At 71.0% G+C, this 56,138-nt stretch carries 51 protein-coding genes and 4 tRNA genes (1 of these 55 running past the window's edge); 18 read left to right on the top strand and 37 right to left on the bottom strand.

The annotated features are described in order from the left end of the window. Together rpsG and rpsL are read right to left on the bottom strand one after the other, a co-directional pair. Nucleotides 1–381: the 5' portion of a 30S ribosomal protein S7 gene (rpsG, locus tag GV126_RS19550; protein ID WP_028420788.1), read on the bottom strand. 90 nt of this gene lie to the left of the window's left edge; the window shows 381 of its 471 coding nt (coding positions 1–381); the start codon lies at nt 379–381; the stop codon falls past the left edge of the window. Nucleotides 382–383: 2 nt separating this feature from the next. Then, complete coding sequence (rpsL, locus tag GV126_RS19545; protein ID WP_003948652.1) at nt 384–755, bottom strand: 30S ribosomal protein S12; 372 nt, start codon at nt 753–755, stop codon at nt 384–386. Between the two features lie 715 nt (nt 756–1,470). On the opposite strand from rpsL, the gene GV126_RS19540 reads away from it, so the two are divergent. From GV126_RS19540 to GV126_RS19515, 6 genes are all read left to right on the top strand, one after another. Further along, nucleotides 1,471–2,187: a Crp/Fnr family transcriptional regulator gene (locus tag GV126_RS19540; protein ID WP_159668506.1), complete on the top strand. Its 717-nt coding sequence runs from the start codon at nt 1,471–1,473 to the stop codon at nt 2,185–2,187. Nucleotides 2,188–2,312: 125 nt separating this feature from the next. Next, a complete protein-coding gene (locus GV126_RS19535; protein WP_159668503.1) occupies nt 2,313–3,053 on the top strand; it encodes a hypothetical protein in 741 nt (246 codons plus the stop codon). Then, nucleotides 3,050–5,164 (top strand): hypothetical protein, encoded by a 2,115-nt coding sequence (locus GV126_RS19530; RefSeq protein WP_159668500.1) that lies wholly within the window; start codon nt 3,050–3,052, stop codon nt 5,162–5,164. The genes GV126_RS19535 and GV126_RS19530 overlap by 4 nt, the downstream gene beginning before the upstream one ends. 21 nt (nt 5,165–5,185) lie before the next feature. Then, nucleotides 5,186–6,157 (top strand): hypothetical protein, encoded by a 972-nt coding sequence (locus GV126_RS19525; RefSeq protein WP_159668497.1) that lies wholly within the window; start codon nt 5,186–5,188, stop codon nt 6,155–6,157. Then, on the top strand, nt 6,154–6,672 hold the full coding sequence (locus GV126_RS19520; protein WP_159668495.1) for a Pycsar system effector family protein: 519 nt from the start codon (nt 6,154–6,156) through the stop codon (nt 6,670–6,672). Before GV126_RS19525 ends, GV126_RS19520 begins: the two co-directional genes overlap by 4 nt. Nucleotides 6,673–6,717: 45 nt before the next feature. Next, complete coding sequence (locus GV126_RS19515; protein ID WP_159668492.1) at nt 6,718–7,671, top strand: M48 family metalloprotease; 954 nt, start codon at nt 6,718–6,720, stop codon at nt 7,669–7,671. Between the two features lie 55 nt (nt 7,672–7,726). On the opposite strand, the gene GV126_RS19510 is transcribed toward GV126_RS19515, so the two are convergent. The 11 genes from GV126_RS19510 to GV126_RS19460 form a co-directional block, all read right to left on the bottom strand. Further along, nucleotides 7,727–11,626 carry a DNA-directed RNA polymerase subunit beta' gene (locus GV126_RS19510; protein WP_159668490.1) on the bottom strand — a complete coding sequence of 1,300 codons (3,900 nt, stop codon included), beginning with the start codon at nt 11,624–11,626 and terminating at the stop codon, nt 7,727–7,729. A gap of 94 nt (nt 11,627–11,720) precedes the next feature. Next, nucleotides 11,721–15,206, bottom strand: a complete 3,486-nt coding sequence (gene rpoB, locus GV126_RS19505) for a DNA-directed RNA polymerase subunit beta (RefSeq protein WP_028420790.1) — start codon at nt 15,204–15,206, stop codon at nt 11,721–11,723. 662 nt (nt 15,207–15,868) lie between these two features. Continuing rightward, nucleotides 15,869–16,261, bottom strand: a complete 393-nt coding sequence (gene rplL / locus GV126_RS19500) for a 50S ribosomal protein L7/L12 (protein WP_159668487.1) — start codon at nt 16,259–16,261, stop codon at nt 15,869–15,871. 114 nt (nt 16,262–16,375) lie between these two features. After that, the gene (rplJ, locus tag GV126_RS19495; RefSeq protein ID WP_159668484.1) at nt 16,376–16,906 is read right to left on the bottom strand and encodes a 50S ribosomal protein L10; all 531 of its coding nucleotides are present in this window, start codon (nt 16,904–16,906) and stop codon (nt 16,376–16,378) included. Between the two features lie 739 nt (nt 16,907–17,645). Further along, nucleotides 17,646–18,371 carry a 50S ribosomal protein L1 gene (rplA, locus tag GV126_RS19490; RefSeq protein ID WP_159668482.1) on the bottom strand — a complete coding sequence of 242 codons (726 nt, stop codon included), beginning with the start codon at nt 18,369–18,371 and terminating at the stop codon, nt 17,646–17,648. A gap of 95 nt (nt 18,372–18,466) precedes the next feature. After that, nucleotides 18,467–18,901 carry a 50S ribosomal protein L11 gene (gene rplK, locus GV126_RS19485; RefSeq protein ID WP_028420794.1) on the bottom strand — a complete coding sequence of 145 codons (435 nt, stop codon included), beginning with the start codon at nt 18,899–18,901 and terminating at the stop codon, nt 18,467–18,469. 193 nt (nt 18,902–19,094) lie between these two features. After that, on the bottom strand, nt 19,095–20,765 hold the full coding sequence (locus GV126_RS19480) for a phosphodiester glycosidase family protein (protein ID WP_159668479.1): 1,671 nt from the start codon (nt 20,763–20,765) through the stop codon (nt 19,095–19,097). Nucleotides 20,766–20,948: 183 nt separating this feature from the next. After that, nucleotides 20,949–21,155 carry a hypothetical protein gene (locus GV126_RS19475; RefSeq protein ID WP_159668476.1) on the bottom strand — a complete coding sequence of 69 codons (207 nt, stop codon included), beginning with the start codon at nt 21,153–21,155 and terminating at the stop codon, nt 20,949–20,951. A 122-nt stretch (nt 21,156–21,277) separates the two neighbouring features. Further along, a complete protein-coding gene (gene nusG / locus GV126_RS19470) occupies nt 21,278–22,129 on the bottom strand; it encodes a transcription termination/antitermination protein NusG (RefSeq protein ID WP_159668473.1) in 852 nt (283 codons plus the stop codon). Between the two features lie 81 nt (nt 22,130–22,210). Continuing rightward, the gene (gene secE / locus GV126_RS19465) at nt 22,211–22,498 is read right to left on the bottom strand and encodes a preprotein translocase subunit SecE (protein ID WP_159668470.1); all 288 of its coding nucleotides are present in this window, start codon (nt 22,496–22,498) and stop codon (nt 22,211–22,213) included. 108 nt (nt 22,499–22,606) lie between these two features. Next, nucleotides 22,607–22,679 (bottom strand) — tRNA-Trp (locus GV126_RS19460). Nucleotides 22,680–23,236: 557 nt separating this feature from the next. Between GV126_RS19460 and GV126_RS19455 the strand changes: the two genes are divergently transcribed. Both GV126_RS19455 and GV126_RS19450 read left to right on the top strand, forming a co-directional pair. Beyond that, nucleotides 23,237–24,463: a pyridoxal phosphate-dependent aminotransferase gene (locus GV126_RS19455; protein WP_159668467.1), complete on the top strand. Its 1,227-nt coding sequence runs from the start codon at nt 23,237–23,239 to the stop codon at nt 24,461–24,463. Between the two features lie 118 nt (nt 24,464–24,581). After that, on the top strand, nt 24,582–25,613 hold the full coding sequence (locus GV126_RS19450; protein ID WP_159668464.1) for an adenosine deaminase: 1,032 nt from the start codon (nt 24,582–24,584) through the stop codon (nt 25,611–25,613). 122 nt (nt 25,614–25,735) lie between these two features. Here GV126_RS19450 and GV126_RS19445 read toward each other — a convergent pair whose 3' ends face one another. Continuing rightward, complete coding sequence (locus GV126_RS19445; protein ID WP_159668461.1) at nt 25,736–26,485, bottom strand: thioredoxin domain-containing protein; 750 nt, start codon at nt 26,483–26,485, stop codon at nt 25,736–25,738. 58 nt (nt 26,486–26,543) lie between these two features. Next, the gene (locus GV126_RS19440; protein ID WP_159668459.1) at nt 26,544–27,251 is read right to left on the bottom strand and encodes a TetR family transcriptional regulator; all 708 of its coding nucleotides are present in this window, start codon (nt 27,249–27,251) and stop codon (nt 26,544–26,546) included. Nucleotides 27,252–27,368: 117 nt separating this feature from the next. Here GV126_RS19440 and GV126_RS19435 point away from each other — a divergent pair, with 117 nt between their 5' ends. Then, entirely contained in the window at nt 27,369–28,001 is a 633-nt protein-coding gene (locus tag GV126_RS19435) for an NAD(P)-dependent oxidoreductase (protein WP_159668456.1), read from the top strand. 272 nt (nt 28,002–28,273) lie between these two features. Here GV126_RS19435 and GV126_RS19430 read toward each other — a convergent pair whose 3' ends face one another. From GV126_RS19430 to GV126_RS19405, 6 genes are all read right to left on the bottom strand, one after another. Next, complete coding sequence (locus tag GV126_RS19430; protein ID WP_159668453.1) at nt 28,274–29,329, bottom strand: UDP-N-acetylmuramate dehydrogenase; 1,056 nt, start codon at nt 29,327–29,329, stop codon at nt 28,274–28,276. A gap of 92 nt (nt 29,330–29,421) precedes the next feature. Beyond that, a complete protein-coding gene (locus GV126_RS19425; RefSeq protein WP_159668450.1) occupies nt 29,422–29,850 on the bottom strand; it encodes a MaoC family dehydratase in 429 nt (142 codons plus the stop codon). A gap of 7 nt (nt 29,851–29,857) precedes the next feature. After that, nucleotides 29,858–30,310, bottom strand: coding sequence for a MaoC family dehydratase N-terminal domain-containing protein (locus GV126_RS19420; RefSeq protein WP_028420806.1), 453 nt, complete (start codon nt 30,308–30,310; stop codon nt 29,858–29,860). Between the two features lie 92 nt (nt 30,311–30,402). Then, nucleotides 30,403–30,567, bottom strand: a complete 165-nt coding sequence (gene rpmG, locus GV126_RS19415; RefSeq protein WP_003948671.1) for a 50S ribosomal protein L33 — start codon at nt 30,565–30,567, stop codon at nt 30,403–30,405. A gap of 90 nt (nt 30,568–30,657) precedes the next feature. Further along, nucleotides 30,658–30,730 (bottom strand) — tRNA-Met (locus tag GV126_RS19410). A 46-nt stretch (nt 30,731–30,776) separates the two neighbouring features. Further along, nucleotides 30,777–30,849 (bottom strand) — tRNA-Thr (locus tag GV126_RS19405). Between the two features lie 315 nt (nt 30,850–31,164). Between GV126_RS19405 and GV126_RS19400 the strand changes: the two genes are divergently transcribed. Beyond that, nucleotides 31,165–32,472 carry an amidohydrolase family protein gene (locus tag GV126_RS19400; protein ID WP_159668447.1) on the top strand — a complete coding sequence of 436 codons (1,308 nt, stop codon included), beginning with the start codon at nt 31,165–31,167 and terminating at the stop codon, nt 32,470–32,472. A 170-nt stretch (nt 32,473–32,642) separates the two neighbouring features. Then, nucleotides 32,643–33,299: an SDR family oxidoreductase gene (locus GV126_RS19395; RefSeq protein WP_159668444.1), complete on the top strand. Its 657-nt coding sequence runs from the start codon at nt 32,643–32,645 to the stop codon at nt 33,297–33,299. A gap of 31 nt (nt 33,300–33,330) precedes the next feature. Here the strand turns inward: GV126_RS19395 and GV126_RS19390 are convergent, their stop codons facing one another. Further along, the gene (locus GV126_RS19390; protein ID WP_159668441.1) at nt 33,331–33,543 is read right to left on the bottom strand and encodes a hypothetical protein; all 213 of its coding nucleotides are present in this window, start codon (nt 33,541–33,543) and stop codon (nt 33,331–33,333) included. A 137-nt stretch (nt 33,544–33,680) separates the two neighbouring features. Beyond that, a tRNA-Tyr gene (locus tag GV126_RS19385) sits at nt 33,681–33,762 on the bottom strand. 234 nt (nt 33,763–33,996) lie between these two features. Between GV126_RS19385 and GV126_RS19380 the strand changes: the two genes are divergently transcribed. Beyond that, nucleotides 33,997–34,485: a YajQ family cyclic di-GMP-binding protein gene (locus tag GV126_RS19380; protein ID WP_159668438.1), complete on the top strand. Its 489-nt coding sequence runs from the start codon at nt 33,997–33,999 to the stop codon at nt 34,483–34,485. Between the two features lie 113 nt (nt 34,486–34,598). Here the strand turns inward: GV126_RS19380 and GV126_RS19375 are convergent, their stop codons facing one another. The 13 genes from GV126_RS19375 to GV126_RS19315 all read right to left on the bottom strand — a co-directional run bounded on the left by GV126_RS19375 (nt 34,599) and on the right by GV126_RS19315 (nt 47,010). After that, nucleotides 34,599–34,865: a GlsB/YeaQ/YmgE family stress response membrane protein gene (locus GV126_RS19375; protein ID WP_159668435.1), complete on the bottom strand. Its 267-nt coding sequence runs from the start codon at nt 34,863–34,865 to the stop codon at nt 34,599–34,601. Between the two features lie 125 nt (nt 34,866–34,990). Continuing rightward, nucleotides 34,991–35,383 (bottom strand): YccF domain-containing protein, encoded by a 393-nt coding sequence (locus GV126_RS19370; protein WP_159668432.1) that lies wholly within the window; start codon nt 35,381–35,383, stop codon nt 34,991–34,993. Next, nucleotides 35,380–36,243: a zinc metalloprotease HtpX gene (gene htpX, locus GV126_RS19365; protein WP_159668430.1), complete on the bottom strand. Its 864-nt coding sequence runs from the start codon at nt 36,241–36,243 to the stop codon at nt 35,380–35,382. Before htpX ends, GV126_RS19370 begins: the two co-directional genes overlap by 4 nt. Nucleotides 36,244–36,557: 314 nt before the next feature. Next, the gene (locus GV126_RS19360; protein WP_159668427.1) at nt 36,558–38,078 is read right to left on the bottom strand and encodes an NADH-quinone oxidoreductase subunit N; all 1,521 of its coding nucleotides are present in this window, start codon (nt 38,076–38,078) and stop codon (nt 36,558–36,560) included. After that, the gene (locus tag GV126_RS19355; protein ID WP_159668425.1) at nt 38,075–39,649 is read right to left on the bottom strand and encodes a complex I subunit 4 family protein; all 1,575 of its coding nucleotides are present in this window, start codon (nt 39,647–39,649) and stop codon (nt 38,075–38,077) included. Before GV126_RS19355 ends, GV126_RS19360 begins: the two co-directional genes overlap by 4 nt. A gap of 6 nt (nt 39,650–39,655) precedes the next feature. After that, complete coding sequence (locus GV126_RS19350) at nt 39,656–41,650, bottom strand: NADH-quinone oxidoreductase subunit 5 family protein (RefSeq protein ID WP_159668422.1); 1,995 nt, start codon at nt 41,648–41,650, stop codon at nt 39,656–39,658. Continuing rightward, on the bottom strand, nt 41,647–42,051 hold the full coding sequence (gene nuoK, locus GV126_RS19345; protein WP_028420816.1) for an NADH-quinone oxidoreductase subunit NuoK: 405 nt from the start codon (nt 42,049–42,051) through the stop codon (nt 41,647–41,649). The genes GV126_RS19350 and nuoK overlap by 4 nt, the downstream gene beginning before the upstream one ends. Continuing rightward, the gene (locus tag GV126_RS19340) at nt 42,051–42,653 is read right to left on the bottom strand and encodes an NADH-quinone oxidoreductase subunit J family protein (protein ID WP_159668420.1); all 603 of its coding nucleotides are present in this window, start codon (nt 42,651–42,653) and stop codon (nt 42,051–42,053) included. Before GV126_RS19340 ends, nuoK begins: the two co-directional genes overlap by 1 nt. Beyond that, the gene (locus GV126_RS19335; protein ID WP_159673891.1) at nt 42,650–43,174 is read right to left on the bottom strand and encodes a 4Fe-4S binding protein; all 525 of its coding nucleotides are present in this window, start codon (nt 43,172–43,174) and stop codon (nt 42,650–42,652) included. The genes GV126_RS19340 and GV126_RS19335 overlap by 4 nt, the downstream gene beginning before the upstream one ends. Nucleotides 43,175–43,284: 110 nt before the next feature. Further along, nucleotides 43,285–44,253 (bottom strand): complex I subunit 1/NuoH family protein, encoded by a 969-nt coding sequence (locus GV126_RS19330; protein WP_159668417.1) that lies wholly within the window; start codon nt 44,251–44,253, stop codon nt 43,285–43,287. A gap of 284 nt (nt 44,254–44,537) precedes the next feature. Continuing rightward, nucleotides 44,538–45,941 carry an NADH-quinone oxidoreductase subunit C gene (locus tag GV126_RS19325; protein ID WP_236570050.1) on the bottom strand — a complete coding sequence of 468 codons (1,404 nt, stop codon included), beginning with the start codon at nt 45,939–45,941 and terminating at the stop codon, nt 44,538–44,540. After that, nucleotides 45,938–46,570 carry an NADH-quinone oxidoreductase subunit B gene (locus tag GV126_RS19320; protein ID WP_159668415.1) on the bottom strand — a complete coding sequence of 211 codons (633 nt, stop codon included), beginning with the start codon at nt 46,568–46,570 and terminating at the stop codon, nt 45,938–45,940. Before GV126_RS19320 ends, GV126_RS19325 begins: the two co-directional genes overlap by 4 nt. Next, the gene (locus tag GV126_RS19315; RefSeq protein WP_236570049.1) at nt 46,561–47,010 is read right to left on the bottom strand and encodes an NADH-quinone oxidoreductase subunit A; all 450 of its coding nucleotides are present in this window, start codon (nt 47,008–47,010) and stop codon (nt 46,561–46,563) included. Before GV126_RS19315 ends, GV126_RS19320 begins: the two co-directional genes overlap by 10 nt. A 424-nt stretch (nt 47,011–47,434) precedes the next feature. Between GV126_RS19315 and GV126_RS19310 the strand changes: the two genes are divergently transcribed. The 5 genes from GV126_RS19310 (at nt 47,435) to GV126_RS19290 (ending at nt 54,666) form a co-directional block, all read left to right on the top strand. After that, nucleotides 47,435–48,667, top strand: a complete 1,233-nt coding sequence (locus GV126_RS19310; protein WP_159668412.1) for a sensor histidine kinase — start codon at nt 47,435–47,437, stop codon at nt 48,665–48,667. 125 nt (nt 48,668–48,792) lie between these two features. After that, nucleotides 48,793–50,307: a sensor histidine kinase gene (locus tag GV126_RS19305; RefSeq protein ID WP_159668410.1), complete on the top strand. Its 1,515-nt coding sequence runs from the start codon at nt 48,793–48,795 to the stop codon at nt 50,305–50,307. 326 nt (nt 50,308–50,633) lie between these two features. After that, complete coding sequence (locus GV126_RS19300; RefSeq protein ID WP_328707367.1) at nt 50,634–51,293, top strand: LuxR C-terminal-related transcriptional regulator; 660 nt, start codon at nt 50,634–50,636, stop codon at nt 51,291–51,293. A 372-nt stretch (nt 51,294–51,665) separates the two neighbouring features. Beyond that, nucleotides 51,666–53,594, top strand: a complete 1,929-nt coding sequence (locus GV126_RS19295) for a 2-oxoacid:acceptor oxidoreductase subunit alpha (protein ID WP_159668405.1) — start codon at nt 51,666–51,668, stop codon at nt 53,592–53,594. Then, the gene (locus GV126_RS19290) at nt 53,587–54,666 is read left to right on the top strand and encodes a 2-oxoacid:ferredoxin oxidoreductase subunit beta (RefSeq protein ID WP_159668402.1); all 1,080 of its coding nucleotides are present in this window, start codon (nt 53,587–53,589) and stop codon (nt 54,664–54,666) included. The genes GV126_RS19295 and GV126_RS19290 overlap by 8 nt, the downstream gene beginning before the upstream one ends. A gap of 72 nt (nt 54,667–54,738) precedes the next feature. Here GV126_RS19290 and GV126_RS19285 read toward each other — a convergent pair whose 3' ends face one another. Continuing rightward, nucleotides 54,739–55,128 carry a winged helix-turn-helix transcriptional regulator gene (locus GV126_RS19285; RefSeq protein WP_159668399.1) on the bottom strand — a complete coding sequence of 130 codons (390 nt, stop codon included), beginning with the start codon at nt 55,126–55,128 and terminating at the stop codon, nt 54,739–54,741. A 93-nt stretch (nt 55,129–55,221) separates the two neighbouring features. On the opposite strand from GV126_RS19285, the gene GV126_RS19280 reads away from it, so the two are divergent. Then, complete coding sequence (locus GV126_RS19280; RefSeq protein ID WP_159668397.1) at nt 55,222–56,076, top strand: NAD(P)H-binding protein; 855 nt, start codon at nt 55,222–55,224, stop codon at nt 56,074–56,076. Nucleotides 56,077–56,138 lie beyond the last annotated feature (62 nt).

The raw sequence follows: 56,138 nt of genomic DNA, 5'->3' as shown, positions 1-56,138 counted from the left end.
GGCGTCGAGGAGCTCGTTGAGCAGACGCTCGGTCATGGTCTTCTCGCGACGGGCGCGGGCGTAACCGACCAGCCAGCGCAGGGCCAGCGTGTTGGCGCGGCCGGGCTTGACCTCGACCGGCACCTGGTAGGTGGCGCCACCGACACGGCGGGACTTGACCTCGAGGGTCGGCTTGATGTTCTCCAGAGCGCGCTTGAGCGTGATGACCGGGTCGTTGCCCGTCTTGTCACGCAGGCCCTCCATGGCGCCGTAGACGATGCGCTCGGCGGTGGAGCGCTTGCCGTTCAGCAGCACCTTGTTGATCAGGCTGGTCACCAGAGGAGAGCCGTAGACCGGGTCGATGATGACCGGGCGCTTCGGGGCGGGGCCCTTACGAGGCATTCTTACTTCTCCTTCTTGGCGCCGTAACGGCTGCGAGCCTGCTTGCGGTTCTTGACACCCTGGGTGTCGAGCGAGCCACGGATGATCTTGTAGCGAACACCCGGCAGGTCCTTCACACGGCCGCCGCGCACGAGCACGATGGAGTGCTCCTGCAGGTTGTGTCCCTCACCCGGAATGTAGGCCGTGACCTCGATGCCGCTGGTCAGACGCACACGCGCGACCTTGCGGAGGGCCGAGTTCGGCTTCTTCGGGGTGGTCGTGAACACACGCGTGCAGACGCCGCGACGCTGGGGGGAACCCTCGAGTGCGGGCGTCTTGTTCTTCTCGACCTTGTCCTGCCGGCCCTTACGGACCAGCTGCTGGATCGTAGGCACTACTTCTCCGGTTTCTGTGTGCCGATGGGTACAGCTAACCTGGAACTTCGCCGACCCACGCGGTCGGGTGTGTCGAATCCCGCGGACTCCCGCCGCTAGGCAGAAAGAGGCGCAGATTGCGGTGGCCGGTCACAGCTCCGATGCGGTTGAAGGCACGCAAGAGAGCCAAGGCACACCCCAGGCACAAGGTCTGAGCGTACCTACCTCATACGCTGTGGTCAAAACAAATGGGCATCGCCCACGTCGTTCCGCGGGGCAGATCAAGACCGCCGAGCCCACGTGATCTTCGAATCGGCGGCCACGGTCCGCTTCGAACACTGCTCTCACGCCCCTGTGCCCAGGTCAGCCGACGGCCACCGGGACGACCGCCGGCAGGACCACCACGAGTGTCCAACCGGCGGTGGCCAACCACCCCAGGACACAACCGGTGAGCGCCGGCGCCGCGAGCATCCCCGGCACCGCTGCGGCCCGGGCCGCCAGGGCTGCCACGGATACGACGACTGCGACACGAGCACCTCCCCGAAGCGCAGGCGTCTCTCCATGATGCGCCGAACCGGCGCGCTCGGCACGACCGCGGCACCAGGCGCACCCGGATCCACCAGAGAAAGACGTCGGCCACCGCGGCCGATTGTCGCCCGTTTCCCACATGGTCATTTCAAGTACGTTGACGGGTTGCGGCGGTGACCGCGTCGGCACAGGTGAACGGGGGTGGCGGGTGATCGGCGGACGCACACGCGCATGGGACGACGACGGGTTCGACGACGCCGTTCCCTTCCTCGCCCGGCTGGAGAAGGAAGACCGGATCGCCCTGCTGGCCATCGGCCGGCCGCTGCGCTATCCAGCCCGCAGCGCCTTGATGCACCAGGACGAACCCTCCGCCCATGTCCTTCTCCTGCTGCACGGCTGGACGAAGGTCACAGCGCTCGCGGCCAACGGCTACGAGGCCCTGCTCGCACTGCGCGGGCCCGGCGACATCATCGGCGAGGGCGCGGCACTCAGCGGCCGCCACCGGTCGGCGACCGTGACGGCCCTGGACCCGGTCGAAGCCGTCGTGATCGAACAGGGACGCTTCACCGCGTTCGTGTCGGACAACGCCCGTGTGGCGCTGCAACTGCTGAGCCTGGCCACCGACCGCCAGCGGTCGACCGATCGGCGCCGGCTGCAGTGGGCCGCCCTCACCGTGCGTGAACGATTGGCTGTCCTGCTGCTCGAGCTGATGCGCACGCACGGCAACCGCACCTCCGAAGGCATCGAACTGGGCATCGGTCTGAGCCAGCAGGAGTTCGCCGGCTCGGTCGGTTCCTCCAGGGAGGCCGTGGCACGTCTCCTCAAGGAACTGCGTGCCCGGAATGTCGTCGCGACCAGACGCCGCCGCCTCGTCGTACTTCGCCCAGACGTGCTGCGCCGCATCGCAGCGGACGGCTCCGACTGACGGGCACACCGCCCCTCGCCTGTCTGTGCACACGGTCACACTCCGTCAACGTCATTCGACCTGTGCCAGGTGCCTCTCGACCGACATCGTGCTGGCAACGGCACACCGACGCACGAGAGGCCGCCATGACCGACCCCGTGAACCGCACCATCCTCCTGTTCGACATCGAGCAGTACGGCTCGCGCGACGACGTGGAGCAGGCGTATCTGCGCCGCGTGCTGTACGACGTGACCGATGCCACCCTCGGTGCCGCCTCCGTCGACGACGCAGCCCATCTGCGCGCGGACCGAGGCGACTCCGTGATGGAGCTGATCGACACGCGCATCTCGGTGCCGGCGCTGGTGAAAACGCTGCTGACCGAGACGCCTGCCCTCCTGCAGAGCAAAAACCGCCTGCTCGCCAGCAGCGCCCAGATGCGCCTGCGGATCGTCCTGTCCTCCGGCTACGTCGCCGTGGACGACTTGGACGGCTGGGTCGGCTCCGACCTGAACCACGCCGTGCGCCTCCTCAACTCCGATCCCTTGCGCGACGCCCTCAAGGAGCGGGACTCCGACAGCGTCCTGTGCGTGTCCGAGGGCATCTACCAAGGTGTGGTGCGACACGGTCCGCTCGGTGTTCGACCGGGCGACTTCCACCGCATCACGGTGCCGACGAAGGAGGGCCCGACCGTGGCGTGGCTGCACGGCGAGCCGCGCGCAACGAAAAGCCTCGACACGCCGACGGGAGCCGCTCCGGTCTCCGACACCCCCTTGCCCGCCCACCACGTCGTCCACATCAACGGTGATCAGTACGGTCAGGCGGGCGGCACACTCCACGGCGACCAGCACTTCGACTTCACCCGTTCGGTGCGGGACGAACGCCGATGAGCCAGGCGGAAACCGCCGGCACGCCGAAGGTCGTCGATGAGCCGACCCAGGAAAGCGAGAAGAAGAGGCAGGACGAGGCGACCGACGGCCAGGAGCAGCCGCGACAGGGCGCATGGGAAGCGCGCCGGGATCTGATCGCGCACGCCCCTGCCTTCGTCTCCTCCCTCGTCAACGGGGACCAGTTCGGCCAGACGGGTGGCTACCACTACGGTGACCAGCACTTCTACTTCGGCGGCCGGGCCGAGACACAGCGCTCGCTGTCCGGACCGGTCCCGCACGCGGAGATCGAAGCACTGACCACGGTCTTCCGCGGCTGCGACAGCTTCGATGAGGCGCTCGGGCGCCTGCGGAGCGACCGGCTCGTCATCCTGGCCGGCGGCCGTGAGACAGGCCGCCGCTCCGCTGCGCTGATGCTGCTGCACAGGCTGGGCATCGACCGGAAACGGTCCATCGACTCCCGGACGCCGTTCACCGCGCTGGCCGATCAGGTGGATGCCTCGGCCGGATACATCCTGTGTGATCTTGCGGTCGACAGGAACCGCCCCCTGCACGAGGCCCAGATGCTGGCCTTGCGCGAGCAACTGGAGCGCGCTGACGCCCACCTGGTGATCACCGCCGAGCCCTTGACCACACTGGGCGGCATCACCGCCGTACGGTGGGAGCCCCCGCCGGCCGAGGACATGCTGCGCGCCCATGTCACCCCGGTCACGGGGGAAGCGGCCTGGCCCGGTCTGTGCGGGCTGACGCCCGTACGGGAGTTCCTCGAACGGCAGCACCCGCCGGAGGAGATCAAGCAGTTCGCGCAGCGGCTCGTCGCACATCACCAGGGAAAGATCGGTCTGGACGATCTCGCCGCCTTCGGCCGAACCGCCGTGGAGGCCCGGGTCGCTCGCTGGCTCACCGAGGACAAGCCCGACCTGCACGACAAGGCGTTTCTCCTCGCCCTCGCCGTCCTCGACAAAGCCCCCTACGCGGTGACCGCCGAACTCGCCGACGGCCTCTTCGTAGGGCTGCACCGGATTCAGGACCCCCATGTCCAACCTTCGATCCCCGTCTTCGGCAGCTCCCGCGAGGAACGGCTCCGGCTCGCGCACGCCGACGGATACGTCACCGCGGAGCTCACCGAGTGGGGGCCGCTGGAGGGCACGTTCTGCGCCGGCTTCCGGGACGAGCAGACGGCGGACATGTTGCTCGCGGAGGTGTGGAACCTTCACCCGTCGGCGCGACCGGCCTTCGCGGAGTGGATCCGCGAGCTGGCCGACGACCGCCGCCCCCTGGTGCGGACCCGGGCGGCGTCGGCCGCCGCACTGCTCGCCAAGGCGGATCTGTCGTCCACCATGGCCCATCTCATCGAGCCGTGGGCGGACAGCCGTAAGCCGCATACCTGGCTGATCGCGGCCAATGCCCTCACCATGGCGTATCTGCTTCGGGTGCGGGCTGTCTCCCGGATCCTGCACGACTGGTGCACCGGTGACATCGACAGCCGGCGTTGGACGGCCGTCCGTGCCTTCGGTCTGCTCGGCCCGGTGCATCACGAGGAGACCTTGGCGGCCCTCTTGGACGCCATGCACCGGCCACCGCCCCCCGAGGACACGGACGGCCCCGAAAGCAACGAGGTACCCGAGGAAACCCGGCAGCTCGCCGACGCCCTCGAACTTCTGCTGCTGGCGGTACGGGACCCGGTACTGGCCACACTGACCGAGCTTCTCCCCGTCGACCGAGCCGTCCGCCCACACGCCCTGCTCGCCTTCCTCCAGGCCTGCAAGCAGACGAAGGGCGACGACAGCGACCGCCCACCTGTCCTCGACTGGTACGGACAGGCCGCCGCAGCCGGGGACGCGACGACCGCTCGGCGTCTGATCGTGTTCTGGGACGCGCTGCTCACCGACCGGGAGTACAACCCGCAGGCCCTCGCCGTGCTGCGCGGCTGGGTGCGCAGGGCCGAGAACGACCCGCGGACAGAGGCGGACCTCACCACACTGCTCGCCGCGCTCGTCACCACGCCCACCCACCGCCGTCGCGTCAGCCACCTGCTGAAGACCGTCCACGACTCCAAGGGAGTCGTTTCACCGACGGCCGCCCGGCTGACCAAACGCCTCTCACTCGACTGACCCGTATTCCGGAGGCCGACCGTGGAACACGTAGAGCAAGACCGATTGGACTGGTTTCAGCAGCAGCCCCTGCCTCACGCCGCCCCCCACACCGACGCCGACCCCGTTCGCACCGTCTGGCAACTCCCGCGCTTCCGCCTCGGCGGTCGGCGCTTCACGGGACGCATCGATCACGCCTTGGTCTGTGTGACACGAAAGGGCGCGTACGAGATCTTCCCGCCCCCCGACCGCCCCACATCGGTGCGGCGCTATGTCGCCGTGTACGAGGTGAACACCGACCCCCACGCCTTCCAGCTGACCGTCCCGCTGCCCAGCGCGGTCGACAGCTTCGAGTTCGAGGTCACCGCAGACATCGGCTGGCGCGTCACCGACGCGGCGCGGTTCGTCCGCAGCCAGGAACGTGACGTGCCCGGCCTGCTCACCCGAAAGCTCCTGCCACTGATGCGCGCCGCCAGCCGCGGTCATGCCATCGAGGCAAGCGCCGAGGCAGAGCAGGCGGTGCAGAAGCGGGTGAACGACGCGTCCTGGCTCGGCCATGACCAGGGTCTGCAGGTCACCTGTTCCCTACGACTGCGCCGCGACGCCGCGGAACGCCTTCACCAGGCACGCCTGCGCACGGCCCGCCACGAGGCGGAGGCCGTGGAGCCGGAGCACGAAGCGACGCTGCGCCGCGAGAGGTACGCAGCCGAGCGCAGGGCCGAGCAGATCAGGTTCTACGAACTGATCCTGGCCAAGGGCGGCACCGCCGCACTCGCCCTGCACCTGGCGGCGCATCCCGACGAGACCCGGCTGGTCCTGGAGCATCTCCAGGCCGGCCAGACCAGGTTGCTGGACACCCAGGTGGCACTGATCAACCAAGCCCTGGAGGAAAAGCACCTGGAGGAGTACCAGCTCGAAGAGCCCCGCAGGCTCGTCGCCGAGCGGATGACGACCATCCTGCAGACCACGGACCCGTCCACTCCGCCCGGCATCGGCAAGGAGTCTCCCGCATGAACCCCGGCATGACGGCACCGCACGACCCCGCACTGCGGGCAGGCGCCGAGCTGCTGGCCGACCTGCGGGCCGAGATCAGCCGTGCCGATGCCAAAGCCACCGTCCTGGTCGGCGCGCTCGGCATTTCGGCGGGCCTGCTGGCCGCGCTCCTGACCAGCCGTGACTGGAGCCCCGGCCTGCTTCCGGGGCCCGCCGCGGTCCTCTGGTGGGCAGGTGCGGCCGGCCTGGTCGTCGCGCTGTGTGCGCTGGTGCTGGCGGTGATGCCCCGGTACGGCAGAGTCCACTGGACGCCCGGCCGTCCGCTGACTTACTTCGGCGACGTACGACAGGCCGCGCGGGCCGGCCGGCTCGCCGAAGCCCTCACGGATACGGGCCGCGATCCCGTTTGCGGCGTGCTGCTCGCCCTCGCCGAGACGAGCGCCATCGCAGCCCGCAAGCACTCATGGATCCGGACAGGACTGGCTTCCTTCGGCCTCGCGGCCGTCCTGCTGCCCGGCTCGCTGCTCCTTTCCTGATGCACGCCTCGCCCCGTGTCCGTCGGCCACCGAGAAGGAGGCACCATGTCCACGTCCGACGAGTTCCCGACACGAACGGGCCGCAGATACATATCCGCCCGTCAGCGCGGCGCGGACGCCTTCGCCCTCGGCAGGCTGGCGCTCCACCTGCCGCATGTGCTTGCCGGCCTCGCTGTCGTGCTCGGCATCTCCTACGCCGTGGACCGCCTGGGCGGCCCGCCGTGGTGGATCCCGTCGGGCCTCTGGGTGCTGAGCGGCGCTCTGGCTTTCCACCGCCCCTGCGAACGGCTCCTGGCGCGGCAGCTATTCGGTCTGCGTCTCCCGTCTCCCGAGGAGGACGGGAAACTACGGTCCGTGTGGCGCGAGGTCACGGCCCGAGCCGGAGTGGACGGTGATGCCTACCAGTTGTGGGTGGAGGACGGTGACGACGTCAATGCCCTGGCCGCCGCCGGTCACCTCGTCGGGGTCACCAGCCATTCGCTCAGGACTCTGTCGCCCGCCCAGCTGGCTGGGGTACTGGCGCACGAGCTGGGGCACCACACCGGTGGACATGCCTGGGCATCGCTGCTCACTTCCTGGTACGCCCAGCCCGCACGGCTGACCTGGCGCTTGCTGCGGCGGCTGGCCCGACACAGCGACCATCTCCCTGTGGGCGTCATCGCCGTGATCATCGGAGTTGTGGGAGCCGTCATGGTTGCCCTTGCGACGGCGACGTACGGCCTGGTGCTCCTGCCGCTCGCGACTCCCTGCCTTGCGGCGGCCGTGTCACGGCGAGCCGAGCTCAAGGCCGACGCCCATGCGGCGCGGCTCGGCTTCGCACAGGAGTTGATGGCCGTCCTGCGCGAGAGCCACGAGCGGGAGGAGTCCGAGCGGGCGGCTGCCATGGCCCTGGGCGTCCCGTTCGAGAAAGAGGGCCTCATCGCACGCCTGCTGGAGTCGCACCCCGATGTCCACACCCGCCTCCACCACTTGCGGGTACTTGTGGACAACAGACGATGACACGCCGAAGGGCGGCCACCCCGAACCCGGGGTGACCGCCCTTCATGCTGCTCGCTTACTGGTTGTACGGACCGTAGTCGTAGTCCTCCAGCGGAACGGCCTGGCCGGAGCCGGTGCCGAACGGCGAGTAGTCGATGTCGTCGTAGCCGACGGCCGAGTACATCGCGGCCTTGGCCTCCTCGGTCGGCTCGACCCGGATGTTGCGGTAGCGGGACAGGCCCGTACCGGCCGGGATGAGCTTACCGATGATGACGTTCTCCTTCAGGCCGATGAGGCTGTCGGACTTGGCGTTGATCGCCGCGTCCGTCAGGACTCGGGTCGTCTCCTGGAAGGAGGCGGCCGACAGCCAGGACTCCGTGGCCAGCGAGGCCTTGGTGATACCCATCAGCTGCGGACGGCCGGAGGCGGGCTGGCCGCCCTCCTGGACCACACGACGGTTCTCCTGCTCGAACTTCGAGCGCTCGACGAGCTCGCCGGGCAGCAGCTCGGCGTCGCCGGACTCGATGATCGTCACGCGGCGCAGCATCTGCCGGATGATGATCTCGATGTGCTTGTCGTGGATCGACACGCCCTGCGAGTTGTAGACCTTCTGGACCTCCTGGACCAGGTGGACCTGGACGGCCCGCTGACCCAGGATGCGCAGCACGTCGTGCGGGTTGGTGGCACCCACGGTGAGCTTCTGGCCCACCTCGACGTGGTCGCCCTCGTTGACCAGGAGACGGGCACGCTTCGAGATCGGGTAGCTGGTCTCGTCGCTGCCGTCGTCCGGCGTGATGATGATCTTCTTGGTCTTCTCGGTCTCCTCGATGCGGACCCGGCCGGCCGCCTCGGAGATCGGGGCGACACCCTTCGGGGTACGGGCCTCGAAGAGCTCGACGACACGCGGCAGACCCTGGGTGATGTCGTCACCGGCCACACCACCGGTGTGGAAGGTACGCATCGTCAGCTGGGTACCGGGCTCACCGATGGACTGGGCGGCGATGATGCCGACCGCCTCACCGATGTCGACCAGCTTGCCGGTGGCCAGCGAGCGGCCGTAGCACATCGCGCAGGTGCCGACCGAGGACTCGCAGGTCAGGACCGAACGGGTCTTGACCTCCTCGACGCCCTGCAGGATCAGCTCCTCGATGAGCACGTCGCCCAGGTCGGTACCGGCCGGGGCCAGCACCTTGCCGTCGACCACGATGTCCTCGGCGAGGCAGCGCGCGTACACGGACGTCTCGACGTTGTCCGCCTTGCGCAGCACGCCGTTGGCGTCCCGCTCCGCGATCTTCAGGCGCAGGCCGCGGTCGGTGCCGCAGTCCAGCTCGCGGATGATGACGTCCTGGGAGACGTCCACCAGACGCCGGGTGAGGTAACCGGAGTCGGCGGTCCGCAGAGCGGTGTCGGCGAGACCCTTACGGGCACCGTGCGTGGCGATGAAGTACTCCAGCACGGACAGACCCTCACGCAGCGACGACTTGATCGGCCGCGGGATGGTCTCGTTCTTCGCGTTCGACACCAGACCACGGATACCGGCGATCTGGCGCATCTGCATCATGTTTCCTCGGGCACCCGAGTTGACCATCATGAAGATCGGGTTGGTCTTCGGGAAGTTGCCCGTCATGGCCTCGGCGACCTCGTTGGTCGCGTTGGTCCAGATGCCGATGAGTTCCTGGCTGCGCTCGTCCTTGGTGATCAGACCGCGCTCGTACTGCTTCTGGACCTTCTCGTCCGCCGCCTCCCACTTGGCGATGATCTCCGGCTTGGCGTCGGGGACGATGACGTCGGAGATGGCGACGGTGACGCCGGAGCGGGTGGCCCAGTAGAAGCCGGCCGCCTTGAGGTTGTCGAGCGTGGCCGCCACGACGACCTTCGGGTAGCGCTCGGCGAGGTCGTTGACGATCTCGGAGAGCTGCTTCTTGCCGACCTCGAAGTCGACGAACGGGTAGTCCTCGGGCAGCAGCTCGTTGAAGAGCGCGCGGCCCAGGGTGGTGCGCAGACGGAAGGGGTCGCCCTGCTGCCACTCCGGCTCGCCCTCCTCGCGGGCCGGCGGCGTCCAGCCGCGCGGCGGGATGGTGCCCACCGGGAAGCGGATGTCGACCGGGGCCTGCAGGGACAGCTCACCCGCGTCGAAGGCCATGATCGCCTCCGCCACGGATGTGAAGGAACGGCCCTCGCCCTTGACGTCGCGGCCCTCGTGGTCGGTGGTGAGGAAGTACAGACCGAGGACCATGTCCTGGGTCGGCATCGTCACCGGCCGGCCGTCGGCGGGCTTGAGGATGTTGTTCGAGGACAGCATCAGGATGCGGGCCTCGGCCTGCGCCTCCGCGGACAGCGGCAGGTGCACGGCCATCTGGTCACCGTCGAAGTCCGCGTTGAACGCGGTGCACACGAGCGGGTGGATCTGGATGGCCTTGCCCTCGACCAGCTGCGGCTCGAAGGCCTGGATGCCCAGGCGGTGCAGGGTGGGCGCACGGTTCAGCAGCACCGGGTGCTCGGCGATGACCTCTTCGAGGACGTCGTACACGACGGTGCGGCCGCGCTCGACCATGCGCTTGGCGCTCTTGATGTTCTGCGCGTGGTTCAGGTCGACCAGGCGCTTCATCACGAACGGCTTGAACAGCTCCAGCGCCATCGCCTTCGGCAGACCGCACTGGTGCAGCTTCAGCTGCGGACCGACGACGATCACGGAACGCGCCGAGTAGTCGACACGCTTGCCGAGCAGGTTCTGACGGAAGCGGCCCTGCTTGCCCTTGAGCATGTCGGACAGCGACTTCAGCGGACGGTTGCCGGGGCCCGTGACCGGGCGGCCGCGGCGGCCGTTGTCGAAGAGCGCGTCGACGGCCTCCTGGAGCATGCGCTTCTCGTTGTTGACGATGATCTCGGGCGCGCCGAGGTCGAGAAGCCGCTTCAGGCGGTTGTTGCGGTTGATGACACGGCGGTACAGGTCGTTCAGGTCGCTGGTCGCGAAGCGGCCACCGTCCAGCTGCACCATCGGACGCAGGTCCGGCGGGATGACCGGGACGCAGTCCAGGACCATGCCCTTCGGGCTGTTGTTGGTGGTCAGGAACGCGGAGACGACCTTCAGCCGCTTCAGGGCACGGGTCTTCTTCTGGCCCTTGCCGGTGCGGATGATCTCGCGGAGCTTCTCCGCCTCGGCCTCCAGGTCGAAGGACTCCAGGCGCTTCTGCAGCGCGGCGGCGCCCATCGAGCCGTCGAAGTAGGTGCCGAAGCGGTCGCGCAGCTCGCGGTAGAGCAGCTCGTCGCCCTCCAGGTCCTGGACCTTGAGGTTCTTGAACCGGTTCCAGACCTCGTCGAGGCGGTCGATCTCGCGCTGGGCACGGTCGCGCAGCTGCTTCATCTCGCGCTCGGCGCTCTCGCGCACCTTGCGGCGCACGTCGGCCTTGGCGCCCTCGGCCTCCAGCTCGGCCAGGTCGGCCTCGAGCTTCTTGGCGCGGGCCTCCAGGTCGGCGTCGCGGCGCTGCTCGATCTGCTGGCGCTCGACGGAGACGTGGGCCTCCAGCGAGGGCAGGTCGCGCTGCCGGCGCTCCTCGTCGACGTACGTGATCATGTACGCCGCGAAGTAGATGACCTTCTCCAGGTCCTTCGGGGCCAGGTCGAGCAGGTAACCCAGGCGCGACGGGACGCCCTTGAAGTACCAGATGTGCGTGACGGGAGCGGCCAGTTCGATGTGGCCCATCCGCTCACGGCGCACCTTGGCGCGGGTGACCTCAACGCCACAGCGCTCGCAGATGATGCCCTTGAAGCGGACGCGCTTGTACTTGCCGCAGTAGCACTCCCAGTCCCGGGTGGGGCCGAAGATCTTCTCGCAGAAGAGTCCGTCCTTTTCCGGCTTCAGGGTGCGGTAGTTGATGGTCTCGGGCTTCTTGACCTCGCCGTGGCTCCACTGACGGATGTCGTCAGCGGTGGCCAGGCCGATCCGGAGCTCGTCGAAGAAGTTGACGTCGAGCACTATGCGTCAATCCCTCTCAGGGTCGTAAGTCTTTGGGTCTGTACGGGGGTCACCGGGGTCGGCGGGCCTTGGTGGCAGGCCCGCCGGACTCCCGTCAGACCTCTTCGACGCTGCTCGGCTCGCGCCGGGACAGGTCGATGCCGAGCTCCTCCGCAGCGCGGAAGACATCCTCGTCGGTGTCGCGCATCTCGATGGACATACCGTCGCTGGACAGCACCTCCACGTTCAGGCAGAGAGACTGCATCTCCTTGATGAGGACCTTGAAGGACTCGGGGATGCCGGGCTCGGGGATGTTCTCGCCCTTGACGATCGCCTCGTAGACCTTCACACGGCCGGTGACGTCGTCGGACTTGATGGTCAGCAGCTCCTGGAGGGCGTAGGCGGCACCGTAGGCCTCGAGTGCCCACACCTCCATCTCACCGAACCGCTGGCCACCGAACTGGGCCTTACCACCCAGCGGCTGCTGGGTGATCATCGAGTACGGACCGGTCGAGCGGGCGTGCAGCTTGTCGTCGACCAGGTGGTGCAGCTTCAGGATGTACATGTAGCCGACCGAGATCGGGTCCGGGAACGGCTCACCGGAACGGCCGTCGAACAGCCGGGCCTTGCCGGACGGCAGGACCATGCGGTCGCCGTCGCGGTTGGGCAGGGTGTTCTCCAGCAGACCGGCCAGCTCGTCCTCGCGGGCGCCGTCGAAGACCGGGGTCGCCACGTTGGTACGGGGCTCGACCCGGTCGGCGCCGATGGACTGCAGGCGCTGCGCCCACTCGTCGGCGAGACCGGAGACGTCCCAGCCCTGGCTGGCGAGCCAGCCGAGGTGGATCTCCAATACCTGTCCCGGGTTCATTCGGGACGGCACACCCAGCGGGTTGAGGATGATGTCGACCGGGGTGCCGTCCTCCAGGAACGGCATGTCCTCGATCGGCAGGATCTTGGAGATGACACCCTTGTTGCCGTGGCGGCCGGCGAGCTTGTCACCGTCGGTGATCTTGCGCTTCTGCGCGACGTAGACGCGGACCAGCTGGTTCACGCCCGGCGGCAGCTCGTCGCCCTCCTCGCGGTCGAAGACGCGCACGCCGATGACCTTGCCGGTCTCGCCGTGCGGCACCTTCAGCGAGGTGTCACGGACCTCACGGGCCTTCTCACCGAAGATCGCGCGCAGCAGGCGCTCCTCCGGCGTCAGCTCGGTCTCACCCTTCGGGGTGACCTTGCCGACGAGGATGTCGCCGGCGATGACCTCGGCACCGATGCGGATGATGCCGCGCTCGTCGAGGTCGGCGAGGACCTCCTCGGAGACGTTCGGGATGTCCCGGGTGATCTCCTCGGGACCGAGCTTGGTGTCACGGGCGTCGACCTCGTGCTCCTCGATGTGGATCGAGGAGAGGACGTCGTCCTGCACGAGGCGCTGCGACAGGATGATCGCGTCCTCGTAGTTGTGACCCTCCCACGGCATGAACGCGACCAGCAGGTTCTTGCCGAGGGCCATCTCGCCGTTCTGGGTGGCCGGGCCGTCGGCGAGCACCTGGCCGACGACGACGCGGTCGCCCTCGTTGACGATGACCTTCTGGTTGACGGAGGTGCCCTGGTTGGAGCGGGCGAACTTGGCCAGGCGGTACGTGATGTACGTGCCGTCGTCGTTGGCGGTGGTGATGTAGTCCGCGGAGACCTCCTGGACCACACCGGCCTTCTCGGCCTTGACGACGTCGCCGGCGTCGACGGCGGAGCGGTACTCCATGCCGGTGCCGACGAGCGGGGCCTCCGCCTGGATCAGCGGAACGGCCTGGCGCATCATGTTCGCGCCCATGAGGGCACGGTTGGCGTCGTCGTGCTCCAGGAACGGGATCATGGCGGTCGCGACCGACACCATCTGGCGCGGCGAGACGTCCATGTAGTCGACGTCCTCGGGGCTGACGTAGTCGACCTCGCCGCCACGGCGGCGGACCAGGACGCGGCTCTCGGCGAAGCGCAGGTCGTCGCTGAGGACGGCGTTGGCCTGCGCGATGACGAAGCGGTCCTCCTCGTCGGCCGTCAGGTAGTCGACCTGGTCGGTGACCTGGCCGTCGACGACCTTGCGGTACGGCGTCTCGACGAAGCCGAACGCGTTGACCCGGCCGTAGGTGGCGAGCGAGCCGATCAGACCGATGTTCGGGCCTTCCGGCGTCTCGATCGGGCACATGCGGCCGTAGTGCGAGGGGTGCACGTCACGGACCTCGAAGCCGGCCCGCTCACGGGAGAGACCACCGGGGCCGAGCGCCGAGAGACGACGCTTGTGCGTGAGACCAGACAGCGGGTTGTTCTGGTCCATGAACTGCGACAGCTGGCTGGTGCCGAAGAACTCCTTGATGGAGGCGACGACCGGCCGGATGTTGATCAGGGTCTGCGGCGTGATCGCCTCGACGTCCTGCGTGGTCATGCGCTCGCGCACGACGCGCTCCATCCGCGCCAGACCCGTGCGGACCTGGTTCTGGATGAGCTCGCCGACGCTGCGCAGGCGGCGGTTGCCGAAGTGGTCGATGTCGTCGGTCTCGACGACCACGGACTGGCCGTTGTCACCGACCGTCTCGGTCTCGCCGGCGTGCAGCTTCACCAGGTACTTGATCGTCGCGATGATGTCCTCGACGGTCAGGATGCCCGCGTCCAGCGGGGTGTCCGTACCCAGCTTCTTGTTGACCTTGTAGCGGCCGACCTTGGCGAGGTCGTAGCGCTTGGGGTTGAAGTAGAGGTTCTCCAGCAGCGTCTGGGCGGCCTCGCGCGTGGGGGGCTCGCCCGGGCGGAGCTTCCGGTAGATGTCGAGCAGCGCGTCGTCCTGGCCCTGGGTGTGGTCCTTCTCCAGGGTGGCGCGCATCGACTCGTACTCGCCGAACTCCTCGAGGATCTGCTCGTTGGTCCAGCCGAGCGCCTTCAGCAGGACGGTGACGGACTGCTTGCGCTTGCGGTCGATGCGGACACCGACCATGTCGCGCTTGTCGATCTCCATCTCCAGCCAGGCGCCCCGGGAGGGGATGATCTTGGCGGAGAAGATGTCCTTGTCGGACGTCTTGTCGATGGTGGAGTCGAAGTAGACACCGGGGGAACGGACCAGCTGCGACACCACGACACGCTCGGTGCCGTTGATGACGAAGGTGCCCTTGTTCGTCATGAGCGGGAAGTCGCCCATGAAGACGGTCTGGGACTTGATCTCGCCGGTCTCGTTGTTGGTGAACTCGGCCGTGACGAAGAGCGGCGCGGCGTAGGTGAAGTCGCGCTCCTTGCACTCGTCGATCGAGTTCTTCGGCGGCTCGAAGCGGTGGTCGCGGAAGGTCAGCGACATCGACCCCGAGAAGTCCTCGATCGGGGAGATCTCCTCGAAGATCTCCTCGAGGCCGGACTTGGTGGGAACGTCCTGACCGTTCTCGAGAGCCTCCTCGACGCGAGCCTTCCACGCGTCGTTGCCGAGCAGCCAGTCGAAGCTCTCGGTCTGGAGCGCGAGAAGGTTCGGAACCTCGAGGGGCTCCTTGATCTTTGCAAAGGAGATGCGCAGCGGGGCGGTGCTGGCGCCGTTGTTCGTATTCGCGGTCGAGGCAGTGCGCGAGGCGGCCAAGAGGGGGTCCTTCCGAGGGCTCGGACTCACTACGCGCGTACCGGCCCCTCCCCCGCTCACCGGGCCAGACGGTGCCTGATGTGGCCTAAATGCCAGGTCAGACGTGATCCGGTCGTCGATGCTCGAGTGAGGGCATGCCCCTGGTGACGGGCAGGGGACAGCTAACAGGCAGCGCAAAGGGTCAGTGTAGCCACTTGGCCCACTGATGTCCAGTGCGGGTTGTTTGAGACCCTCGTTGTCGTCACCGCCTGCGGCATGCCGCCCTCAACGCACGTTGATACTGCCCTCTTCGCCGTCGATCCATGCCTCGGATTCGGATCCTTGTGACGACGCGTCCTGAGAATTGCGCGCTGCGTGCAGTTCGTCAAGGCCCCCCATCCCCGAGCCGGACGCTGCCGTCGTCACGTGCGGCCTGCCTCCCGAGGCCCTCCGGGGCACGACGAAGATCACCATACCCCTCCCGGTCGCGGGTGCAAGGCCGCCACAGCCACCCCCGGGAACGCCGAAGAGCGACCACCCGGATGGATGATCGCTCCTCGGTGCGCTCGCGTTACAGCCCGCGCGGAGTGTTTTTCCGCGGGCGGGCCGTCAGCACGCGTGAGTCCGTGACGGACCCGTCGAGGGCCGTGCGGCCCGTGCAGGTCTTACGACCGGTGCAGGTCTTACTTGACCTCGACGGAGGCGCCGGCGCCCTCGAGGGCCTCCTTGGCCTTGTCCGCGGCCTCCTTGTTGACCTTCTCGAGGACGGGCTTCGGGGCACCGTCGACCAGGTCCTTGGCCTCCTTCAGGCCCAGGGAGGTCAGCTCGCGCACGACCTTGATGACCTGGATCTTCTTGTCGCCGGCACCGGCGAGGATGACGTCGAACTCGTCCTTCTCCTCGGCCTGCTCGGCGCCCGCGGCGGCACCGGCGCCACCACCGGCGACGACGACCGGGGCGGCCGCGGCAGCGGTGACGTCGAACTTCTCCTCGAAGGCCTTCACGAACTCGGAGAGCTCGATGAGGGTCATCTCCTCGAACTGGGCAAGCAGCTCGTCCTGGGACAGCTTCGCCATGATGGCGGTCCTTCCACTCAAATCGGCAGGTGCCGGATGTACTGGATGAGGCGGGCGTACGTCGGCCCGCTGCGACCCGCGCCCTGGTCGGTACGGGTCAGAAAGCGAGCCGAATTACTCGGCACCGCCCTGCTCGGCCTGCTTGGCGCGCAGCGCGTCCACGGTGCGGACGAGCTTCGTCGGCAGCGCCTGGAAGACGGAGGCAGCCTGGGACTGCTTCGCCTTGAAGGCACCGGCCAGCTTGCTGAGCAGAACCTCGCGGGACTCGAGGTCCGCAAGCTTCTTGATCTCGTCGGCGGACAGCGCCTTGCCGTCAAGGACACCGCCCTTGATGACGAGATTCGGGTTGTCCTTGGCGAAGTCACGGAGACCCTTCGCCGACTCCACCGGGTCACCGGTGACGAAGGCGACAGCCGTCGGACCGTTGAACAGGTCGTCCAGCGTCGTGATCCCGGCCTCGTTGGCCGCAATCTTGGTCAGCGTGTTCTTCACCACGGCGTACTGGGCGTTCTCACCGAGCGAACGACGCAGCGTCTTGAGCTGCGCCACGGTGAGACCGCGGTACTCGGTCAGCACGGCAGCAGACGAGTTGCGGAACTTGTCCGTCAGCTCGGCAACCGCGGCAGCCTTGTCGGGCCTCGCCATAGAGCCTCGGCCTCCTTCCGGGTGATTCGGACCGCGCGGACCCGAAGGAGGACTGGGGAAAACGAAACGCCCCGGCGCAGGCGCACGGGGCGGACTCGACCGGCCGCACGCACGACACAGGGGCGCGCGCACTCCGGGAGTTCTTCCACTGTCACCTGCGCGGGTCGTCCGCATGTTCAGCGGATCCTTCGGCCACCGCACCCTCTTGCGAGCGCACGGCAACGACCAGCGGTCTTTGGCTTCGGAAAGGAGAGTACGGGAACGGGGCGGGCCGGAGCAAATCCGCCCCGTTCGGCGGATCACTCCGCGCCGGACCGCCCTGGCACCGCCGGCCCGGCGTGGGCGCGGTGAGCCGGGAAAACAGGGCCGGGGAGCCGAGGAAGCGGCCCGGGACGGCGCGGGACGGCCGGCAGAAATCCGGGACGGCGCGTGGAGGGCCGGGAAGGCCCGGCGGAGAACCGGGAGAAGGCCCGGACGGCCCGGGACCGGCTCAGAGGAGGCCCGGAAGGCCCCGGGAAGCCACGGGACCGGCTCAGAGGAGGCCAGGGAGGCCCCGAAGGGCCGGAAGCGGCCGGTGGGGCGCAGGCCGCCCCTGGGTCGTACACAGCCACTGGGCCCGAAGCGCCCCTGACCCGCAAGCGACCCTGGCCCGGAAGCGCCCCCTGGGCCGCAAAGGGGACGAGCCCCGCACCCAACCGGGTGCGGGGCTCGTCGCCGACTACAGGTGAGCCGTGGGGGCTCAGACCGCGGCCGGGTCCTCCTCGACGAGGAGGTTGCGGGTGCGGTTCGGGTCGACCTGGATGCCGGGGCCCATCGTGGTGCTGATGGCGGCCTTCTTGATGTAGCGACCCTTGGCGGCGGACGGCTTCAGACGGAGGATCTCCTCCAGCGCGGCGCCGTAGTTCTCCACCAGCTTGGTGTCGTCGAACGACGTCTTGCCGATGATGAAGTGCAGGTTCGCGTGCTTGTCGACACGGAACTCGATCTTGCCGCCCTTGATGTCGGAGACGGCCTTGGCCACGTCGGGGGTGACGGTGCCGGTCTTCGGGTTCGGCATCAGACCACGCGGGCCGAGGACGCGGCCGAGGCGGCCGACCTTGCCCATGAGGTCCGGGGTGGCGACGACGGCGTCGAAGTCCAGGCGGCCCTTCGACACCTCGTCGATCAGCTCGTCGGCGCCGACGATGTCGGCGCCCGCGGCACGCGCGGCCTCGGCACGGTCACCGGTCGCGAAGACCAGGACCCGGGCGGTCTTACCGGTGCCGTGCGGAAGGTTCACGGTGCCACGGACCATCTGGTCGGCCTTGCGCGGGTCGACACCCAGACGGAAGGCGACCTCGACGGTGCCGTCGAACTTGGTCGTGGAGGTCTCCTTGGCGAGACGGACGGCCTCGAGCGGGGCGTACAGCTTCTCCCGGTCGATCTTGGCGTCCGCAGCGCGGAGAGCCTTGCTGCGCTTGCTCACAACTGCTCCTGTGGGTTCTGAAAGGAGTCGTGGTACGGGCCGAGCAGGCCCTCCCACGTGCGGCCCGGTCCGGCCGCGGGAGTACTAGGGGGGTCTCAGCCCTCGACGGTGACGCCCATGGAACGGGCGGTGCCGGCGATGATCTTCTCGGCGGCGTCCAGGTCGTTGGCGTTGAGGTCGGGCATCTTGGTCTGGGCGATCTCACGGACCTGGTCGCGGGTGATCTTGGCGACCTTGGTCTTGTGCGGCTCGCCGGAGCCCTTCTCCACGCCCGCGGCCTTGAGGATCATCTTGGCGGCCGGCGGCGTCTTGGTGATGAAGGTGAAGGAACGGTCCTCGTAGACCGTGATCTCCACCGGGATGACCCACCCGCGCTGCGACTCGGTCGCGGCGTTGTAGGCCTTGCAGAACTCCATGATGTTGACGCCGTGCTGACCCAGCGCCGGGCCGACCGGCGGGGCCGGGTTGGCGGCGCCGGCCTGGATCTGGAGCTTGATGAGCCCCGTGACCTTCTTCTTCTTGGGAGGCATTGCTCTCTCCGGGTCCTAGTGAGAGTGGTCGGCCTCCTCCGGGGGCTTCCGGATCATCGGTCCGGATCATCCGGATGGAGGCATACCGCACAACGATAACGGGTAGGCCCTCCGCTCCCAAAACCAGCAGGTGGCTCCGGGCGCCGGAGCCGCGCCCGCCGCGGGCCCGGCCACGGCCCTCGGCGGGCGCCGGTCACGGCCGGCGAGCCGGCGGCAGGACCAACACGGCGTCGCCGACGGGCCGTTCGCCGGTGGCGTCGGAGGGGTGGCCGATGACCGCTCCGCCGACCGCCATCGCCGTCGAGCCGCCGCCGTCGAGGTTGACGGCCTCGACCAGGCCGAGCGAGCGGGCCACGTCGGCGGCCTCCGGGATGCTCAGGCCGAGGTCGCCGGTGGTGCGCCCGTCGACGGACACCAGCACCGTACGCCCGTACCGGTCCGTTCCGGCGAGGGTGCGCGGGTTCCGCTTGACCACCCAGCCGTAGGCCCAGCTGGGGTCGTCCGCGTGGTCCATGCCGTCCCGGCGCTGGGTGATCTCCTCCCGCCCGTGGTGGACGAGCTGGGGGCCGCCGTTGACGATCGTCGTGTGGCGGCTCACCGGACGCGGCCGGCCGGTCGCGGCGTCGGCCAGGTCCGTGCGCACCCGCACCCGGTCACCGACCCGGACGGCCGCGAGCCGGTCCGCCAGGTCTCCGGTGGCCTGCAGGGAGGTGGTGCCGGGGGCGAGCGCGGTGCCGCGTACGGCGGCCACGGAGACCACCCGCTGGTGGGCGTCGAGCACCACCTCGCGCCCGGGGCCCTCGGGGGTGCGGGCGCCGTACTCCGGGGTGAACGCGACGAGCTCGCTGTCGTCGGTGCAGGTGACGTCGTGCAGCGGCTGTGCCGTCGGGCGGTCGGTCCGGTCGCCGCCGCAGTTGCGGATCAGGCCGGGCACCCGGTCCACGCCGTCGAGCGGGACGGTCCGGCCGCCGATCAGCACGCTGCCGCGCCAGGACAGCCGTTCGATGCTGCTGGTGCCGCGGTCGTCCAGGACGAGCGCCGGGCGTTCGCCGACGGGCTCGGACAGCACCTTGCCGTCGTACACGCCGACCCCGGCGGGGTCGCCCGGCGCGCCGGCGGCGGGGTCCAGGACGAAGAAGCCCGCGTTGACGCCGACCGTGGCACCGGCCGCCCGGGCCAGCGCGGAGGTCGTCTCACGGCCCTCCAGGTCGGGGCCGAAGGTCGCGTCGAGGCGGCCGTCGAACCGGCGAGGGTCGATGGTGACCACGTCGACGTGCCAGGGACCGCGCGCCGCGCGGTCCCCGTCCCAGCCGGTGAAGACGCTGGAGGCGTGCTCCCCGGCGGCGGTCAGGCGGGCACGCTCCCGGTCGGCCTCGGACCGGGTGGGCCAGGAGCCGACCCGGACGCGGTAGCCGAGGATGCCGGGCGACACGTCGGCGGCGCGGGGCCGCGCCACGGCCTCGACCCGCGCGTCGAACCCCTCGGCGCGCAACCGCTCGCGCTCCTCGCGGGCGTCGGCCGCCCCGGACAGCGCCTTGGCCGGTGCGTCGGGGTCGGGCGAGGAGGCGTTCGGGATCTGCACCTCCAGCGTCCAGAACAGGGAGTCGTCGGCGCCCCCGCGGGTGATCCGGGTCAGGGTGACGCCGGGCTGCAGCGTCGAGGTCGTACGGGTCTCCGGCAGATCGGCCGGGCCGAGGTCGAGCCGGCCGGAGACGATCGGGTCGGCGCGCCGGCCGTCCGCGGCGGGGGCCGGGCCGTCCGCGGCCGTGGCGGCCGGCTGCGCAGGCCCCGCCCAGGCGAGCGCCACCGCAGCGCCCGCGCAGAGAAGGGAAACGGCGGGTCTTCGGGGTCCGGGTCGCGTCATGTACGGGACGGTAGAACGCCACGGCGACATCGGACAGGCCCCCGCACCGTTTCCGGGTGACACCTGGGCGGCCCCGGGGTGAAGAGGGCCGGCCCGGCCGTGCCGATGGCGGCCTCACGCACCGCCGCGACGGCGTGCCGCCCTGCGGCTGCCCGGTCCGACCGGCCCGCACGGGCCGTCCGGTCAGCCCACCTCACGGCGGGGCCGGAGGCGGCGCCGTACCCGGTCACCGATCTCGCCCACGACGATCACCAGCACGGCACTCGCCCCGCACCCCACCGGGCTCGCCGACTGACCGAGCACCTTGCCCAGAAGCCAGAAGACAGCGGTGGCGGCTGCCCACCACACGACCCACAAGCCGATCACCGACCACCAGCGCCGCCTGTTCATGGCTTCACGATAGGTGGTGCGATGCCCTCGATCCGGACGGCCGGGGGTTTCGGAAACGACACGGCAGAGCCCCCGCCCGGCGGGTGACCGCCGGGCGGGGGCTCTTTCGTGGGTTCGTGCGCCTAGTTCTTCTGGATCTGGTCGAAGGACAGCTCGACCGGCGTCTCGCGGCCGAAGATCTCGACCAGGCCCTTGACCTTCTTGGAGTCGGCGTTGATCTCGTTGATGGTCGCCTGCAGCGTGGCGAAGGGGCCGTCGGTGACGGTGACCGAGTCGCCGACCTCGAAGTCCAGCACCTGGACCTCGACCTTGCGCTGCGGGGCGGGCTTGCCCTCGGCCTCGGCGGCCTCGCGGGCGGCCTTCTCCTCCGCCTCCGGGGCGAGCATCTTCACGATCTCGTCCAGGGACAGCGGGTAGGGGTCGTAGGCGTTGCCGACGAAGCCGGTGACGCCGGGCGTGTTGCGGACGACGCCCCAGGACTCGTTCGTCAGGTCCATGCGGACGAGGACGTAACCGGGCAGCTTGTTCTGCCGGACGGTCTTGCGCTCGCCGTTCTTGATCTGGACGATCTCTTCCTCGGGCACCTCGGCCTGGTAGATGAAGTCCTCGACGTTCAGCGAGACGGCGCGCTGCTCCAGATTGGCCTTCACGCGCTTCTCGTAGCCGGCGTAGGTGTGGATGACGTACCACTCGCCGGGCAGGGTGCGCAGTTCCTCGCGGAGCTTGGTGACCGGGTCGAGTTCGGGCTCGGGCTCCTCGGCGGCCTCGGCTTCGGCGGCCTCGGCGTCCTCACCCTCGGTGGCCTGGTCCTCGTCCTCGTCCTCGACGTGGACGGCGGCCTGCTCGGCCGGCTCGCCCGCGGCGGCCTCGGCAGCCTCGGCCTCGTCGCCCTCGTCCGCACCCTCGACGATGTCGAGCTCGTCATCCACGGACTCGGTCGGCTCGATGGCGTCGTTCAGGTTCGGGTCAGACACGGTGGCTGCTTCTTCCTGGATACATAGGGGTGGAACATGCGAAAACGGGCGCCGGTAACCACGGCGCCCTTCGCTCTTGACTCAGCCGAAGACGTACTTGGCCGCGTGGTTGAGCCCATAGTCAATCACGGTCACCAGGGCGATCATGATGGCAACGAAGAAGATCACCACGGTGGTGTACGACGTCAGCTGATGGCGCGTGGGCCAGACAACCTTGCGGAGTTCGGCGATGATCTGCCGGTAGAAGAGCGCAAGACGCTTCAGCGGGCCCTTCTTGGCTCGCTTGCCGCCCTTGCGCGGCTTCTTCTTGGACTCCGCCACCTCGTCCCGGGCGTCAGGCGTGTCGATGGAGCCCACGGCGTCCGTCATGCGTCCTCACCTGATTCCCGGGTCGTGGCCGTGCCGCGCCCGGTCGAGCCGCACGGCGGTGCATTGCTGTACGTACATGCGCACACATCCTGGCGAAGGTGTGTGGAGCAGGGCCGGAGGGACTTGAACCCCCAACCGCTGGTTTTGGAGACCAGTGCTCTACCAATTGAGCTACGACCCTTTGTGTTCCCCCAACGTACCGCATCCGACCAAATGCCCGGCGTGCACCGATGTCCGGCGCGGCTGCTGAAGGCCAACGAGGTGAGAGTGTACGTGGTCCGGGGCCGGGCGTCGAACGGAAAGCGTTCTTCGGTGTCCACGGAGTGTCCGAAAGACCTGTGCGGGAGGGGCCGGAGGACCGGTGCCGAGCCGGACGGAGCACCGGGGCGGACGGGGCCGAAGGACCGTGCCGAGGCGGCGGAGGCGCCGGAGACTGCGGGTGCGGAGGCTGGAGACCGCGGGCGTGCAGGGCTGGAAACTGCGGGGACGGAAGGCCGGAGACCGCCGGTCCGCGGGGCCTGAGGCAGCTGATGCGGTGGGCCGCAGGCAACCGGTGCGGAGGGCCGGATTCCGCGGGTCCGCAGGGCGGGAGACGGCCGGTGAGGCGCCCGGCACGGCGTGCGGCGGGGCACGCGGCAGGGCGGGCGGGTCCGCACGGTTGTTCAGCGCGTAGACCGCCCTCGCTCACTCCTCGAAACCCGTGTGCCCCTCTCGTCGGTGGTCTGGAACGATGGCGGTATGAGCGCTGCAACCCCTCCCACCGAGCGCCGGGTCTCCGCCCGAGTCGGCGCGATCTCCGAGTCCGCCACCCTCGCCGTGGACGCCAAGGCCAAGGCCCTGAAGGCCGCCGGGCGTCCGGTGATCGGCTTCGGCGCCGGTGAGCCCGACTTCCCGACCCCGGACTACATCGTCGAGGCCGCGATCGAGGCCTGCAAGAACCCGAAGTACCACCGCTACACCCCGGCCGGCGGCCTGCCCGAGCTGAAGGCCGCGATCGCCGCGAAGACGCTGCGCGACTCCGGCTGGGAGCCGGACGTCTCCCAGATCCTGGTCACCAACGGCGGCAAGCAGGCCATCTACGAGGCCTTCGCCGCGATCCTGGACCCGGGTGACGAGGTCATCGTCCCGGCGCCGTACTGGACGACGTACCCGGAGTCGATCCGCCTGGCCGGCGGTGTCCCGGTCGAGGTGGTCGCCGACGAGACCACCGGTTACCGCGTCACGGTGGAGCAGCTGGAGGCGGCCCGCACGGAGAAGACCAAGGTCGTCCTGTTCGTCTCCCCCTCCAACCCGACCGGCGCGGTGTACTCCGAGGCCGAGACCGAGGCGATCGGCCGCTGGGCGCTGGAGCACGGCCTGTGGGTGCTCACCGACGAGATCTACGAGCACCTGGTCTACGGCGACGCCGTCTCGGTGTCCCTGCCCGCGCTGCTGCCGGAGCTGCGCGACAAGTGCATCGTCGTCAACGGCGTGGCCAAGACGTACGCCATGACCGGCTGGCGCGTGGGCTGGGTCATCGGCCCGAAGGACGTCGTCAAGGCCGCGACCAACCTGCAGTCGCACGCCACCTCGAACGTCTCCAACGTGGCCCAGGCGGCCGCCCTGGCCGCCGTCTCCGGCGACCTGGAGGCCGTGGCGATGATGCGCGAGGCGTTCGACCGGCGCCGCCGGACCATCGTGCGGATGCTCAACGAGATCGACGGCGTCGTGTGCCCGGAGCCGGAGGGCGCGTTCTACGCGTACCCGTCGGTGAAGGCACTGATCGGCAAGGAGATCCGCGGCAAGCGCCCGCAGAACACGGTCGAGCTGGCCGCGCTGATCCTGGAGGAGGCCGAGGTCGCGGTCGTCCCGGGGGAGGCCTTCGGCACGCCGGGCTACCTGCGCCTGTCCTACGCCCTCGGTGACGAGGACCTGGTGGAGGGCGTGAGCCGGATCCAGAAGCTGCTGGCGGAGGCCAGGGACTGACCCCCTCCCCGTGTGCGGGCCGTTTCCCTCCGGGAGGCGGCCCGCTTGTTTGTACGGGCAAGAGCACGAACGGGGAAACGGCTACCGGGACGCGGGGCGCGTGCGGCAGGATCCTGGGATGGAGCACGTACGCGATCTCTCCGAGCTGCCGAAAGCCCATCTGCACCTGCACTTCACCGGGTCGATGCGGCCCACCACCCTGCTGGAACTGGCCGACAAGTACGGCGTGCGCCTGCCGGAGGCCCTGACGGACGCCCTGGTCAGCGGTGAGCCGCCGAAGCTGCGGGCGACGGACGAGCGCGGCTGGTTCCGCTTCCAGCGGCTGTACGACGCGGCGCGTTCCTGCCTGCGGGCACCGGAGGACATCCAGCGCCTGGTGCGGGAGGCCGCCGAGGAGGACGTCAAGGACGGCTCGGGCTGGCTGGAGATCCAGGTGGACCCGACCTCGTACGCGCCCAGGCTGGGCGGACTGATCCCGGCGCTGGAGATCATCCTGGACGCCGTGGAGACGGCCTCGCGGGAGACGGGCCTGGGCATGCGGGTCCTGGTCGCCGCCAACCGCATGAAGCACCCGCTGGACGCCCGCACGCTGGCCCGGCTGGCCGTGCGCTACCGGGACCGCGGCGTGGTCGGTTTCGGCCTGTCCAACGACGAGCGGCGGGGCATGGCGCGGGACTTCGACCGGGCGTTCGCGATCGCGCGCGACGGCGGCCTGTTCGCGGCCCCGCACGGCGGCGAGCTGACCGGTCCCGCCTCGGTCCGCGACTGCCTGGACGACCTGCACGCCCACCGGGTGGGCCACGGGGTGCGCGCGGCGGAGGACCCCGCCCTGCTGCGGCGCCTGGCCGAGCGGGGCGTGACCTGCGAGGTGTGCCCGGCCTCCAACGTGGCTCTCGGGGTGTACGACAAGCCGGAGGACGTCCCCCTGCGCACCCTGTACGACGCCGGGGTCCCGATGGCCCTGGGCGCCGACGACCCCCTGCTCTTCGGCTCCCGGCTGGCGGCCCAGTACGAGATCGCCCGGCACCACCACGCGTTCGACGACGCCGAGCTGGCGGAGCTGGCCCGCCAGTCCATCCGCGCCTCGGCCGCCCCGGAGGACGTCCGGACGAAGCTGCTGTCGGGCGTGGACGACTGGCTGGCGAGCTGAGGAGGGTCGGTCCCGAGGACGACTGACCGACAGGCTGCGGCGGGTCACTCCCGGAGGACGACTGACCGGCGGCCCGAGAAGGGTCGCTCCCGGAGGACGGCTGGCCGGCGGGCTGCGGCGGGTCAGTCCCCGGAGAGTGCCCCGATGACCATCGGCAGCGTGTTCTTGTCGAAGATCCCGTTGTACAGCTGCCCGTCGACGGTCTTCCCGTCGACCTTCAGGGTGGGCGTGCCGGGCGCTCCGGACGACTCGAACGCCTTCTCGGACGCGGTCACGAAGCCGCGGTACTTCATGTCCTTGACCGCCGCGTCGAACTTCGGGCCGCGCAGGCCCTTCACGCGCGAGGCCATCTCCAGCAGGAACGCGTCGGTGTAGCCGTCGACGCTCTCCTCTGGCTGGTGGGCGAAGAGGACGTCGTGGTACTCGGCGAACCTGCCCGCCTCCAGCGCGGCCCGCAGCGCGTTCGCGGCCTTCTTGGAGCCCTGGCCGCCGAGCTTGTCGTCGAGGAAGGAGGCCAGGGTGTACTCCGCCCGGACCTGGCCGGAGCGGACCAGGTCGCGCAGGGCCTCGCCGCCGCCCCGGGTCTCGAAGTCGTCGCAGACCGGGCAGCGCAGGTCCTCGTAGACGTGGACGACGGTCTTCGCCTGCGGTGATCCGACGCGGACGGTGGTGCCGTCGGGTGCGAGCAACTCGGTGATCTTCACCGCCCGGGACGCCCGGCCGGACGGCTTCCCGTCGGCGCCGCCGACGCCGTCGGCCCGGTGGTCGCTGCCGCCGCCGCGGGCCGCCGAGCCGCAGCCCGTGGCCAGCGCGCCCACCAGCACGCTCGCCGCCGCGATCGCGACGGCACGGCCGAGACGTCCGCCTCGCATGGTCTTTCCCCTCCCTGTAGGACGGGGACCGACCCTATGCGATCGCTGTGCGGGGTCCCTACTCGCTGCCCGGTGCGGGGGCCTGATCGCTGCCCGGTGCCGGGGCCTGATCGATGCCCGGTGCCGGGGCCTGCCCGCTGCCCGGTGCCGGGGCCTGATCGATGCCCGGTGCCGGGGCCTGTCCGATGCCCGCCAGCAGGGTGCGGGCCAGGCGGTCGGCGAACTCGGCCGCGTCCGGGCGGCTGTCCGCCGCGTCGTACGCGAAGGCCCGCTGGGCGCAGGCGCCGAGGAGGAGGGAGGCGGCCGCGAAGGTGTCGGCGCCGGCGGCGATGCGGCCGAGGGCCTGCTCGGCGCGGAGGTAGGCGTCCAGTTCCTCGATCGGGACGTGCGGCCCGGAGCCCATCTGCCGCATCGCCTCGTCGTGGCGCCGCTTGAGCTGGGTCTCCGCGTACAGGGAGCCGGCGATCGGGAAGCTCTGCTCGTAGAACAGGGCGGCCTGGCGGGCGATCTCGGTGAGGTTCTCCAGCAAGGTGCGGCGGCCGGGCTCGGCGGCGAGGCTGCGCAGCAGCGGGGTCAGGCGCGGCAGCCGCTCGTGCAGCACCTGGATGAACAGTTCCTCCTTGCTCGGGAAGTACTTGTAGAGGGCCGCTTCGGAGCAGCCGGCCACCTTGGCGATCTCTTTGGTGGTGGCGCGGGCGAGCCCGACGGTCAACATCAGCTCGTGGGCGGCGTCGAGGATGCGGACGTGTGCCGGTTTCTGCTCCATGGTCCCAAGGATTTCACGGCGGCCCGAGGGCCGTTGACGGGTTGGTGAGTATTCACTCACCCTAGAGGAGAACCGGGTGAGTGAATACTCACCGACGTTGCCAGCGCAGGAGCAGTCATGAACCTCACCGTTTTCGGCGCCACCGGTGGAATCGGCCAGGAGATCGTCCGACAGGCGCTCACGGCCGGCCACCGGGTCACCGCCGTCGTCCGCGATCCGGCCCGGCTGACCGTGACGGGCGACGGACTGGAGGTGTTCCGCGCCGATCTGCGGGACCCGGAGGCCGTGCGCCCCGCCGTCGCGGGCCGTGACGCGGTGCTGTCCGGACTGGGCGCCCGCAGCCGCGAGGACGCCGGCGTGGCGACCCGGCTGACGCGCACGGTGCTGGGCGCGCTGGAGGCGGAGGGCGTACGGCGGCTGCTCGTGGTGAGCGCGGGACCCGTCGGCCCCGCACCGGCGGGCGACGGACCACTGGACCGGACGGTCCGCCGTCTGGTCTCGGCGCTGCTGAAGGACGTCTACGCCGACCTGCGCGAGATGGAGGCCGAACTGGCCCGCAGCGCCACGGACTGGACGGTCGTCCGCCCGCCGCGCCTGCAGAACAAGCCGCTGACCGGCACCTACCGCACGGTCGTCGGCGGCTTCCCGCCGCGCGGCCGCTTCATCGCCCGGGCGGACGTGGCCCACGCGATGCTGGCGATGACCGACGATCCGGCGACGGTGAAGCAGGGGGTGGGTGTGGCGTATTAGACCTGGGGCCCGGTCCGGTCCCGGGTCTGTCCGGTTGGACCCTGGGGCCGGTCCCGGCCGGTCCGGTCAGCCCCTGGGTCCGGTCCCGGCCGGGCCGGGGGAGCCCGGCCGATCCAGGGTGGTCTCGCCCGGGCCGGGGCATCCGGGGCGCTCCCGGCCGATCCGGAGCGCTTACGGCCGGTCCGGAGCGCTCACAGCCGGTCCGGAGCCATCTGGCCGTTCCGGAGCCATCCGGCCGGTCCGGAGCCGTCCGGTCCGGTCCGGGGCAGGGCCTACAGGCTCACGCCCACCGTCACCGGCTCGTTGACCAGGGTGATGCCGAACGTCTCGCGCACCCCGGCCACGACCTCGCGGGCCAGGGCCAGCAGGTCCTCCGTGGTGGCGCCGCCGCGGTTGGTCAGGGCGAGGGTGTGCTTGGTGGAGATCCGGGCCGGGCCGCTGCCGTAGCCCTTGGTGAAGCCGGCCTTGTCGATCAGCCAGGCCGCGGAGGTCTTGGTGCGCCCCTGCCCCGCCGGGTACGCGGGCGGTTCGGCCTCCTCGCCCAGGCGCTCCCGGACCCGGGCGCGGAACGCGGCGAACTCGGCGTCGGTGAGGATCGGGTTGGTGAAGAAGGACCCGGCCGACCAGGTGTCGTGGTCCTCGGGGTCCAGCACCATGCCCTTCCCTGCGCGCAGCTTCAGCACGGTGTCGCGGGCGGTGGCCAGCGGCGCCCGGTCGCCCACGGCCACGCCCAGCGCACGGGCCGTCTCGGCGTACTTCACCGGCGCCGACAGCCCGCCCGCGTCCTGCAGCGCGAAGCGGACGCGCAGCACGACGTACCGTTCGGGGTCGGCCTTGAAGCGGCTGTGCCGGTAGGAGAACGCGCACTCCTCGTTGGTCAGGGTGACCGTCTCGCCGGCCCGGCGGTCGTAGGCGACGACCTCGGTGAGGGTGGTGGAGATCTCCTGGCCGTACGCCCCGACGTTCTGGATGGGGGTGGCGCCGGCGGAGCCGGGGATGCCGGCGAGGCATTCGATGCCGGCGAGGCCGGCCTCCACGGTGCGCGCGACGGCGTCCGTCCACACCTCGCCGGCGGCCAGCTCCAGCGTCGTACCGCGCAGCTCCACGCCGCGGGTGGCGATGCGCAGGGCGGTGCCGTCGAAGCCCTTGTCGCCGATGACCAGGTTGGAGCCGCCGCCGATGACCAGCAGTGGCGTGCCGGTGGCGTCGGCCTCGCGGACGGCGTCGATCACCTCGGCGTCGGTGGTCGCGGTGAGCAGCCGGTTCGCGGGACCGCCCAGCCGGAAGGTGGTCAGCGGGGCCAGGGGCGCGTCGTGGAGTTCCTGCACGCGCCCAAGACTACGAGACCCCGCCGACAGAGCCCGCCAGGGCCGCGGTGACCGGTCAGGGCCGTGGTGACCGGTCAGGCGGTGGTGACGGGTCAGGCCAGGCGGACGACCGCGCGGGCCATCCCGAGGACCTTCTGCCCGCCGCTGACGGCGGTCAGGTCCACCCGGACGGTGTTGTCCTCCAGCTTGGCCGCGACCTTGCCGGAGACCTCGATCCGGGCGCCCTTGTCGTCGTCGGGGACGACGACGGGCTTGGTGAAGCGGACGCCGTACTCGACGACCGCGCCCGGGTCACCGGCCCAGTCGGTGACGACCCGGATCGCCTCGGCCATGGTGAACATGCCGTGCGCGATCACGTCCGGCAGCCCGACCTCCTTGGCGAACCGCTCGTTCCAGTGGATGGGGTTGAAGTCCCCGGAGGCGCCCGCGTACTGGACGAGCGTGGCACGGGTCACGGGGAAGGTCTGCGCCGGCAGCTCGGTGCCGACCTCGACGTCGTCGTAGGCGATCTTCGCCGTCATGGGTTCCTCACGCCTCCTCGGCCGCGCGGGCCACGAGCTTCATCCAGGTGGTCGCCACGTGCTCGCCCGCCTCGTCGTGCACCTCGCCCCGGACGTCCATGATGTCGTTGCCGGCCAGGGACTTGATCGCGTCGATCGTGGAGGTGACGGACAGCCGGTCACCGGCGCGCACGGGGCGGACGTAGGCGAACTTCTGGTCGCCGTGCACCACCCGGCTGAAGTCGAGGCCGAGCTGCGGGTCCTGGACGACCTGCGCGGCGGCCTTGTAGGTGATGGCGAACAGGAAGGTCGGCGGGGCGATCACGTCCGGGTGGCCGAGCGCCTTGGCCGCCTCGGGGTCCGTGTAGGCCGGGTTGGTGTCCCCCACCGCCTCGGCGAACTCCCGGATCTTTTCCCGGCCCACCTCGTAGGGAGCGGTGGGCGGGTAGGACCGCCCCACGAAGGACTGGTCGAGCGCCATGCGCGCGGCACCTCCTGATGTCTTGCGTCGGTTCGATCAAACAGCATGAGGCCGCCCCCTGGTGTGGGGACGGCCTCATGACTGTGTCTGGTTTATCGCGTCTCGCGGTGCGCGGTGTGCGCGTTGCAACGCGGGCAGTGCTTCTTCATCTCCAGACGGTCCGGGTTGTTACGCCGGTTCTTCTTGGTGATGTAGTTCCGCTCCTTGCACTCCACGCAGGCCAGCGTGATCTTCGGGCGGACGTCGGTGGCAGCCACGTGAGTGCTCCTTGACGAACGGTTGACTAGAAATAACGCACATGAAGAGTAGCCGATCGACGGACCGACCCGGCAATCGGCTACTGAGAGTAGCGGTGACCGGACTTGAACCGGTGACACAGCGATTATGAGCCGCTTGCTCTACCGACTGAGCTACACCGCTGCGATGCGATCGGGCCCCGCCTTGCGGCGGGTACCTCTCACATCAGAGCCCCAAAACGGAATCGAACCGTTGACCTTCTCCTTACCATGGAGACGCTCTGCCGACTGAGCTATTGGGGCGAGCGATGAAGACATTACACGGTCCGCCGCCGTTCGCCCAAATCCGTTCCCGGGCCGTTCCCCGACCCCTGCCCGATTGCCGCACGTCCACACGTCCGCGCCCCTGGCACCGCCCGCGCCTGACGCGTGCTCGGCCGCTCGGCCGCTCGGCCGCCGGGCCAACCGTCCTACCGGGCTTCGGCCACACCGGTACGACTATTGCGCTCCTCCCCCGTCCCGCGCGGCGGCCACCCTAGGCTCGTCGCACTGCGTGATCTTGTGTCCGCGCCCTGCCGTCGTCCCCTTCCCCCCTCGCCGTCCCTCAGCTGGAGTGCGATGCCTCCCGGTCAGCAGCAGCCACCTCCCTCGTCCTCCTCCCCGGGCCCGTCCGGCCCGCCGGACCCGGGCGTCCTGCTCCTGAGCGGTGCCCGGCTGACCGACGGGCGCACCGTGGACGTCCGTCTGTCCGACGGGCGCATCGAGGCGGTCGGCACGGCGGGCAGCCTGGGCACCGCAGGGCGGACGGGCAGGCGGGGCGCGGGCCCCCCCCGTGGCGCGCGCGAGGGCGACGACGGGTCCCGGGTGGACCTGAGCGGCTACCTGCTCCTGCCGGCCCCCGCCGGGCCCCACGCGCACGCCGACACCGCCCTGACCGCCGACGGCGACGGGCCGGTGTCGTACGCCCCCGAGGACGTCCAGCGCCGGGCGATCGAGGCCGCGCTGCTGCAGCTGGGCCACGGCGCGACCGCGCTGCGCGCGCACGTGCGCGTGGGCGACGTCCAGGGCCTGGGTGCCCTGAGCGCGGTCCTGCAGGCCCGGCGGGCGCGGCGCGGGCTCGTGGAGCTGACGACCGTGGCGGTGCCGCGCGTGCTGACCGGGGCGGCCGGCGCGGACGGGCTGGCGATGCTGCGGGAGGCGGTCAAGATGGGCGCGTGCGTGGTCGGCGGCTGTCCGGACGTGGACCCCGACCCCACGGGCTACGTGGAGGCCGTCCTGGAGGTGGCCTCCGAACACGGCTGCCCGGTCGACCTGCACACCGACGGCACGGACCCGGCCCGTCTGGCGCGCATCGCGGCGATGGCGGGCGGCCTGCGTCCGGGGGTGACGCTGGGCCCGTGCGGCGGCCTGGGCCGGCTGCCCGCCGAGGCGGCCGCGCGGGCGGCGGACCAGCTGGCCGCGGCCGGGGTGACCGTGGTGTGCCTGCCGCAGGGCGGCTGCGCGGGCGCCGAGGGCCCCGGCACGGCCCCGGTACGGCTGCTGCGGGCGGCCGGGGTGCGGGTGGCCGCGGGCAGCGGCGCGCTGCGGGACGTGTCGAACCCGGTGGGGCGCGGCGACCCGCTGGAGGCCGCCTATCTGCTGGCCGCCCGGCACGGACTGCGCCCCGAGGAGGCCTACGACGCGGTGAGCGCTTCGGCCCGGGCGGTGCTCGGCCTGCCCGAGGTGCGGGTGGAGGCGGGATTCCCCGCGGAACTGCTCGCGGTGCGCGGCGAACGGCTGGCGGGCGCGCTCTCGCTCGCCTACAGCCGCATGGTGGTGCACCAGGGGCGCGTGGTGGCGCGCACGAGCGCGGTGCGGGAGTTCTGCGACTCGGCGGCATCGGTGGAACTGGGACTGCCGCGGCAGGGCCGGGGCGAGCTGTCGTAGCGGCCGGGACCGGCCGGCTGCCGACCGGTCCAAGATCGGCCCGGTGACCGGCTCCCCCTGACCGACCCTCAGCCGGCCGCCCGTTGCGGCCGGTCGTGGGGGTCGGTCGTGCGGCGGATGCGGCCACGGTCGTGCGGCGGATGCGGCCATCCGGGCGTACGGTCGGAAACATGCGCATTGTCATCGCTGGTGGTCATGGTCAGATCGCGCTACGGCTGGAGCGGCTGCTCGCCGCGCGCGGGGACGAGGGGGCGGGCATCATCCGCCGTGCCGAACAGGCCGACGACCTGCGGGCGGCCGGCGCCGAACCGATCGTGCTGGACCTGGAGTCGGCCTCGGTCGAGGAGGTCGCGGAGCGGCTGCGCGGCGCGGACGCGGCCGTGTTCGCGGCGGGCGCGGGCCCGGGCAGCGGCGCGGCCCGCAAGGACACCGTGGACAAGGGCGCGGCCGTGCTGTTCGCCGACGCCGCGGTCAGGGCGGGCGTACGGCGCCTGCTGGTGGTGTCGTCGATGGGCGCGGACGCCCGGCACGAGGGCGACGAGGTCTTCGACGTCTACCTGCGCGCCAAGGGCGCGGCGGACGACCACGTACGCGCTCAGGACGCCCTGGAGTGGACGATCCTGCGACCGGGCGCGCTGACGGACGACGCCGGTACCGGCCTGGTCCGCCTGGAGGCGCACACGGGCCGCGGCTCGATCCCCCGCGACGACGTCGCCACGGTCCTGGCCGAGTTGGTGGACACCCCGGCGACGGCGGGCCTGACCCTGGAACTGGTCAGCGGCTCGACCCCGGTGTCGGTGGCGGTGAAGTCCGTGGCGGGCAACTGAGCGGCCGCCGGCGGTGGTGGGCGGTGGCGGGCTAGAACAGCGGGAGCTGACCGGGGAACTCCGGAACAACGTACCCGTCCAACGACGGCTGGACACCTTCCAGTTGCGCCACCCGCCGGGAGCCGGGGCAGGAGGTCAGCTCGCCGTTCTCCCGGGCACCGGGCGGATCGTGACGGGCGAACCGCCCGGCCACGACGGCGATCTCCCGGCGGCACTCGGGGCAGTGTCTGCGACGCGAGGACATGGGGCCAGTGTGCACCGGGGCACTGACAGCGACCGCCCGCTCGGATGCTCCCGCATCAACGATACGGATGCCCCCCATCAACGAAGAGACCCCCTCCGCTCTGCGTTTCCGCAGTTCGGAGGGGGTCTTCCCCAGTGTGGCGGCGCTAGGATTCGAACCTAGGAAGGCTGAGCCGGCAGATTTACAGTCTGCTCCCTTTGGCCGCTCGGGCACACCGCCGGGGATGCTGCCGTTCGAACCGCCTTTCGGCGGTGCTCCCTGGCAACGACGTAAACAATACCCGATGCCGAGGGGTGCTTCGCCACCCCATTGATCCGCACCGCCGGAGCGGGGGGTGGCTAGGCTGGTGCGGATGCGCCCGGGAACCGAACGCCGGACTCGGCGGCCTCCCCGCGGACGCCGACACGCAGCTGGAACGCACCCCGACATACCCCGAACAAGGAGCCACAGGACATGGCCGACTCCAGTTTCGACATCGTCTCGAAGGTCGAGCGGCAGGAGGTCGACAACGCCCTCAACCAGGCCGCCAAGGAGATCTCGCAGCGCTACGACTTCAAGGGCGTGGGTGCCTCGATCTCGTGGTCCGGTGAGAAGATCCTCATGGAGGCGAACTCCGAGGACCGGGTGAAGGCTGTCCTCGACGTCTTCCAGTCCAAGCTGATCAAGCGCGGCATCTCGCTGAAGGCCCTGGAGGCCGGTGAGCCGCAGCTGTCCGGCAAGGAGTACAAGATCTTCGCCTCGATCCAGGAGGGCATCTCTCAGGAGAACGCCAAGAAGGTGGCGAAGATCATCCGTGACGAGGGCCCGAAGGGCGTGAAGGCCCAGGTGCAGGGTGAGGAGCTGCGGGTCAGCTCCAAGAGCCGTGACGACCTGCAGGCCGTCATCGCGTTGCTGAAGGGCAAGGACTTCGACTTCGCGATGCAGTTCGTGAACTACCGGTAGACGACGGGCCGGCGGGACACCGCGACGAGGCACCACAAGGGGTGGGCACCCGGCCGGAATCCGGGTGCCTACCCCTGTGGTGTGCGCGCGGGTGCGGTGCGCGCTCGGCGCGCTCAGTCGCGTGAGTTGCCGAACAGGAGCCGGTAGGCGATCAGCAGCACCAGCGAGCCGCCGATCGCCGCGGCCCAGGTGGCGCCGTCGTAGAAGTTCCGCGAGATCGGGTGGTCCAGCCAGCGGGCCGAGATCCAGCCGCCGATGAACGCGCCCGCGATGCCGATGAGGGTCGTGCCGATGAAGCCGCCCGGGTCGCGCCCCGGCAGCAGGAGCTTCGCGATGGCCCCCGCCAGCAGCCCCAGGATGATCCACCCGATGACGCTCATAGCCTGAACCCTGCCCTTCCCGGCCGCCGTGCGCGCGGTCGTGCGTGCCCCGCGCGTCTTCGCGCCGCGTTGCTGGAGAAGACGCTACGGCCGCGGCCCACGGTTGCGCCGGTCACGGCCGGTCGTCAGCGCGTCGCGAAGGGCTGGTCGGTGCGGACGATCTCGCGGCCCAGCGGGAGCAGCGAGACCGGGATCAGCTTGAAGTTCGCTATGCCGAACGGGATGCCGATGACCGTCAGGCAGAGGATGACGCCCGTGACGATGTGGGTGATCGCCAGCCACCAGCCGGCCAGGAGCAGCCACAGGACGTTGCCGATGCAGGAGGGGGCACCCGCGTCGCGGCGCTCGACGGTGGTGTACCCGAAGGGCCACAGGGAGTAGACGCCGATCCGGAAGGCCGCTATGCCGAAGGGGATGCCGATCACGGTGACGCACAGCAGCACCCCTGCCAGGAGGTAGCCCAGGAACAGCCAGAAGCCGCTGAGGACCAGCCATATGACGTTCAGGATCGTCTTCATCGCAGGGGGCCTGCCATCTGCTCGAGCCGGGCGATGCGCTCCGCCATCGGCGGGTGGGTGGAGAACATCTTCGACAGCCCCTGGCCCGGGCGGAAGGGGTTGGCGATCATCATGTGGCTGGCGGTCTCGATACGGGGCTCCGGGGGCAGCGGGAGCTGCTGGGTGCCCGTCTCCAGCTTGCGCAGGGCGCTGGCCAGGGCGAGCGGGTCGCCGGTGAGGCGGGCGCCGGACGCGTCGGCCTCGTACTCCCGGGAGCGGCTGATGGCCAGCTGGATCAGGGAGGCCGCGAGCGGGCCCAGGATCATGATCAGGAGCATCCCGAACAGGCCGGGGCCCTCGTCGTCGTCGGAGCGGCCGATGGGGATCAGCCAGGCGAAGTTGACCAGGAACATGATCACGGAGGCGAGGGCGCCGGCGACGGAGGAGATCAGGATGTCGCGGTTGTAGACGTGGCTCAGTTCGTGGCCGATGACGCCGCGCAGCTCCCGCTCGTTCAGCAGGCGCAGGATGCCCTCCGTGCAGCACACGGCGGCGTTGCGCGGGTTGCGGCCGGTGGCGAAGGCGTTGGGGGCCTCCGTCGGGGAGATGTACAGGCGCGGCATGGGCTGGCGGGCCTGCGTGGACAGGTCGCGGACCATCCGGTACAGGGCCGGGGCCTCGAACTCGCTGACCGGGCGGGCGCGCATGGCGCGCAGGGCGAGCTTGTCGCTGTTCCAGTACGCGTACGCATTGGTGCCGAGGGCGACCAGGACGGCGACGACCAGGCCGGTGCGGCCGAAGAAGCTGCCGATGACGATGATGAGGGCGGACAGTCCCCCGAGGAGTACTGCGGTCCTGAGCCCGTTGTGCCGGCGGTGCACGGTACGCCCTCCAAGTGGTGCGGCAGGGGAACCCTTCGCTTGCTGCTGAGGTGTGCCACTGGTGCCGTGACGTGTCGTGGTGTCCCGTCCAGTGGACCCTTTCGTACTGGTCAACGCCAGGCGGCCGCCGCGGGTTCCCTGGCGCGTCGGACGGCGCGCGGGCCGTCCGGGTGAGCTGCCTCGCCGGCCGGCACGCGCGCGTGGTGCTCGCCTGCCCGCACGCGCGCGTGCCACGCGCGAGGTGCGGCCGGGCCGGGAGATCGCCGGGGTCCGCCGGCAGGCGCGTGCCGTGCCGTCGCGTGCCGGCGGGCGCCTCAGAACAGGGTGCCGCCGGCGAAGCGCAGGACCAGTTGGGGGGCGCCGGACAGGGCGACGGCGAGGACCGCGGTCAGGGTGATCGCGGCGGTGAGGGGGGCCGGGACGCTCAGCCGTACGGGTTCGCCCTCCGGGGCGCGGAACAGCAGCGCCGTCCACTGCAGGTAGTAGTACAGGGCGACGACGACGTTGACGGCCATCACGACGGCGAGCCAGCCCAGGCCCGCGTCGACGGCCGCGGAGAACACGGTGACCTTCGCGAACAGGCCGATGACGCCCGGCGGCAGCCCGGCCAGGCACAGCAGGAAGAACGCCAGGAGCAGCGCGGTGACCGGGTTGCTTGCGTACAGACCGCGGTAGTCGGCGACGCGGTTGCGGGCCCGGCCGCGGCCGACGAGCGCGGCGACGGCGAAGGCGCCGAGGTTCACCGCGGCGTACATGAGGGCGTAGGCGACCGTGGAGCCGATCGACTTCTGCGGGTCCTTGGAGTAGCCGGCCGCGGCGATCGGCACCAGCAGGTAGCCGGCCTGGCCGACGGAGGACCAGGCCAGCAGCCGGATCGCGCTGTACGCGCGCGTGGCCTGCTGGCGCAGGGCGCCGACGTTGCCGACGGTCATGGTCAGCGCCGCGAGCACGGCGAGCGCGGGGCCCCAGGCGGCGGAGTACGAGGGGAACGCGACGACGGTGACGAGGATCAGGCCGGTGAAGCCGACCGCCTTGCCGACGACCGACAGGTAGGCGGCGATCGGCAGGGGGGCGCCGACGTAGGTGTCGGGCACCCAGAAGTGGAAGGGGACGGCGGCGGTCTTGAAGGCGAAGCCGACGAGGGTGAGGACGACGCCGGTCTGCGCGAGGGTCTGCAGCTGCCCGTCGACGTGCTGGATGCGGTCGGCGATCCGGGTGAGGTAGAGGGTGCCGGTGGTGGCGTAGACGAAGCTGACGCCCATCAGACTGACGGCGGTGGCGGTGACCGAGGACAGGAAGAACTTCAGGGCCGCGTCCGAGGACCTCCGGTCGCCGTGCCGCAGGCCGACCAGGGCGAACGCGGGCAGCGAGGCGACCTCCAGGGCGACGATCAGGGTGGCCAGGTCGCGGACGGCGGGCAGCAGGGCCGCTCCGGCGGCGGAGGACAGCAGCAGGAACCAGAACTCGCCCTCGGGCAGTCCGCCGCGGGCGTCCTTGAGCGCCGTGACCGACAGCAGGGCCGCCAGGAGGGCGCCGCCGAGCACCAGGAACTGGATGACCAGGGCGAAGTGGTCGGCGGTGTAGCTGCACAGCTCCGGGTGGCCGGTGACGCAGAAGGTGCTGCGGTCGCCGTCCAGCAGAGGCAGCAGCAACAGCGCGGAGGCGGCCAGGGCGGCGACCGACACCCAGCCGAGGACGGGCTTGCGTGTCCGGGGCACGAACAGGTCGGCGACGAGGACGACCAGGGCGGCGACCGCGGTGAGGGTGGGCGGCGCGATCGCGAGCCAGTCGACGGACTGGACCAGCGACACGGCCGGCTGGGCCAGGGCGCTCATCGGGTGCCTCCTGCGAGGAACTGCTGCACGGCCGGGTCGGTGAGCCCGAGCAGGGCCTTGGGCCACAGACCGGCGAGGACGGTGAGGACGACGAGAGGCGTCCAGGCCGCGAACTCGAAGCCGCGCACGTCGGCGAGTTTCGGGGTCTCCTGCGGCAGGGCGCCCATGCAGACGCGGCGGACCACGACGAGCATGTACGCGGCGGTCAGCAGGGTGCCGAACGCGCCGATGGCCATGAAGGTGAGGAAGGCGGGCCGGCTGAGGTCGGCGGCGGGCCGGAACGCGCCGAACAGGGCCAGCATCTCGCCCCAGAATCCGGCGAGGCCGGGCAGGCCGAGGGAGGCGACGGCGCCGAAGGCGAGCAGGCCGCCCAGGCGGGGGGCCCTGCCGTACAGCGCGGCACCCGTCTGCTCGGCGAGGGCGTCGAGGTCGGTGGTGCCGGTGCGCTCCTTCAGGCCGCCGACCAGGAAGAACAGCAGGCCGGTGATCAGGCCGTGGGCGATGTTGGCGAACAGGGCGCCGTTGACGCCGGTCGGGGTCATGGTGGCGACGCCGAGCAGGACGAAGCCCATGTGGCCGACGGAGGAGTAGGCGATGAGCCGCTTCAGGTCGCCCTTGGCGCCGCGCCGGGCCAGGGCCAGGCAGGCCAGGGACCCGTAGACGATCCCGACGACGGCGAACGCGGCGAGGTAGGGCGCGAAGGTGTGGAAGCCGTGCGGCGCGATCGGCAGCAGGATCCGGACGAATCCGTACGTACCCATCTTCAGCAGGACGCCGGCCAGCAGCACCGATCCGACGGTCGGGGCGGCGGTGTGGGCGTCGGGCAGCCAGCTGTGCAGCGGCCACATCGGCGACTTCACCGCGAGCCCGATCCCGATCGCCAGAACGGCGATGACCTGCACGGACGCGGTCAGTGACCGGCCGTTGTCAGTGGCGAGTGCCACCATGTCGAACGTGCCCGCCTTGATGCCGATCAGGAGCAGGCCGAGCAGCATGACGACCGAACCGAGCAGGGTGTAGAGGATGAACCGCCAGGCGGCGGCCCGGCGTCCCTCGCCGCCCCAGCGGGCGATGAGGAAGTACATCGGGACGAGCACCGTCTCGAACGCGAGGAAGAACAGCACGAGATCGAGGACGGCGAAGGTCGCGAGCGTGCCGGACTCGAGCAGGAGCAGCAGCGCGACGAAGGCCTTCGGGGTGGGGCCTGCCGGGGTCTTGAAGTAGGAGTACAGCGCGCAGAGGAAGGTCAGCAGCGCGGTCAGGACGACGAGGGGGAGCGAGATGCCGTCGATGCCGAGGTGGATGCGCACGTGGAGTGCGGGGATCCAGCTGATGTCGGTCGTGGCCTGCATCCTCGACGGGTGGGCGTGGTCGAAGCCGATCGCGAGGACGATCGCGGCGAGAAGGACCGCGCCGGTGACGATGACGCCGTGCCGGAGCACGGCCTGCTCGGGCGACTTTCCCTTCAGCCCGGGCGGGGCCGGCAGGAGAGCGGCGAGCGCGCCCAGGAGCGGGGCGACGACGACGAATGCCAGAAGGAACTGCATCACGGACTCGCTGATATCGATCACGCCTGCTCACGCTCCCGTGGCGACGAGGACGGCGGCGACCGCCAGGACGACGGTGCCGGCGAGCAGCGCGCTCACATAGGTCTGCACATTGCCGGTCTGGGCCCGCCGTACGGCGGCCCCCAGCAGCCGGGGCAGGGCCCCCGCGCCGCGTACGTAGGTCTCCACGACCTCCCGGTCGAGGAACCGCACGAGGCTCGCGCCGGCCGTCACCGGGCGGACGAACAGCGCCGCGTACACGGTGTCGAGGTGGAAGCCGGCGGCCGCGTGCCGGTGCAGCGGGCCGAGCAGCAGGCGTCCGGGGTCGGCCGGGTCGGGCGCGTAGGCGATGTCGCCGTAGGCGGGCTCGTGGCTGGCGATGGCCTCGGACTCGACGAGTCCGGCGTCGGCCTCCGGGTGAGCCGCCACCGCGCCGAGGGGGGCGCGGGCGGCGAGCGCGGTGGTGTGCCGCCAGGCGCCGTAGGCGAGGACGCCGCCGGCCACGGCGAGGCCGGTGCCGAGGACGGAGGTGGTCAGGGCCGGGGCGAGGCTGCGGCCGTCGAACCAGTCGGGCAGGACCCGGAAGGCCAGCCCGCCGAAGGCCAGGGAGGGCACGGCGAGCACCCACAGCACGGCGTTCATGACCACCGGCTGCCGGCCGTGGCCGGGGGCGTCCGCGCCCCGGCCGCGGAAGGCCAGCAGCCACAGGCGCATCGCGTACGCGGCGGTGAGCAGCGCGGTGACCAGGCCGGCGACGAGGACGATCCAGCCGGCTGCGCCGGGGGCGTGGCCGGTGTGGCCGGTGGCCACGTGCTCGGCGGCGCCGAGGACGGTCTCCTTGGAGAAGAAGCCGCTGAAGGGAGGGATCGCGGCGAGCGCGAGCAGCGCCACGGTCATCGTCCAGTAGGCGTCGGGGACGCGGTCGCGCAGGTTGCCCATGCGGGACATGGCGGCCAGCGAGTTGGTGCCGGCGGCGTGGATGACCACACCGGCGGCGAGGAAGAGCAGCGCCTTGAAGGCGCCGTGGGACAGGAGGTGGAAGACGGCGGCACCGCGGTCGCCGACGGCGAGGGCGCCGGTCATGTAGCCGAGCTGGCCGATGGTCGAGTAGGCGAGGACGCGTTTGATGTCGTCCTGGGCGAGCGCGGCGAGCGCGGAGCCGGCCATGGTGACGGCGGCCATGACGGCGAGGACCACCATCGCGGCGGAGGACGCCTGGAAGACGGGCAGCAGCCGGGCGACGAAGTAGACACCGGCGGCGACCATCGTCGCGGCGTGGATCAGCGCCGAGACGGGGGTGGGACCGGCCATCGCGTCGGGCAGCCAGCTGTGCAGCGGGAACTGCGCCGACTTGCCCGCCACGCCCGCCAGCAGGAGCAGCGCGACCAGGGTCGGGTGGTGCAGGTGGCCGCTCGCGACGGCGCCGAGGACCGTGGTGACGCGGAAGGAGCCCGCGTCGCCGGCCAGGGCGAACAGTCCGATGAGGAAGGGCACGTCACCGAGCTTGGTCACCAGGAACGCCTTCAGGGAGGCGGCGCGGGCCTGGGGCGTCTCCCAGTAGTGGCCGACCAGGAAGTAGGAGCAGATGCCCATGACCTCCCAGCCGACCAGCAGCACGATCAGGTCGCCGGAGTAGACGACGAGCAGCATCGCGGAGGTGAACAGGGAGACCAGAGCGGCGTAGGAGGGGTAGCGCGCGTCGTCGCGCAGGTAGCCGGTGGAGTAGAGCTGCACACAGGTGGCGACGACGCCGACCAGGACGGCGACGAGCGCGGCGAAGCCGTCGATGTGCAGGGCCAGCTCGATGGGGACCGAGCCGGTGGGCGTGAGCTGGGTGGCCGCGTCGACGGCCCGGCCGCCGCCCTGGCCGGCCGCGACGAGCACGGTCAGGACGAGGGAGGCGAGCGTCGGCAGGACCGCCAGCGGGCGGACGAACCCGGGGGCGGTGCGGCCCAGCAGCAGGCCGGCGACGGCACCCAGGAACGGAAGGAGGGGGACGAGAACGGCGTAGGTGGTCGTGGTCACGCGGTGGCCTCAGCCTTCTCGGCGCCCGGCGCGGTCGCGGCGGCGCTGTCGGAGCCGTCGGAGTCGTCGGAGCCGTCACCGGGGCCCTCGGCGGCGTCGCGGAGCCGGTCGATGTCCGAGGTGCCGCGGTTGCGGTGGACGGCGAGGACGATCGCCAGGCCGATGCCGATCTCGGCGGCGGCGATGGCGATGGTGAACAGGGTCAGGGCCTGGCCGGAGTGCAGGGTCTCGCGGGCGGCCTTGCTGAGCCAGACGTCGAAGGCGACCAGGTTGAGGTTGACCGCGTTGAGCATCAGCTCGACGGACATCAGCACCAGGATCGCGTTGCGACGGGCGAGGACGCCGTACAGGCCGGTGCAGAACAGCAGGGCGGACAGGACGGCGGGGTAGACGAGGTGCATCAGCGGGCGCCTTCCTCGGCGGCCTGCTCGCCGCGGGCCTCGGGGACCTGGGGGGCGGCGGCGTCCGCCTTCGCCTTGCGGGACAGGACGATCGCGCCGACCAGGGCGGCGAGGAGGAGGACGGACAGGGCCTCGAAGGGCAGCACCCAGTTCTGGAACAGACTGGCGCCGGTGACCGCGGTGGAGCCCGCGGCGGCACCGTCCAGGTCGATCCAGGTGGTGCGGAAGGCGTCGACGACCACCCAGACCAGGGCGGCGGCCGCGGCGACGGCCACGACGAGGGCGGCCCACCGGTTGCCGGAGTCGGCGTCCGGGGAGCGGCCGATGGGGGCCTTGGTGAGCATCAGACCGAACAGCAGGAGGACGACGACGGAACCGACGTAGATGAGGACCTGCACCCAGGCGATGAACTCGGCGGTCAGCAGCAGGTACTCGACGGCGAGGCCGCCGAGGGTGACCACCAGCCACAGGGCGGCGTGCACCAGCTGCTTGGTGGTGACCGTGACGAGGGCGGCGCCGAAGGTGGCCAGGCCGACCAGGAGGAAGGCGATCTCGACGCCGGTGGGCGACAGGAAGCCGGGATGCGCGGCGGCGAGGGTCACGACTCTCCTTCCTGCGGCTCGGCGGGGGCGGTGGGTTCTTCCTGCGCGGCCTGCTGCTGGGCGGCCAGCTTCTGGGCGGTCTTGCGGGCCGCGGCCAGCTCCTTCGGCTCCTCCGCGCCCGGGTCCAGCGCGGGCGGCGCCGGCACGGTCCACATCCACTCGCGCAGCTTGTCGCGCTCGTGGGTGAGGTCGCGGATGTCGGTCTCGGCGTACTCGAACTCCGGGGACCAGAACAACGCGTCGAAAGGACAGACCTCGATGCAGATACCGCAGTACATGCACAGGGAGAAGTCGATGGCGAAGCGGTCGAGGACGTTGCGGCTGCGTTCACGGCCGCCGGGGGTCGCCGCCGGGATCGTCTCCTTGTGGGAGTCGATGTAGATGCACCAGTCCGGGCACTCGCGGGCGCACAGCATGCAGACCGTGCAGTTCTCCTCGAACAGGCCGATCACGCCGCGGGAGCGGGGCGGCAGCTCGGGCTGGGTGTCCGGGTACTGCTCGGTGACGGTCTTCTTCGTCATCGTGCGCAGGGTGACGGCCAGTCCCTTGGCGAGGCCGGAGCCGGGGATCGACGGACGGGGCCGCCCGGAGGGCGTCGTCGAAGGGCGGTGGTCGGGCGACGGTCGGGACACTAGGAGATCACCACCTTGACGATGCCGGTGAGGGCGATCTGGGCGAGGGAGAGGGGGACGAGGAGCGTCCAGGAGAGCTTCTGGAGCTGGTCCTCGCGCAGCCGCGGGTAGGTGACGCGCAGCCAGATGACGACGAAGGCGAGCACAGCCGTCTTCAGCAGCGTCCACACCCAGCCGAGGCCGTCGGCGCCCCACGGCCCGTGCCAGCCGCCCAGGAACAGGACGGTGGTCAGGCCGCACAGGACGACGATGCCGGCGTACTCGGCGAGCAGGAACAGGGCGAAGCGCAGGCCGGTGTACTCGGTGTACGCGCCGAAGATGATCTCCGAGTCGGCCACCGGCATGTCGAACGGCGGGCGTTGCAGTTCGGCGAGGCCGGCCACGAAGAACACGATCGCGCCGACGATCTGCCAGGGCAGCCACCACCAGTGGAAGGCGTCCAGGATGCCGGTCAGGGAGACCGTGCCGGCCGCCATCGCCACGGAGGCGGCGGCGAGCAGCATCGGCAGTTCGTAGGCGAGGAGCTGGGCGGCGGTGCGCAGACCGCCGAGGAGGGAGAACTTGTTCGCGGAGGCCCAGCCGGCCATGAGGGAGCCGAGCACGCCGACGCCCATCACGGCGAGCACGAAGAAGACACCCGCGTCCACCGCCTGGCCGACGGCGCCCCGGCCCGGGCCGATGGGGATCGCGAGCAGGACGAGCAGGTACGGCAGCAGGGCCACGGCCGGGGCGAGCCGGAAGATCCGGCGGTCCGCGCCCGCGGGGACCACGTCCTCCTTCTGCGCGAACTTCACCCCGTCCGCGACGAGCTGGGCCCAGCCGTGGAATCCGCCGGCGTACATGGGGCCCAGGCGGCCCTGCATGTGGGCCATCACCTTGTGCTCGGTCTGACCGACGATCAGCGGGAAGGCGAGGAAGACCACGAAGACGACCAGGAGTCGCAGGGCGACGTCGGCCACGCCGTTCACTGCGTGCCTCCTTCGGGGGCTTCGGGGGCTTCGGGGTTCTGGGTCCTCTCCCTTCTCCTTCAGCCCCTCCTCCTCCCCCCCTCCCCCCCTCTCCTCCTCCTCCTCCCCTCTCTCTTTCTTTTCCTTTTCTTCCTCCCTTTCCTCCCCCCAACCCCAATTCATCTTCGTTTAGATCCAACTCACCCATATCTGATCTCACCCTAATTTATACTTTAATTTTTTTTTAATCTCACCCCCCCTCCCTTTCTTTCCTCTTCCTTCCTCATCTTCTTCTTCATCTTTCTCTAAGATACAGCCTCTGGGGCCGCGGGTGTGGCTTCCTGGGTGTCCTCTGCCGTGGGCTGTGCGCGCTCTGCCGTGGGCCGCGGGTCCTCTGCCGTGGCCTGTGGCTTCGGTCGGCGTTCCTGCTCCGGTTCGTCGAAGGCCGGGCGGGCGTGGTGCCAGGGAGCGTCCGAGCTGCGCGGCGCGCGGGCCGCGGGCGGCTCGGCGGCCGCCGCCCGCTGGGATGCCGAGCCCTCGCTCGCCCGGCGGGCACGGCGCGGCCCCGCCGTACCGGCGGCACCGCTTGCACCGGCGCGCTGGGACGCCGAACCCTCGGACGCGCTCCGCACGCGGCGCGGGCCGGCCGGCGTGGTCGGCGCGGCGGGCTCGTGGGCCACGGATGCCTCCGCGGCCGGTCCCTCCGCGGCCGGGGTCTGCGGCGCGGCGCCTTCGGCCACCTCCTGCTTCCGCGCGGCGGCGCTCTCGCTCTCCGCCGCATCCGGGGCCGGGGCCGACGCCGAAGGAGCCGATGCCGATGGCGATGCCGGTGCCGGAGACGACGCCGACTCCGTCTGGCTCGCCGAGCCCTCACTCGCCTTCCGCATACGGCGCGGCCTGGCGGCACCGGCGGCGGCACCGGCGGCGGCACCACCGGTGTCCCCCTGTGACGGAGTCCCCGTCGCAGCCCCCGTCGCGGCCCTGTCCGCCGCGGCCTCCGCGCCGGTCGTCGCCCCGGCCGCCGCCTGGCTCGCCGAGCCCTGGGCGGCCGTGCGCGTGCGGCGCACCGGGCGTTCGCCCGCCGCGCGCCCCGCGGCCCCCGCGGCCCTGGCGGGCCGGGCCGGGGCGGGCGGAAGCTGCCCCTTGAGGGGTCCCCACTCGTTGGGGTCCGGGACGCCGGGCGGCAGCATCTGGCGGCGCCTGGGACCGCCGTGGTCCGATTCGCCCGGTTCCTTGGCGCCCGGCCAGGCCTTGGCGACCCGTGCGGCCAGGACGAAGTCCTTGCGCAGCGGGTGCCCCTCGAAGTTCTCCGGCAGGAGCAGGTGGTCCAGGGACGGGTGGTCGGTGAAGTCGACCCCGAACATCTCGTGGGTCTCCCGCTCGTGCCAGGCGGCGCCCGCGTAGACCTCGATCGCGCTGGGCAGGACGGGCGCGCCGTGCGGAACCGTCGTGCGCAGCAGCAGCCGCCGCACCGGGGCGAGCGCGGCGACGTGGGCGCACACCCGCAGGCCCGTGCCCGGTTCGTCGACCGCGCTGAGCCAGTCGAAGTAGGTGCAGCCCAGTTCGTCGCGGGCGGTGCGCAGCGCGGGCACCCACGCGGTCGGCGGCACGTCCACCGTCAGGACGTCGTAGGACTCCTCGGCCGTGGCGTCGGCGCCGAACAGCTCCTCGGCGGGCGCGGGCAGCCAGCCGGTGCCAGCCCCGCTCATCGCGCACTCCCCTCGTCCGCGGCCCCGGGCGCCGCCGGCGGCTTCACCAGCCCGCTCTGCAGCGCCCCGGCCGACGCCCTGGGCGGCGTGCCGTACCGCTCGCCCAGCGACTCGCGCGCGATCTTCTCCTGGAGTTTCAGGATGCCCTGCAGCAGCGCCTCGGGGCGGGGCGGGCAGCCGGGGACGTAGACGTCCACCGGGATGATCTGGTCGACGCCCTTGGTGACGGAGTACGAGTCCCAGTAGGGGCCGCCGCAGTTGGAGCAGGCGCCGAAGGAGATGACGTACTTCGGCTCGGGCATCTGCTCGTACAGGCGTTTGACCGCCGGGGCCATCTTGTCGGTGACCGTGCCGGACACCACCATCAGGTCGGCCTGGCGCGGCCCGGGCGCGAACGGGATGACGCCGAGCCGGATGAAGTCGTGGCGGGCCATCGACGCGGCGATGAACTCGATCGCGCAGCAGGCGAGGCCGAAGTTGAACACCCACAGCGAGTAGCGGCGGCCCCAGTTCAGGATCACCTTCATCGGCTCGGGGGCGAGCCGGGACAGGGCGCCCAGGCGCTTGGGTTCGGGAAGCAGCACCGGCTCCGGCTCCGGCGCCGGCGGAGTCGAGGCGTTCACGTCCATGCCAGGACTCCCTTCTTGTAGGCGTACAGCAGGCCCACGGCCAGGAAGCCGAGGAAGACGAACATCTCCACCAGCGTCGCCGCGCCGTAGCCGGGGGCGGCGAAGACGGTCGCCCAGGGGAAGAGGAAGATCGAGTCCACTGCGAAGATCACGTACAGGAAGGCGTAGACGTAGTAGCGGACCTGGGTGTGGGCCCAGCCCTCGCCGACGGGGTCGACGCCGCACTCGTAGGTCAGCAGCTTCTCCGGCGTGGGCACCACCGGGCGCAGCAGCCGGCCCGCGCCGAAGGCGACGGCGACGAACAGCACGCCCACGACCGCGAGCAGCCCCACGACCGAGTAGGAGTGGAAATAGTCCGCCGCGACGACGGTCGCCCCCCGCACCGTGTCCGGCAACGTCTCAGGCACCGTCCCTCGCTCCCTGACCTCATGGTGTCGCATTTCCGCACGCGCGTACGGATGTGTACGCACTTTCCGTACGCACGGGAGTCTAGGCCCTGATAAAGAGACGGTAAGCGGCCCGTCGCACCGTGAGACGGGGCTGCCGCGCATGTGAGACGCCCCTGTCGCCGCGAGCGAGGCGAGACCGCCGCCCCAAGCGAGGGCAGGCTGCCGCCACAAGCGAGGGCAGGCTGCCGCCGCATGCGAGGCGAGGCTGCCGCGCAAGGCGGACGAAACGGCCCCGCAGGCAAGGCGGACGAGACAGCCGCGCAGGGCGGACCAAGCAGCCGCGCGCGGAGGACGAAGCGGACGCTCAGAGGCGGCGAAGCGGCCTCGCACAGGGGAGCGAGGTGGGGTTTTCCCCCGCCCGTCAGGGCGGCCGACCTCATGGCGCCCCGGCTCGCCGCACGGCACGCTGATGCCCATGACCGCACGCATCCCTGCTGCCGGCCCGGCGGACTCCGGCACCGAGGACACCGACCGCGACCGGTTGCCGCCGGCCCGTCTCGCCTTCCCCCCGTCCACCTGGAAGGAGATCGCGTACCTGCTGGCGAACCTGCCCGTGGCGCTGTTCGGGTTCGTCTACGTGGTGACCGTGCTGAGCGTCGGCGCCGGCATGACCGTCACGGTAGTGGGTCTGCCCCTGCTCGCGGCCGGGCTGCTGGGCTCGCGCCTGTTGGGCCGCCTGGAGCGGGCGCGGGCCCGGGCACTGCTCGGGGTGCGCGTCGAGGAGCCGAGTCCGCTGCCGCTGCGCCGCGCCAAGGGCGGGTTCGGCCGGCTGTGGATGGTGCTGAAGGACCCGGTGGGCTGGCGGGCGGCGCTGTACGCCTTCATCCGGCTGCCCTGGGGCATCCTCACCTTCACGGTCGTCGTGCCGTCGCTGTTCGTGCTGTGGCCGGTGCTGCCGTTCATCTCCCGGGGCCTGTCGAACGTGGACCGCGCGATGGCCCGGGGGCTGCTGTCGCCCTCCGACGAGCTGGAGCGCCGGATCGCCGAACTGGAGTCCGATCGGGGCGTGGTGGTGGACACGGCCGCCGCCGACCTGCGGCGCATCGAACGCGACCTGCACGACGGCGCCCAGGCCCGCCTGGTCAACCTGGCCATGGGGCTGGGCCTGGCCAAGGAGAAGCTGCTGGAGGACCCCGACGCCGCCGCCGCGATGGTGGAGGAGGCGCACGGCGAGGTGAAGCTCGCCCTGCAGGAGCTGCGGGACCTCGCTCGCGGCATCCATCCGGCCGTCCTGACCGACCGCGGCCTGGACGCGGCCCTGTCCTCGGTGGCCTCCCGCTGCACGGTGCCGGTGAAGGTGACCGCCGACCTGGACACGCGCCCGGCCGAGGCCATCGAGGGCATCGCCTACTTCACGGTGTCCGAGCTGCTGCAGAACATCAGCAAGCACAGCGGGGCCACGGCGGCCACGGTGGACGTGTGGCGGTCCGAGGACCGGTTGCTGATCCAGGTGTGGGACAACGGCCGCGGCGGCGCCCGCCTGGAAGGCGGCTCGGGCATGCGCGGTCTGGCGGAGCGGCTGGGCGCCGTGGACGGGCTGTTCGTCCTGGACTCCCCCGTGGGCGGCCCGACGACCGTCACGGCGGAGCTGCCCTGGCGGGACCGGAGCGGCACCCCGGCCGGGGGCGCGGGCGGCCACCGCGGGTGAGGTGGGGAAAACCCCCCGCTCAAGACGCCGACGCGCTCCATGGCCCGGCCGCCCGCGGCCGAGCAGGCTGAAGGTACGGCAGGACGCCGCAGGACCGGGCACGACGAGGAGAACGGGACACGCCGATGACCACCCACTACGGACCGCAGTACGGATCCCGGTCCGGACCCCGGTACGAACCCCGGACCGGATCCCAGTACGAACCCCGGTCCGGATCCCAGTACGGACCCCGGTACGAGTCGCCGTACGAATCCGGGTACGAGTCGCCGCACGGATCCCGGTACGGCTCACCGCACGGATCGCCGTACGGCCCGGGGTCCGGCGCGGGCGGTGGCCACGGCTACGCGCCCGCCCGGCGCCACCGGCTGCCCGCCGGGCTGCGGGCCCCGTTCGAGGCCCGCAGCTGGCGCGAACTGGGGTACGTGCTGCTCGGGCTGCCGATCTCCGTCGTGCTGTTCTCGTACGCCGTCACGATGGTGTCGCTGGGCGCCGGCCTGCTGGTGACGTTCCTGGGGATCCCGGTGCTGGCGGCGGCGCTGGCGGGCTGCCGCGCCTTCGGGATGCTGGAGCGGGCCCGGGCGCGCGGACTGCTCGGCCTGGAGGTCGCCGAGCCGGAGCCGCTGCGGCCCCGCACCGGCAGCGGCCCGCTGGCCTGGACCGGAGCGGTGCTCAAGAGCGGCGCCTCCTGGCGGGCCCTGCTCTACGCGGTGCTGCAGTTCCCCTGGGCGGTGTTCTCCTTCTGCGTCGCGCTGACCTTCTGGAGCACCGGCTGGTCGCTGCTGACGTACCCGCTGTGGTTCTGGGTCTTCCCGATGTGGGCGGGCCAGGGCGGCATCCAGCTCTACGGCGACGACCACCACCGGGTCTACCTCGACAACCCCTTCGAGATCACCGTGACCGCCCTGGTCGGCCTGCTGTTCACGCTGGCCACGCCGTGGATCGTGCGGGCGCTGACCACGGTGGACCGGCTGCTGGTGCACGGGCTGCTCGGGCCGTCGCGGCTGTCGGCGCGAGTGGTGGAGCTGGAGTCGGACCGGGGCGTCGTGGTCGACACGGCGGCGGCCGACCTGCGCCGCATCGAACGCGACCTGCACGACGGCGCGCAGGCCCGGCTGGTGGCCCTCGCGATGGATCTGGGGCTGGCGAAGGAGAAGCTGGCCCAGGACCCCGAGGCGGCGGCGCGCATGGTGGACGAGGCGCACGGCGAGGTGAAGACCGCGCTGCAGGAGCTGCGGGACCTGGCCCGCGGCATCCATCCGGCCGTCCTGACCGACCGCGGCCTGGACGCGGCGCTGTCCGCGGTGGCCTCGCGCTGCACCGTGCCGGTGCAGGTGGACGTGGACCTGGCGGAGCGGCCCGCCGCGGCCATCGAGGGCATCGCCTACTTCACGGTGTCCGAGCTGCTGCAGAACATCAGCAAGCACAGCCGTGCCCGGTCGGCGTCCGTGGACGTGTGGCGGTCCGAGGACCGGCTGATGCTGCAGGTCACGGACGACGGGGTCGGGGGCGCCGCGGTGTCCGCCGGGTCGGGCCTGGCGGGCCTGGCCGAGCGGCTGGACGCGGTGGACGGGATCCTGGTGGTCGACTCGCCGGCCGGGGGCCCCACCCGGGTGACGGCGGAACTGCCCTGGCGGCGCTGAGCGCGCGCAGTCGACCGACGGCGGCCTGCGGGCCGCGGCTTGCACGGCCGCGGCCCGCGGGCCGAAACGTGTGGAAAGCGCCCCCCGATGAGCCCCCGTGCTTCGCCCGGCGCGGCGCGCCGCGGTCCGAATGCTGGAATGCTGGACCACGTCGTCGTTGTCATACCGACGGCCGAGGGCCGTCGGCACACCGACGGGCCGGCGGCCGTTGCGACACCGACAGCCGGGAGCCGTCGTCACACCGGCGGCCGAGGGCCGTCGGGACACCGGCGGCCGTGGAAGCGAGGCAGCGAGGCTGTGGGGGGCCGAGGATCGTGGAGGACAGGGTGCGGGTGGTCATCGCCGAGGATTCGGTGCTGCTCAGAGAGGGCCTGACCAGGCTGCTGACCGACCGCGGGCACGAGGTGGTGGCGGGTGTCGGCGACGCCGAGGCGCTGATCAAGACCATCACCGAGCTGCACGACGAGGGACAGCTGCCCGACGTCGTGGTGGCGGACGTACGGATGCCGCCGACGCACACCGACGAGGGGGTGCGGGCGGCGGTGCGGCTGCGCAAGGACCACCCGGACCTCGGCGTGCTGGTGCTGTCGCAGTACGTGGAGGAGCGGTACGCCACCGAGCTGCTGGCCGGCTCCAGCCGCGGGGTCGGCTATCTGCTCAAGGACCGCGTGGCCGAGGTCAGGGAGTTCGTGGACGCGGTGGTGCGGGTGGCGCAGGGCGGTACGGCGCTGGACCCGGAGGTGGTCGCCCAGCTGCTCGGGCGCAGCCGCAAGCAGGACGTGCTGGCGGCCCTGACCCCGCGCGAGCGCGAGGTGCTGGGGCTGATGGCCGAGGGCCGGACGAACTCGGCCATCGCTCGGCAGCTGGTGGTGAGCGACGGCGCGGTGGAGAAGCACGTCAGCAACATCTTCCTGAAGCTCGGCCTGTCACAGAGTGACGGGGATCACCGGCGTGTTCTGGCCGTCCTCACTTATCTGAACTCCTGATCGTTGACACTGAGTCAGTAAGCCCGCCTCGAGCCGATCGCGGGCGGGAGGCGAGGCCACGTGTCCAGACTCCCGGCGGAGGAGCCGACCGAGGAGCGAGGGACCGGACGCAAGGAGGTGCGCGGGGCCGGAGGCGGCAAGGCGCGCAGGGCCGGACGCGCGAAGGCGCGGAGGCCGGCGCGCGGAGGTGCGCAGGAGCCGGCACGGCGTGACAGAGCAGGGCGACACAGCAGGACACCGGGCCGTCTCACGGGTGCGTCCAGTATGCGAACCACGCAGGGAAGGCGAACCTGACGGTCGTAGGGTTGATTCCGGGAAGGGTCTTCCGCGAAGGCCGCTCCCCCACAGCCGCCTCGAAGGAGGTCCAGTTCAGTGACCAGCCAGGTCAGCAGTCCAGCGGAGCAGGCCGACGGAGCCGTCGTAGGAGAGCAGCGCAGGGCGGCCGGGACGAAGGACGTCCGCCGTCTGGACCGGGTGATCATCCGGTTCGCGGGTGACTCGGGTGACGGTATGCAGCTCACCGGCGACCGTTTCACCTCCGAGACCGCGTCGTTCGGCAACGACCTGTCGACGCTGCCGAACTTCCCGGCCGAGATCCGCGCCCCCGCAGGCACCCTGCCGGGCGTGTCCTCCTTCCAGCTGCACTTCGCGGACCACGACATCCTCACCCCGGGCGACGCGCCGAACGTGCTGGTGGCGATGAACCCGGCCGCCCTGAAGGCGAACATCGGCGACCTGCCGCGCGGCGCGGAGATCATCGTCGACACCGACGAGTTCACCAAGCGCGCGATGCAGAAGGTGGGCTACGACGCCTCCCCGCTGGAGGACGGCTCGCTCGACGGCTACACCCTGCACCCGGTGCCGCTGACCACGCTGACGGTGGAGGCGCTGAAGGACTTCGACCTGTCCCGCAAGGAGGCCGAGCGCAGCAAGAACATGTTCGCGCTGGGCCTGCTGAGCTGGATGTACCACCGGCCGACCGAGGGCACCGAGAAGTTCCTGAAGACCAAGTTCGCCAAGAAGCCGGAGATCATGGCGGCGAACATCGCCGCGTTCCGGGCGGGCTGGAACTTCGGCGAGACCACGGAGGACTTCGCGGTCTCCTACGAGGTCGCCCCGGCGGCCAAGGCGTTCCCCGTCGGCACCTACCGCAACATCTCCGGCAACCTCGCCCTGGCCTACGGTCTGATCGCCGCCTCGCACCAGGCGGACCTGCCGCTGTTCCTGGGCTCGTACCCGATCACCCCGGCCTCGGACATCCTGCACGAGCTGAGCCGGCACAAGAACTTCGGCGTGCGGACCTTCCAGGCCGAGGACGAGATCGCGGGCATCGGGGCCGCGCTGGGTGCGGCCTTCGGCGGCTCGCTGGCGGTGACCACGACGTCCGGTCCGGGCGTGGCGCTCAAGAGCGAGACGATCGGCCTGGCCGTGGCCCTGGAGCTGCCGCTGGTGATCGTGGACATCCAGCGCGGCGGCCCGTCGACCGGCCTGCCGACCAAGACGGAGCAGGCGGACCTGCTGCAGGCGATGTACGGCCGCAACGGCGAGGCCCCGGTCCCGGTGGTCGCCCCGCGCACCCCGGCGGACTGCTTCGACGCCGCCCTGGACGCGGCCCGGATCGCGCTGACCTACCGCACGCCGGTGTTCCTGCTGTCCGACGGCTACCTGGCCAACGGCTCCGAGCCGTGGCGCATCCCCGAGCTGGAGGAGCTGCCCGACCTCAGGGTGCGGTTCGCGCAGGGCCCCAACCACACCCTCGCCGACGGCACGGAGGTCTTCTGGCCGTACAAGCGCGACCCGCAGACCCTGGCCCGGCCGTGGGCGGTGCCGGGCACGCCGGGCCTGGAGCACCGCATCGGCGGCATCGAGAAGCAGGACGGCACGGGCAACATCTCCTACGACCCGGCCAACCACGACTTCATGGTCCGCACCCGCCAGGCCAAGGTCGACGGCATCGAGATCGCGGACGTCGAGGTCGACGACCCGGACCAGGCGCGCACGCTCGTGCTGGGCTGGGGCTCGACGTACGGGCCGATCACGGCGGCCGTGCGCCGGCTGCGCGAGGAGGGCCGGCCCATCGCGCAGGCGCACCTGCGCCACCTCAATCCCTTCCCGAAGAACCTGGGGGCGGTGCTCGAGCGGTACGAGCGCGTGGTGATCCCGGAGATGAACCTGGGCCAGCTCGCCACCCTCGTCCGGGCCAGGTACCTGGTGGACGCCCACTCCTACAACCAGGTCAACGGCATGCCGTTCAAGGCCGAACAGCTCGCCACCGCTCTCAAGGAGGCCATCGATGGCTGAGACGTCCACCCAGGGCACGGGCACGGTCGAGGCGCTCTCCCTGGTGCCGAAGGCCGGGGCCCGGCAGTCCATGAAGGACTTCAAGTCCGACCAGGAGGTGCGCTGGTGCCCCGGCTGCGGTGACTACGCCATCCTCGCGGCCGTCCAGGGCTTCCTGCCGGAGCTGGGCCTGGCGAAGGAGAACATCGTCTTCGTCTCCGGCATCGGCTGCTCCTCCCGCTTCCCGTACTACATGAACACCTACGGGATGCACTCCATCCACGGCCGCGCCCCGGCCATCGCCACCGGCCTGGCGACCTCGCGGCGCGACCTGAGCGTGTGGGTGGTCACCGGTGACGGCGACGCGCTGTCCATCGGCGGCAACCACCTGATCCACGCCCTGCGCCGCAACGTCAACCTCAAGATCCTGCTGTTCAACAACCGGATCTACGGCCTGACCAAGGGCCAGTACTCGCCGACCTCCGAACTCGGCAAGATCACCAAGTCGACGCCGATGGGCTCGCTGGACGCGCCCTTCAACCCGGTGTCGCTGGCGATCGGCGCGGAGGCGTCCTTCGTGGCACGCACCATCGACTCCGACCGCAAGCACCTGACGGAGGTGCTGCGGCAGGCGGCCGCCCACCCGGGCACCGCGCTGGTCGAGATCTACCAGAACTGCAACATCTTCAACGACGGCGCCTTCGACGCCCTGAAGGACAAGCAGCAGGCCGAGGAGGCCCTGATCCGCCTGGAGCACGGGCAGCCGATCCGCTTCGGCTCCGAGGGCGCCCGCGGGGTCGTACGCGACCGGCAGACCGGTGACCTGCGGGTGGTCGACGTGACGCCGGACAACGAGGCCGACATCGTCGTCCACGACGCCCACGCGGCCTCGCCGACCACGGCCTTCGCCCTGTCCCGGCTGGCCGACCCGGACACGCTGCACCACACGCCCATCGGCGTGTTCCGCTCCGTGGAGCGCCCGGTCTACGACACCCTGATGGCCGACCAGCTCGACACCGCGATCGAGCAGCGCGGCAAGGGCGACCTGGCCGCCCTGCTGGCCGGCGGCGACACCTGGACGGTCGTCGGCTGAGTCCGCCGACGTTCACAGACGTCCGACCGACGTCCGGCGGGGTCCACCGCCTTCCGGCGACGCGACGTCCGCTCACGAGGCCCGGGAACGTGCTTCCCGGGCCTCGTCGTATGCGCGCCGGGCGTCGAGCACGGCGTCCATGCGCCGCTCGGTCCATTGCGCCAGTGCCCGCACCTGCTCCGCGGCCTCGCGGCCCAGCCCGGTCAGGGAGTAGTCGACGCGCGGCGGGATGACGGGCTGTGCGTCCCGGTGGACGAGGCCGTCGCGCTCCAGGGTCTGGAGCGTCTGCGTCAGCATCTTCTCGCTGACGCGGCCGATCGCCCGGCGCAGTTCGCCGAAACGGTGCGGCCGCTCCAGGAGCCGGATCAGCACCAGCACGCCCCAGCGGCTGGTGACGTGCTCCAGGACGAGCCGGTGGGGGCACAGGGCCTGGCCGTCACGCGTTCCGTCACTCACCGCCATGCCAGTACCTTACTTCAAGGTGGGTACTTTCTTCTGGTTAGCGCTTCCTTTAGGGTCGGTGTCGGACCACACGCCCCCACTTACGGAGATCCCATGAGCATCGTCGTCACCGGAGCCACCGGACACCTCGGCCGCCACGTCGTGGAGCAGCTGCTGGAGAAGGTGCCGGCCGAGCAGATCACCGCCGTGGTCCGCACCCCCGAGAAGGCCGCCGACTTCGCCCGCCGCGGCGTGCGGATCGCGGTGGCCGACTACAACGCGCCGCAGACCTTCGACGGCCTGTTCGCGGCGGGCGACCGGGTGCTGCTGATCTCCGGCAACGAGTTCGACAAGGGGCGGGTCCAGCAGCACCGGGTCGTCATCGACGCCGCCAAGGCGGCCGGTGCCGCCCTGCTCGCCTACACCAGCGCCCCGAGCAGCCTGAAGGCCGCCCTCGCCGACGACCACCGCGCCACCGAGGAGGCCCTGCTGGCCTCCGGGCTGCCGTACACGCTGCTGCGCAACGGCTGGTACCACGAGAACTACACCGAGAACCTCGCCCCGGTGCTGGAGCACCACGCCGTCGTCGCGGCGGCCGGTGAGGGCCGCGTGTCCTCCGCCTCCCGCGCGGACTACGCGGCGGCCGCCGTGGCCGTCCTGACCGGCGAGGGACACGAGAACCGGGCGTACGAGCTAGGCGGCGACACCGCGTGGAGCTTCGCGGAGTACGCGGCCGAGCTGAGCCGGCAGACCGGCGAGGAGATCGTCTACAACGCGGTCACGCCGGAGGCCCTCACCGGCATCCTGACCGGCGCGGGCCTGCCCGAGCCGCTGGCCGCGATCTTCGCCGGCGTGGACGCCTCGATCGCGAAGGGCGAGCTGGAGGTGACCTCCGGCGATCTCGCCCGCCTGATCGGCCGCCCGGCCACCCCGCTCGCCGACGCGATCGCCGCCGCGCTGAAGGGCTGACCCTCCCGGCCCCGCCTCTTATACACATCTGACGCCGCCGACGACCCCCCCCGCTGCGATGT

The organism is Streptomyces mexicanus (genome assembly GCF_902506575.1).
Taxonomy (GTDB): Bacteria; Actinomycetota; Actinomycetes; order Streptomycetales; family Streptomycetaceae; genus Streptomyces; species Streptomyces mexicanus.
The sequence above is the reverse complement of the archived record's forward strand: the minus strand, read 5'-3'. Positions and strand labels throughout refer to the sequence as shown.

What these genes read in the sequence shown, in the direction of transcription:
- GV126_RS19325 (WP_236570050.1), bottom strand. Translation starts at nt 45,941, where the DNA reads ATGAGCGGGGCTGGCACCGGCTGGCTGCCCGCGCCCGCCGAGGAGCTG.
- GV126_RS19400 (WP_159668447.1), top strand. Translation starts at nt 31,165, where the DNA reads ATGCCTCCCGGTCAGCAGCAGCCACCTCCCTCGTCCTCCTCCCCGGGC.
- GV126_RS19280 (WP_159668397.1), top strand. Translation starts at nt 55,222, where the DNA reads ATGAGCATCGTCGTCACCGGAGCCACCGGACACCTCGGCCGCCACGTC.
- GV126_RS19320 (WP_159668415.1), bottom strand. Translation starts at nt 46,570, where the DNA reads ATGGACGTGAACGCCTCGACTCCGCCGGCGCCGGAGCCGGAGCCGGTG.
- GV126_RS19475 (WP_159668476.1), bottom strand. Translation starts at nt 21,155, where the DNA reads ATGAACAGGCGGCGCTGGTGGTCGGTGATCGGCTTGTGGGTCGTGTGG.
- GV126_RS19310 (WP_159668412.1), top strand. Translation starts at nt 47,435, where the DNA reads ATGACCGCACGCATCCCTGCTGCCGGCCCGGCGGACTCCGGCACCGAG.
- GV126_RS19455 (WP_159668467.1), top strand. Translation starts at nt 23,237, where the DNA reads ATGAGCGCTGCAACCCCTCCCACCGAGCGCCGGGTCTCCGCCCGAGTC.
- GV126_RS19450 (WP_159668464.1), top strand. Translation starts at nt 24,582, where the DNA reads ATGGAGCACGTACGCGATCTCTCCGAGCTGCCGAAAGCCCATCTGCAC.
- secE (WP_159668470.1), bottom strand. Translation starts at nt 22,498, where the DNA reads ATGACGGACGCCGTGGGCTCCATCGACACGCCTGACGCCCGGGACGAG.
- GV126_RS19360 (WP_159668427.1), bottom strand. Translation starts at nt 38,078, where the DNA reads ATGAGCGCCCTGGCCCAGCCGGCCGTGTCGCTGGTCCAGTCCGTCGAC.
- GV126_RS19440 (WP_159668459.1), bottom strand. Translation starts at nt 27,251, where the DNA reads ATGGAGCAGAAACCGGCACACGTCCGCATCCTCGACGCCGCCCACGAG.
- GV126_RS19420 (WP_028420806.1), bottom strand. Translation starts at nt 30,310, where the DNA reads ATGGCGCTCGACCAGTCCTTCGTGGGGCGGTCCTACCCGCCCACCGCT.
- GV126_RS19515 (WP_159668492.1), top strand. Translation starts at nt 6,718, where the DNA reads ATGTCCACGTCCGACGAGTTCCCGACACGAACGGGCCGCAGATACATA.
- GV126_RS19315 (WP_236570049.1), bottom strand. Translation starts at nt 47,010, where the DNA reads ATGCGACACCATGAGGTCAGGGAGCGAGGGACGGTGCCTGAGACGTTG.
- GV126_RS19305 (WP_159668410.1), top strand. Translation starts at nt 48,793, where the DNA reads ATGACCACCCACTACGGACCGCAGTACGGATCCCGGTCCGGACCCCGG.
- GV126_RS19395 (WP_159668444.1), top strand. Translation starts at nt 32,643, where the DNA reads ATGCGCATTGTCATCGCTGGTGGTCATGGTCAGATCGCGCTACGGCTG.
- GV126_RS19370 (WP_159668432.1), bottom strand. Translation starts at nt 35,383, where the DNA reads ATGAAGACGATCCTGAACGTCATATGGCTGGTCCTCAGCGGCTTCTGG.
- GV126_RS19535 (WP_159668503.1), top strand. Translation starts at nt 2,313, where the DNA reads ATGACCGACCCCGTGAACCGCACCATCCTCCTGTTCGACATCGAGCAG.
- GV126_RS19425 (WP_159668450.1), bottom strand. Translation starts at nt 29,850, where the DNA reads ATGACGGCGAAGATCGCCTACGACGACGTCGAGGTCGGCACCGAGCTG.
- GV126_RS19530 (WP_159668500.1), top strand. Translation starts at nt 3,050, where the DNA reads ATGAGCCAGGCGGAAACCGCCGGCACGCCGAAGGTCGTCGATGAGCCG.
- GV126_RS19375 (WP_159668435.1), bottom strand. Translation starts at nt 34,865, where the DNA reads ATGAGCGTCATCGGGTGGATCATCCTGGGGCTGCTGGCGGGGGCCATC.
- GV126_RS19390 (WP_159668441.1), bottom strand. Translation starts at nt 33,543, where the DNA reads ATGTCCTCGCGTCGCAGACACTGCCCCGAGTGCCGCCGGGAGATCGCC.
- GV126_RS19445 (WP_159668461.1), bottom strand. Translation starts at nt 26,485, where the DNA reads ATGCGAGGCGGACGTCTCGGCCGTGCCGTCGCGATCGCGGCGGCGAGC.
- GV126_RS19520 (WP_159668495.1), top strand. Translation starts at nt 6,154, where the DNA reads ATGAACCCCGGCATGACGGCACCGCACGACCCCGCACTGCGGGCAGGC.
- GV126_RS19290 (WP_159668402.1), top strand. Translation starts at nt 53,587, where the DNA reads ATGGCTGAGACGTCCACCCAGGGCACGGGCACGGTCGAGGCGCTCTCC.
- GV126_RS19435 (WP_159668456.1), top strand. Translation starts at nt 27,369, where the DNA reads ATGAACCTCACCGTTTTCGGCGCCACCGGTGGAATCGGCCAGGAGATC.
- GV126_RS19335 (WP_159673891.1), bottom strand. Translation starts at nt 43,174, where the DNA reads ATGACGAAGAAGACCGTCACCGAGCAGTACCCGGACACCCAGCCCGAG.
- rplL (WP_159668487.1), bottom strand. Translation starts at nt 16,261, where the DNA reads ATGGCGAAGCTGTCCCAGGACGAGCTGCTTGCCCAGTTCGAGGAGATG.
- nuoK (WP_028420816.1), bottom strand. Translation starts at nt 42,051, where the DNA reads ATGCACCTCGTCTACCCCGCCGTCCTGTCCGCCCTGCTGTTCTGCACC.
- rplK (WP_028420794.1), bottom strand. Translation starts at nt 18,901, where the DNA reads ATGCCTCCCAAGAAGAAGAAGGTCACGGGGCTCATCAAGCTCCAGATC.
- rplJ (WP_159668484.1), bottom strand. Translation starts at nt 16,906, where the DNA reads ATGGCGAGGCCCGACAAGGCTGCCGCGGTTGCCGAGCTGACGGACAAG.
- GV126_RS19285 (WP_159668399.1), bottom strand. Translation starts at nt 55,128, where the DNA reads ATGGCGGTGAGTGACGGAACGCGTGACGGCCAGGCCCTGTGCCCCCAC.
- GV126_RS19480 (WP_159668479.1), bottom strand. Translation starts at nt 20,765, where the DNA reads ATGACGCGACCCGGACCCCGAAGACCCGCCGTTTCCCTTCTCTGCGCG.
- GV126_RS19380 (WP_159668438.1), top strand. Translation starts at nt 33,997, where the DNA reads ATGGCCGACTCCAGTTTCGACATCGTCTCGAAGGTCGAGCGGCAGGAG.